The 57,671-nt window shown below is 72.5% G+C and carries 39 protein-coding genes and 1 pseudogene (2 of these 40 only partly in view); 22 read left to right on the top strand and 18 right to left on the bottom strand.

Annotated features, from left to right (window positions below; genetic code table 11):
• Positions 1-697: the 5' portion of an isocitrate lyase gene (gene aceA / locus EDD26_RS13950; RefSeq protein WP_123698253.1), read on the bottom strand. It extends 632 nt beyond the left edge of the window; only the first 697 of its 1,329 coding nucleotides appear in the window; its start codon is at positions 695-697; the stop codon falls past the left edge of the window.
• Between the two features lie 128 nt (positions 698-825).
• Here aceA and EDD26_RS13945 point away from each other — a divergent pair, with 128 nt between their 5' ends.
• Positions 826-2,331 carry a helix-turn-helix transcriptional regulator gene (locus tag EDD26_RS13945; protein ID WP_425453454.1) on the top strand — a complete coding sequence of 502 codons (1,506 nt, stop codon included), beginning with the start codon at positions 826-828 and terminating at the stop codon, positions 2,329-2,331.
• A gap of 15 nt (positions 2,332-2,346) precedes the next feature.
• Here EDD26_RS13945 and EDD26_RS13940 read toward each other — a convergent pair whose 3' ends face one another.
• From EDD26_RS13940 to EDD26_RS13930, 3 genes are all read right to left on the bottom strand, one after another.
• A complete protein-coding gene (locus EDD26_RS13940) occupies positions 2,347-2,811 on the bottom strand; it encodes an FAD synthase family protein (RefSeq protein ID WP_123698252.1) in 465 nt (154 codons plus the stop codon).
• Between the two features lie 106 nt (positions 2,812-2,917).
• Positions 2,918-3,874 (bottom strand): glycosyltransferase family 2 protein, encoded by a 957-nt coding sequence (locus tag EDD26_RS13935; RefSeq protein ID WP_123698251.1) that lies wholly within the window; start codon positions 3,872-3,874, stop codon positions 2,918-2,920.
• A complete protein-coding gene (locus tag EDD26_RS13930; protein ID WP_211333869.1) occupies positions 3,871-4,917 on the bottom strand; it encodes a glycosyltransferase in 1,047 nt (348 codons plus the stop codon). The genes EDD26_RS13935 and EDD26_RS13930 overlap by 4 nt, the downstream gene beginning before the upstream one ends.
• A gap of 96 nt (positions 4,918-5,013) precedes the next feature.
• On the opposite strand from EDD26_RS13930, the gene EDD26_RS13925 reads away from it, so the two are divergent.
• The 3 genes and pseudogenes from EDD26_RS13925 to EDD26_RS15015 all read left to right on the top strand — a co-directional run.
• Positions 5,014-5,775 carry a CDP-alcohol phosphatidyltransferase family protein gene (locus EDD26_RS13925; protein ID WP_245989943.1) on the top strand — a complete coding sequence of 254 codons (762 nt, stop codon included), beginning with the start codon at positions 5,014-5,016 and terminating at the stop codon, positions 5,773-5,775.
• On the top strand, positions 5,772-6,713 hold the full coding sequence (locus tag EDD26_RS13920; RefSeq protein ID WP_123698250.1) for a glycosyltransferase family 2 protein: 942 nt from the start codon (positions 5,772-5,774) through the stop codon (positions 6,711-6,713). Before EDD26_RS13925 ends, EDD26_RS13920 begins: the two co-directional genes overlap by 4 nt.
• A gap of 1 nt (position 6,714) precedes the next feature.
• Positions 6,715-7,116, top strand: a pseudogene (locus EDD26_RS15015) (arsenate reductase/protein-tyrosine-phosphatase family protein); the annotation flags it as partial.
• Positions 7,117-7,203: 87 nt separating this feature from the next.
• Here EDD26_RS15015 and EDD26_RS15010 read toward each other — a convergent pair.
• Positions 7,204-8,400 (bottom strand): glycosyltransferase family 4 protein, encoded by a 1,197-nt coding sequence (locus tag EDD26_RS15010; protein ID WP_123698248.1) that lies wholly within the window; start codon positions 8,398-8,400, stop codon positions 7,204-7,206.
• 285 nt (positions 8,401-8,685) lie between these two features.
• Between EDD26_RS15010 and EDD26_RS13905 the strand changes: the two genes are divergently transcribed.
• From EDD26_RS13905 to EDD26_RS13880, 6 genes are all read left to right on the top strand, one after another.
• Positions 8,686-9,336 carry a hypothetical protein gene (locus tag EDD26_RS13905; protein ID WP_123698247.1) on the top strand — a complete coding sequence of 217 codons (651 nt, stop codon included), beginning with the start codon at positions 8,686-8,688 and terminating at the stop codon, positions 9,334-9,336.
• A 1-nt stretch (position 9,337) separates the two neighbouring features.
• Positions 9,338-12,868, top strand: coding sequence for a PKD domain-containing protein (locus EDD26_RS13900; protein WP_123698246.1), 3,531 nt, complete (start codon positions 9,338-9,340; stop codon positions 12,866-12,868).
• Positions 12,869-13,231: 363 nt separating this feature from the next.
• Complete coding sequence (locus tag EDD26_RS13895) at positions 13,232-16,750, top strand: PKD domain-containing protein (RefSeq protein ID WP_123698245.1); 3,519 nt, start codon at positions 13,232-13,234, stop codon at positions 16,748-16,750.
• A gap of 229 nt (positions 16,751-16,979) precedes the next feature.
• Positions 16,980-20,507 carry a PKD domain-containing protein gene (locus EDD26_RS13890; protein WP_123698244.1) on the top strand — a complete coding sequence of 1,176 codons (3,528 nt, stop codon included), beginning with the start codon at positions 16,980-16,982 and terminating at the stop codon, positions 20,505-20,507.
• Positions 20,508-20,951: 444 nt separating this feature from the next.
• Complete coding sequence (locus tag EDD26_RS13885; RefSeq protein ID WP_245989941.1) at positions 20,952-24,464, top strand: PKD domain-containing protein; 3,513 nt, start codon at positions 20,952-20,954, stop codon at positions 24,462-24,464.
• A gap of 34 nt (positions 24,465-24,498) precedes the next feature.
• Positions 24,499-25,791 (top strand): hypothetical protein, encoded by a 1,293-nt coding sequence (locus EDD26_RS13880; RefSeq protein ID WP_123698242.1) that lies wholly within the window; start codon positions 24,499-24,501, stop codon positions 25,789-25,791.
• 26 nt (positions 25,792-25,817) lie between these two features.
• Here EDD26_RS13880 and EDD26_RS13875 read toward each other — a convergent pair whose 3' ends face one another.
• Positions 25,818-27,293: a lipopolysaccharide biosynthesis protein gene (locus EDD26_RS13875; RefSeq protein WP_123698241.1), complete on the bottom strand. Its 1,476-nt coding sequence runs from the start codon at positions 27,291-27,293 to the stop codon at positions 25,818-25,820.
• A gap of 242 nt (positions 27,294-27,535) precedes the next feature.
• On the opposite strand from EDD26_RS13875, the gene EDD26_RS13870 reads away from it, so the two are divergent.
• On the top strand, positions 27,536-28,963 hold the full coding sequence (locus EDD26_RS13870; RefSeq protein WP_123698240.1) for a tyrosine-protein kinase domain-containing protein: 1,428 nt from the start codon (positions 27,536-27,538) through the stop codon (positions 28,961-28,963).
• Here the strand turns inward: EDD26_RS13870 and EDD26_RS13865 are convergent.
• The 5 genes from EDD26_RS13865 to EDD26_RS13845 form a co-directional block, all read right to left on the bottom strand.
• On the bottom strand, positions 28,943-29,908 hold the full coding sequence (locus EDD26_RS13865) for a DUF6492 family protein (RefSeq protein ID WP_123698239.1): 966 nt from the start codon (positions 29,906-29,908) through the stop codon (positions 28,943-28,945). The genes EDD26_RS13870 and EDD26_RS13865 overlap by 21 nt on opposite strands.
• Positions 29,905-31,077 (bottom strand): glycosyltransferase, encoded by a 1,173-nt coding sequence (locus EDD26_RS13860; RefSeq protein ID WP_245989939.1) that lies wholly within the window; start codon positions 31,075-31,077, stop codon positions 29,905-29,907. Before EDD26_RS13860 ends, EDD26_RS13865 begins: the two co-directional genes overlap by 4 nt.
• 30 nt (positions 31,078-31,107) lie before the next feature.
• Positions 31,108-32,649, bottom strand: coding sequence for a sugar transferase (locus EDD26_RS13855; protein ID WP_245989936.1), 1,542 nt, complete (start codon positions 32,647-32,649; stop codon positions 31,108-31,110).
• Between the two features lie 185 nt (positions 32,650-32,834).
• A complete protein-coding gene (locus tag EDD26_RS13850; RefSeq protein WP_123698238.1) occupies positions 32,835-36,731 on the bottom strand; it encodes a multifunctional oxoglutarate decarboxylase/oxoglutarate dehydrogenase thiamine pyrophosphate-binding subunit/dihydrolipoyllysine-residue succinyltransferase subunit in 3,897 nt (1,298 codons plus the stop codon).
• Positions 36,732-36,786: 55 nt separating this feature from the next.
• Entirely contained in the window at positions 36,787-37,293 is a 507-nt protein-coding gene (locus tag EDD26_RS13845; protein WP_123698237.1) for an HNH endonuclease, read from the bottom strand.
• Between the two features lie 61 nt (positions 37,294-37,354).
• Here EDD26_RS13845 and EDD26_RS13840 point away from each other — a divergent pair, with 61 nt between their 5' ends.
• The 4 genes from EDD26_RS13840 (at position 37,355) to EDD26_RS13825 (ending at position 42,842) form a co-directional block, all read left to right on the top strand.
• Positions 37,355-38,953 (top strand): bifunctional 3'-5' exonuclease/DNA polymerase, encoded by a 1,599-nt coding sequence (locus EDD26_RS13840; protein WP_245989932.1) that lies wholly within the window; start codon positions 37,355-37,357, stop codon positions 38,951-38,953.
• Between the two features lie 10 nt (positions 38,954-38,963).
• Complete coding sequence (guaB1, locus tag EDD26_RS13835) at positions 38,964-40,406, top strand: GMP reductase (RefSeq protein WP_123698235.1); 1,443 nt, start codon at positions 38,964-38,966, stop codon at positions 40,404-40,406.
• Positions 40,407-40,494: 88 nt separating this feature from the next.
• Positions 40,495-41,805 carry a hemolysin family protein gene (locus EDD26_RS13830; protein WP_123698234.1) on the top strand — a complete coding sequence of 437 codons (1,311 nt, stop codon included), beginning with the start codon at positions 40,495-40,497 and terminating at the stop codon, positions 41,803-41,805.
• Positions 41,802-42,842, top strand: a complete 1,041-nt coding sequence (locus EDD26_RS13825; protein WP_123698233.1) for a hemolysin family protein — start codon at positions 41,802-41,804, stop codon at positions 42,840-42,842. The genes EDD26_RS13830 and EDD26_RS13825 overlap by 4 nt, the downstream gene beginning before the upstream one ends.
• Before the next feature lie 1,172 nt (positions 42,843-44,014).
• On the opposite strand, the gene metX is transcribed toward EDD26_RS13825, so the two are convergent.
• Entirely contained in the window at positions 44,015-45,247 is a 1,233-nt protein-coding gene (gene metX / locus EDD26_RS13815) for a homoserine O-acetyltransferase MetX (RefSeq protein WP_123698232.1), read from the bottom strand.
• 19 nt (positions 45,248-45,266) lie between these two features.
• Positions 45,267-46,586, bottom strand: a complete 1,320-nt coding sequence (locus EDD26_RS13810) for a bifunctional o-acetylhomoserine/o-acetylserine sulfhydrylase (RefSeq protein WP_123698231.1) — start codon at positions 46,584-46,586, stop codon at positions 45,267-45,269.
• 140 nt (positions 46,587-46,726) lie between these two features.
• Here EDD26_RS13810 and EDD26_RS13805 point away from each other — a divergent pair, with 140 nt between their 5' ends.
• Entirely contained in the window at positions 46,727-47,515 is a 789-nt protein-coding gene (locus EDD26_RS13805) for an SDR family NAD(P)-dependent oxidoreductase (protein WP_211333868.1), read from the top strand.
• Between the two features lie 7 nt (positions 47,516-47,522).
• On the opposite strand, the gene EDD26_RS13800 is transcribed toward EDD26_RS13805, so the two are convergent.
• The gene (locus tag EDD26_RS13800) at positions 47,523-49,085 is read right to left on the bottom strand and encodes an MFS transporter (protein ID WP_425453453.1); all 1,563 of its coding nucleotides are present in this window, start codon (positions 49,083-49,085) and stop codon (positions 47,523-47,525) included.
• On the opposite strand from EDD26_RS13800, the gene EDD26_RS13795 reads away from it, so the two are divergent.
• On the top strand, positions 49,069-49,857 hold the full coding sequence (locus EDD26_RS13795) for a ZIP family metal transporter (protein WP_123698229.1): 789 nt from the start codon (positions 49,069-49,071) through the stop codon (positions 49,855-49,857). The genes EDD26_RS13800 and EDD26_RS13795 overlap by 17 nt on opposite strands.
• 29 nt (positions 49,858-49,886) lie before the next feature.
• Here the strand turns inward: EDD26_RS13795 and EDD26_RS13790 are convergent, their stop codons facing one another.
• The gene (locus EDD26_RS13790) at positions 49,887-51,392 is read right to left on the bottom strand and encodes an HNH endonuclease signature motif containing protein (RefSeq protein ID WP_123698228.1); all 1,506 of its coding nucleotides are present in this window, start codon (positions 51,390-51,392) and stop codon (positions 49,887-49,889) included.
• 248 nt (positions 51,393-51,640) lie between these two features.
• Between EDD26_RS13790 and EDD26_RS13785 the strand changes: the two genes are divergently transcribed.
• Genes EDD26_RS13785 through EDD26_RS13765 form a run of 5 tightly spaced genes read left to right on the top strand, consistent with a single transcriptional unit; the run spans position 51,641 to position 54,689 of the window.
• Entirely contained in the window at positions 51,641-52,201 is a 561-nt protein-coding gene (locus EDD26_RS13785; protein WP_123698227.1) for a YceD family protein, read from the top strand.
• Between the two features lie 3 nt (positions 52,202-52,204).
• Positions 52,205-52,408, top strand: coding sequence for a 50S ribosomal protein L32 (rpmF, locus tag EDD26_RS13780; protein WP_123698226.1), 204 nt, complete (start codon positions 52,205-52,207; stop codon positions 52,406-52,408).
• A 10-nt stretch (positions 52,409-52,418) separates the two neighbouring features.
• Positions 52,419-53,111, top strand: a complete 693-nt coding sequence (gene rnc, locus EDD26_RS13775; RefSeq protein WP_123698225.1) for a ribonuclease III — start codon at positions 52,419-52,421, stop codon at positions 53,109-53,111.
• 1 nt (position 53,112) lies between these two features.
• On the top strand, positions 53,113-54,024 hold the full coding sequence (gene mutM / locus EDD26_RS13770; protein ID WP_123698224.1) for a bifunctional DNA-formamidopyrimidine glycosylase/DNA-(apurinic or apyrimidinic site) lyase: 912 nt from the start codon (positions 53,113-53,115) through the stop codon (positions 54,022-54,024).
• A 35-nt stretch (positions 54,025-54,059) separates the two neighbouring features.
• A complete protein-coding gene (locus EDD26_RS13765; protein WP_123698223.1) occupies positions 54,060-54,689 on the top strand; it encodes a DUF2461 domain-containing protein in 630 nt (209 codons plus the stop codon).
• A gap of 128 nt (positions 54,690-54,817) precedes the next feature.
• Here the strand turns inward: EDD26_RS13765 and EDD26_RS13760 are convergent, their stop codons facing one another.
• The 3 genes in view from EDD26_RS13760 to EDD26_RS13750 are tightly spaced (at most 28 nt apart) and all read right to left on the bottom strand, a layout consistent with a single transcriptional unit that may run on beyond the window.
• Positions 54,818-56,221 carry an aldehyde dehydrogenase family protein gene (locus EDD26_RS13760; RefSeq protein ID WP_123698222.1) on the bottom strand — a complete coding sequence of 468 codons (1,404 nt, stop codon included), beginning with the start codon at positions 56,219-56,221 and terminating at the stop codon, positions 54,818-54,820.
• Between the two features lie 28 nt (positions 56,222-56,249).
• Positions 56,250-57,341 carry a GNAT family N-acetyltransferase gene (locus EDD26_RS13755; protein WP_123698221.1) on the bottom strand — a complete coding sequence of 364 codons (1,092 nt, stop codon included), beginning with the start codon at positions 57,339-57,341 and terminating at the stop codon, positions 56,250-56,252.
• Positions 57,338-57,671, bottom strand: the 3' portion of a protein-coding gene (locus EDD26_RS13750; protein ID WP_123698220.1) for a GNAT family N-acetyltransferase. The gene runs 752 nt beyond the window's last position; 334 of the gene's 1,086 nt are visible here — the last part of the coding sequence; its start codon lies beyond the right edge, outside the window; its stop codon occupies positions 57,338-57,340. The genes EDD26_RS13755 and EDD26_RS13750 overlap by 4 nt, the downstream gene beginning before the upstream one ends.

The following is a 57,671-nucleotide window of genomic DNA, read 5'->3' as shown; positions in this document are numbered from 1 at the left end:
CGACGTCGGCGGCGAGCCGCGCGGCGTTGAGCGTGCGCACGTGCTGCTGCGTGGGGATGAGCACCTTGCCGCCCAGGTGGCCGCACTTCTTCTCGCTCGCGAGCTGGTCCTCCCAGTGCACGCCTGCCGCGCCGGCCGAGATCATGCTGCGCATGAGCTCGAACGCGTTGAGCGGGCCGCCGAAGCCGGCCTCCGCGTCGGCGACGATCGGCGCGAGCCAGTCGGCGACGGTCCGGCCGCCCTCGCTGCGCTCGATCTGGTCGGCGCGCTGCAGGGCGTTGTTGATCCGCCGCACGACCGCGGGCACCGAGTTCGAGGGGTACAGCGACTGGTCGGGATAGGTCTGGCCCGACAGGTTGGCGTCGGCCGCGACCTGCCAGCCCGAGAGGTAGATCGCCTCGAGGCCGGCGCGCACCTGCTGCACCGCCTGGTTGCCCGTCAGCGCGCCGAGCGCGCGCACCGGCGCCTCGTCGGCATGCAGTCGCTCGAACAGCCGCTCGGCGCCTCGGCGCGCGAGCGTGTGCTCCTCGACGACCGAGCCGCGCAGCCGCACGACATCCGCCGCGCTGTAGTCGCGCCGGATGCCGCGCCAGCGGGCGTCGGCCGCCCACTCGAGCTCGAGCTCCGCGGCCTCCGTCGCCAGCGCTGCGTCCTGCGGGGCGGTGTCGTGCGGGGTCGTCCTGGGCTGCTCGGTCATGGTGTTCTCCTGGGTCACTGGGTGGGTCTGCACCCACTGTGCGGGCAGGACGACGGCACATGGCGGCGTTCGCGCAGTGAAGTTCTGCATTCCTGCCACATGCCGCAGGAATGGCGTAGGGTGCCCGCATGAGCAGCGAGACCGCAATGACCAGCGACCACAGCGCCACCGCGTCGTGGGATCGCCCCCCGCGACCCGCGTCACCTTCCCCGCACGTGGATGCGCTGCAGCTCGGGCGATCGCTCCGGCACGCGCGGAAGGCCGCCGGGCTGACGCTCGACGCGGTGCACGACGCGATCGGCCTCGCGCCGTCGCAGCTCTCCGGCTTCGAGACGGGCAAGCGCGAGGCGCGGTTCACGCAGCTGCAGCAGCTCGCGGCGCTCTACGGCGTCACGCTCGAGCGGCTGACGGGCACCGAGCCGCCCTCGCGCCGCGCCGAGCTCGAGCTGCGCCTCGAGCGCGCCATGCGGTCGTCGACGTGGCAGCAGAAGCGGCTCCCGACCATGCGGATCGGGCCACGCACGCCCGACGACGTGCTCGAGACGATGCTCGCGCTCGTCGACGAGCTCGACCGGGCGGCCGAGGAGCGGGTCGCGACGCCCGAGGAGGCGCGGCGCGCCAACACGCAGCTGCGCGCCGAGATGCGCGCGCGCGACAACCACTTCCCCGAGATCGAGGCGGAGGCGGCGGCGATGCTCGCCCGCGTCGGCTACCAGTCCGGTCCGCTGTCGCAGCACCTCATCGCGGCGATCACCGAGCGGCTGGGCTTCAGCGTGCACCACGTCGGCGACCTGCCGCACTCGACCAGGTCGGTCACCGACCTGAAGCGCAAGCGCATCTACCTCTCGCGCTCGAGCCGCATCGACCACGACCCGCGCTCGGTGCTGCTGCAGGCGCTCGGCCACCACGTGCTCGGCCATTCGGTGCCGGCGGACTACGGCGGCTTCCTGCGGCAGCGCATCGAGACGAACTACTTCGCGGCGGCGCTGCTCATGCCCGAGCGCGCCGCCGTCGACTTCCTCGGCGCGGCGAAGGCCGATCGGCAGCTCGCGATCGAGGACCTCCGCGATGCCTTCGCGGTGTCGTACGAGACCGCGGCGCACCGGCTCACCAACCTCGCGACCGTGCACCTCGGCATCCCGCTCCACTTCCAGAAGGTGCACGAGTCGGGGATCATCTACAAGGCGTACGAGAACGACGGCGTCACGTTCCCCGCCGATCACACCGGCGCGATCGAGGGCCAGCCGGTGTGCAAGCGGTGGACGAGCCGCGAGGTCTTCGACGTCGCCGACAAGGTGAACGCCTTCGAGCAGTACACCGAGACGCCCGCCGGCACGTTCTGGTGCACGGCGATGACGGAGCGCAGCGCGGCGGGGGAGTTCTCGCTCTCGATCGGCGTGCCGTTCTCGCAGGCGAAGTGGTTCCGCGGCCGCGCGACCAAGGAGCGCTCGGTGTCGCGCTGCCCGGATCCGTCGTGCTGCCGCACGCCGCCCGCCGAGCTGGCCGAGGCGTGGTCCGGACAGGCCTGGCCGAGCGCCAGGGCGCACTCGCACCTGCTGGCGGCGCTGCCGCCCGGCGCGTTCCCGGGCGTCGACGAGACCGAGGTCTACAGGTTCCTGGCGTCGCGCCCCTAGCCGCGCGTCGCGTCGCTAGGAGAGGGCGATCTGCGCCTGGAGCGCCGCGGCGTCCGCGTTCGCGGTCAGCTGCGCGAGCGCCCGCCGCAGCACGGTGCTCGAGGTGTGCGCGGTGTAGGGGAAGTAGACGACCTCGACCCCGACCTCGGCGAACTCGCGCTCGAGCCGCAGCCCCTTCTCGGTGCCGCGCCAGTCGTCGCCCTTGAAGAAGTGGGTGAAGCCCACCTCGCGCCAGGTGTCGAGCTTGTCGGGCACCGTCTCGACGTGCACCTCGTCGACCCAGCGGACCGCTCGCACGATCTCGACGCGCTCGAGCGTCGGCACGATCGGCTCGATGCGCTTGACCTGCCGCAGCATCTCGTCGCTCACGACGCCGGCGATGAGCACATCGCACCGCTCGCGCGCGTGCTTGAGGATGTTGAGGTGCCCGATGTGGAACAGGTCGAAAGCCCCTGCGGCGTAGCCGATCCGTTGCGCCATCGCGCCACCCTCCTCCGACCGACGCACGCGGCGCCGGTTTGCGAACACTGTTACGAGCGTAGCGTCCAGTGCCGCAGGCGGACCCCAGGGTCAGCCCAAGAAGGCGTCAAGCGGAGGCGGCCGCAGCGGGCCGGGCGTACTCGAACTCGTCGAGGCCGAGCGCACCCTGGATGCGTCCCTGCGCGAACCACCGGCGACGGCGGAACGTCGCGCTCGCGGCGACGTCGCCGCGCACGCGCGCGAGCGTCTCGCCGGCGGCGAACGCCGGCACGCGCACGAGTCCGCCGACCAGGAACCCGGCGCGCTTGGCGATGCGCGCACCGGTCGAGTCGGCTCGCGTGTAGAGCCGGGCGCGGACCTGGCCCTGACAGATCGCGCGCCGCCGGACGAAGGCACGCGTCGTCCGAGCTGCTGCGATGTCGTCGCGCGCGACGGACTCGGCGGAGGCGACGATCACCCCGCCGTGGTCGATGAGGTCGCGCCCGAACTGCACGTCGGAGCCTCCGGAGAGCCCGAGCGAGACGTCGAAGCGCACGTCGAGCGCACGCACCTGCGCGACGTCGACGAGCACGTTGCCCGTCTTGAGGTCGGCGAGGCGCGTGCCGGTCGGGATCAGGCTGCGGCGCAGGAAGCCGCCGCCGGCGACCCAGGGATCGGTGCCCTCCGGCCAGACGTAGCGCACGTAGCCCATCACGACCGCGGGACGGTGCTGCGTCCAGGCGTCGACGAGCCCGCCGAGCCAGCCCGGCTCGGGCACGAGGTCGTCGTCGATCATCACCACGAGCTCGTGGTCGGCCGCGGCGTCGAGCGCCGCCTGCCGCGTCGCTGCGATGCCGGGCACGGGCTCGTGCAGGTGTCCGACGCCGAGCACCGCCGCAGGCTCCTCCGCGGAGCGGTCGGGGTCGTTGTCGACGAGCAGGATGCGGCTCGGCAGCGCGATCGCGGCCATCTCGAGCCGGATGGCCTCGATGAGGTCGGGGAGCAGCTCGGCCCGTCGGAAGGTCGGCACGGCGACCAGCACCGCGGGTCCGGCGCCCGCGCCGGCGGGGTCGGCGGCGCTCACGAGCGGGCCCCGCCGCGGCGGCGCGCGACGGCCGCGACGTACGCCGATCGGTGCGCGTCACCCGCGCTCGCCCACTCGCGGGCGCTGAGGTCGGGTGCTGCGGTGGGGAGCGGGTGGATGCCCTCGGCGAAGCGCTCGAGGTCTGCTCCGGTGAGCGCGCCGTCGAACATCGTGACCCATCCGGGCCCGACCTCCCGGGCGAGTGCCTCGTTGACGTCGGTGCGCGGCACCAGCACGGGGCGCCGCAGCGAGAGGGCCGCGAGCGCGCTGCCGGAGTTGTGCATGAATCGGTACGGTAGCACCACGCCCGCGGATTCCATAACCACGTTCGCGAACTCCGGCTCGGTGAGGTAGCGGAAGTCCAGCTCGACCCGTGCGTCGCCCCCCGCGCGCTCGCGCACATCCCGCTCGAGCTGCGCGCTCGAGGGGCTGCCCGCGATCCTGAGCCGCAGCGCGGGCGCCGTGGCGGCGGTGCTCGCGAACGCGTCGAGCAGCTCCTCGACGCCCTTGTACGGGCGCACGAGGCCGACGAACGACAGCAGCCCGGGGGTGGGAGGCACGGACGGCACGGAGGCGAACCAGTCGCGGTAGTGGCCGTGCGGGATGAGGGTCGAGGCCGCGCCAGGGGCGAGCTCGGTCTGCTCGTTGAGCACGATGCGATGATCCACCCTGCGATCCAGCCACGCGAGGTATCGGCGCTCCCACCGCGTCGAGTCCGAGTGCGGCCGCACGTTGTGCACGGTGTGGATCAGGGCGACCTCGGTGACCGAGAGCCGCAGGCGCAGCGCCATCGCGAAGGCGCGGCGAGCGAGCGTGCGCGACGGGCTCGAGCCGCGCAGGAGCAGCTCCGGCCAGTGCAGGTGCAGCGCGTCGTAGCGGCCGAGCAGTGCCCGGCGGCGGTCGAAGCGCAGGTGGTCGACCCCCGCCGTCTCGGCGAGCGCCGCGTCGAGCATGTGGATGTACGGGTTGGTGGTGGGGCGCGGCGGCCCGAACGACTGCATGACGCGGACGGCGGGCGTCGAGGGGCGCGAGGCGTTCCGCATGCGGCACAGTCTGGCGCATGTTGCGCCGCATGGCGCGCAAGCACCTACACTCATCCCAATCGCGCCGGGCCGCCCGCGCGGCAGAGCGAGGTGCGGATGACCGAGGTGCCCGAGATGGTCGATTCCTTCGCCGATGTCCATCGGCGGCTCGCCGCTGCGCAGAAGGGCCATGCCCGCGGTGCACCGGCGTACTCCGTGTACGTCAACCGACGGATCGGGCGGGTGCTCGCGGTGGCGGCGTATCGATGGGGGTGGTCGCCCAACACGGTGACCGGGGTCAGTGCCCTGCACTCCCTGGCCGCGATCGTGCTGCTGCTCGCGCTCCCCGCGCAGTGGTGGACGGGCGTCGTGGTGGCGCTGCTGCTGGTGCTGGGCTACGCGTGGGATTCGGCCGACGGGCAGGTCGCCCGCCTCGGCGGCGGCGGCAGCCTCTCGGGGGAGTGGCTCGACCACTTCGTCGACGCGATCAAGATCGCCTCGCTGCACCTCGCGGTGCTCGTCGCGCTCTGGCTGCACACGCCCTACCGAGACACACCCTGGCTGCTGGTCCCGCTGCTGTTCTCCATCGTGGGCGTGGTGACGTTCTTCGCGATGCTGCTCAACGACCTGCTCAAGGGCAAGGTCGGCGTGCCGTCCACGCATCAACGGGGGAGCGGCACGCTCGGGCGATCGCTGATCCTCGTCCCCACCGACTTCGGGCTCCTGTGCCTCGTCTTCGTGCTGTGGGGCTGGTCGACCGGCTTCCTCTGGGCCTACGGGGCGCTCGCGCTCGCGAACCTCGCGTTCCTCGTGCTCGCGTCGGTCAAGTGGTTCCGCGAGATCCGCGCGATCGACCGCGAGCGGACCGCCGCGCCATGACCGACCTCCCGCCCTTCGCGGTCATCGTCGTCAACTTCGCGTCGAGCGCGCTGCTGCGCGACCACGCGGCGTCGCTCGACGCTGTGCCACCCGGGCGGGTGATCGTCGTCGACTGCTTCAGCGGCGCGGCCGAGCGCGAGCGCGTGCGGCAGCTGGCGAGCGAGCACGGTTGGGACACCGTGCTGCTCGACACGAACGACGGCTTCGGGGGAGGCACGAACGCGGGCGCCGCCCGGGCGATCGAGCAGGGCGCCGGCGTGCTCGTCGCGCTCAACCCGGACGCGACGATCGAGCGGGACAGCCTCGCGCGCCTGGTCTCGGCGGTCGCCGAGGATCCGATGCTGCTCGCGTCGCCGCGGATCGTGCAGAGCAGCGGTGAGCCGTGGTTCGTCGGCGCCGACCTGTACCTCGACGAGGGCATCCCGCGCGGTGCACGCGCTCGCGCGCGGTTCGCGGGCGCGGAGCGGCTGGAGTGGGCGACGGGCGCGTGCTTCGCGATCTCCGCCGAGCTGTGGACGCTGCTGGGTGGCTTCGACGAGGAGTACTTCCTGTACTGGGAGGACATCGACCTCTCGCATCGTGCGATCGCTGCGGGGGCGCGGCTGGAGCTCGTCGACGCCGAGGTCGTCCACGACCAGGGCGGCACGCACGCCGAGCGTCGCAGCGCCCGTGCGAAGTCCGAGCTCTACTACTACTTCAACATCCGCAATCGGATGCTGTACGCCGTGAAGCACCTCCCCGACGTCGACGTGCGCCGCTGGGCGCGCTCGTCGGCCCGCATCGGCTACGGGGTGCTGCTGCGTGGCGGCCGGCAGCAGCTCGTCGCCTCGTGGCGGCCGTGGCGCGGCTACCTGCGAGGACTGCGCGACGGCCGCCGCATCGTGCGGGCGCACCGGCGCTCGACGGCACGGCTGCACGAGCACGCCGGGAGGCGCTGACATGGACGGCAACCGCGACGGCGGCATCCTGATCGTGTGCGCGGCGAACGTCTGCCGCTCACCGATGGCGGGGCTCACCCTCCGACGCGCCTTCGCGCGCCTGCCCGACTACGACGCCGTCCCGGTCGCGACCGCGGGCGTGAGCGTCGACGGCGCCCGCACCGTCTGCCCGGAGGTCGCGGCGTTCCACACCGGCGAGCGCTGGCGCGAGCTCGCCGACCTGCACCGGTCGCGACCGCTCTACCCGGAGGAGACCCTCCAGGCGACGCTCGTGCTGACCGCCTCGCGCGGGATCCGGTCGTCGGTCGTCGCCGCGGCGCCCGAGCGGCGACGCCGGGTCTTCACCCTGCAGGAGGCGGTGTGGCTCGGCAGCGGGTTCGTCGTGGAGCCCGGCACGCCCGGCATGGACGCGCTCGCCGCGTTCCAGCGCTACATCGACGACCATCGGGGCCTGCGGCAGCTGCCGAAGCGGCCGCGCGGGCTGCTGCCGTCACGGCAGTCTCGGGACCCGCTCGACATCAGCGACGGGCACGTCCTCGGTGCGGGCGCGCACCGACGCACGGTGCGCGCGGTGGATGAGGCCGCCCGCGAGCTGGCGTCGCTCCTGACGGGTGCTCGACCGCTCGAGTGAGTGCACGTCGGCGGCCGCGCGGAGCGAGCGCGCCGCGGCGTCCCAGCTGAAGCGGCTGACGGTGCGCTCGCGCGCCGCCACGTCGGGGCGGTTGCCCCAGGCCGCGTCGAGCGTGCTCGCCGTCGCCATGGCGTCGAGGGGCGGGGCGAAGACCGCGTAGCCCTCGACCGTCTCGCGGAACACCGGGATGTCGCTCGCGACGAGCGGCGAGCCGAAGCGGGCGGCCTCGACGGCGGGCATGCCGAACCCCTCGTCGAGGCTCAGCGCGATCGTGAGCGACGCATTGGCGTAGAGCCAGGCGAGCTCGTCGTCGGGCACCTGCCCGAGCAGCACGATGCTGCCGTCGTCGAGCAGCGCGCGGGCGGCATCCGGGACGGCCACGCCGACGCCCGAGTGCGCGGTGCTGCCGACGACGTACAGCGGGCGCTCGGGGGAGATGCGTGCGGAGTGCACGGCGGCGAGCATCGCCGTCTCGAGGTTCTTGCGCACGTTGAGCCGCCCGACGGTGACCGCGAACTCGCTGCCGGCGGGCACGCGCGAGGGGCGCCGCGGCTCCCCGTCGAGCGACGGCGGCACACCCAGGCCGGTCACGATCGACTGCGGCAGCGACGGCGCATGCCGCGCGATGCGGTCGGCCTCCGTGCGCGTCGAGGTCGCCACGAGTGCCGCGCGCCGCGCCCACGGGAGCATCGCGCTGAAGTAGAGCCGCTCGGCCAGCGAGAACCACTCCGGGTGCTCCTCGAACATGACGTCGTGGAGGAACAGGAGCGAGGGGCCGACCGCTGGCGTGTAGTTGTGGCAGACGGTCAGCTCTGTGCCCGCGCCGGCGGCGAGGAGGGGCAGCTCCCAGCGGTTGGAGGCGGCGTGGGGCCACAGGTGCGTGCGCACCGCCTCGGCGTCGGCCGGGAGGTCGTCAGCCTCGGCGTCACGACGCAGCGCGACGACCACCTCGTCCTCGGGGAACGCCCGAGCCCAGGCGAGCACGAGCTCGCGCTGCACCGTCCTGGCCGCCTGCGGGCCGTCCTGCCACCAGTAGCCGTCCATGAGGATCCGCATGGATCTCCCTCGTGTCGCGTGAAGCGCGGCGCCTGCGCCGCCCCGTCAGGCTATTGCGAACACTGTTCGCGAACGCTGTCGTCATACTCAAGCCAGGCGCGGCTTCCGCTGATGATTGCCGCCGTCGGTCGCTTTTCGAACGGTGTTGTCCATACGCTCACCTCAGGCGGCGTCGACGCCGCTCCTGGCTCGCCGGCGAGCACCGTCGTGGACCGTGAGCAACCGATGTCTTGGAGAGCTGTGATCGCACCACGCCGGACCCGTCGAGCACGAGGCGCGACGGCGGTGGCCGTCGCCATGGGGGCCGCAGCGCTCGTCGTGCTGGGAGTGACGGGGTGCGGACCGACCTCCGCTGACCCGGCCGCGACCGCGGTCGCCAGTGAGACGCCGGACGCGAGCCAGACGGCTGCTCCGAGCACTGCGCCGGACGCGAGCGATCCGCCCGCCACCGGGCCCACCATCCCGCCCGGCGCCACCGCCGTGCCCGCGCCGGGAGCTGGCGCGACGCCCGGCCCTGACGGCCCCACTGAGGCAGCGGCGCTGCCCACGACGACGGCGGCGCTCGACGAGGCCATCACGTTCGACACGGGCGTCGTGGTCGAGATCGTCGCCGTCGACGCGATCACCGTCACCGCCGAGACGCCCGGAGAGATGGACGGTCCCGCGCTGCGCGTCAGCGTCGCCGCCCGCAACCAGTCGGGTGAGCCGCAGGAGGTCGACTCCGCCGTCGTCACCCTCATCACGGATGACGGAGAGGTCGGCGTCGGCACGACGGCGGGTTCGCCGTCACCGCTCTCCGGGATGATCGAGCCTGGCGCCACCGTCTCCGGCACCTACGTCTTCATGCTCGACCCGGCCTCGGGCCGGAACGTCACAGTCACGGTCAACTACGCCGCAGGCGAACCGCTCGCGGTCTTCACCGGAAGAGCCCCCTGAGATGGACATCACCACGCGCCCCCGCCAACCGCTGCGCTCCGTGCTGCTCGCAGCGCTCGCCACCGTCGCGACCGGCGCGCTGCTGACCTCCGGCCTGACCGTCGCCAACGCCGCGGGGACCGGCCCGGTCACGCTGCAGCAGCGCACCAGCTCGGTCGTGACCGCGGACCCGCTGCCCACGGTGCAGATCGACAACGGCTACGTGTGGGCGCAGACGATGATCGGCACCACCGTCTATGCGGGCGGCGGCTTCGCGAACGCGCGCGCGCCGCTGGCGGCACCGGGCACGAGCCTGACGCCGCGGAGCAACATCCTCTCCTACGACATCCGGACCGGGAACCTGCTGTCGTTCGCCCCGCAGGTCAACGGCCCCATCCGCGCCGTCGCCGCCTCGCCCGACGGCACGCGCCTCTACATCGGCGGATCGTTCACCTCGGTGAACGGCCAGACCCGCTTCAACATCGCGGCCCTCAACCCGACCACCGGAGCGCTGCTGCCCGACTTCAACGCCTCGATCGGCGGCAGCGGCGTCTACGGCATCGCGACCACGAGCGACACCGTCTACGTCACCGGCCTCTTCACGCAGGCGAACGGCGTCGCGCGGCAGAACCTCGCCGCCTTCGCGATGGCCGACGGCGCGCTCCGGTCGTGGGCGCCCACGGTCGACCTGCAGGGCGACGCCCTGGTGATCGATCCAGGCGGGTCGCACGTCATCGTGGGCGGCCGCTTCTACCTCACCAACGGGGTGGTCCAGCGCGGCCTCGCCCCGCTCGACCCCGTGAGCGGCGCCCTCGACACCGCCTGGGCCGCGTCGAAGACCGTCATCAACGGCTGGTCGGAGGGCACCTACGCCGGCAAGGCGGGCATCTTCGCGCTCGCGGTCGACGACTCCGGCGTCTACGGCACCGGCTGGGTCTATGCGAACACCTCGATCGGCAACCTCGAGGGCGTCTTCGCCGCCGACGCCGGCACCGGCGCCATCCGCTGGGTCGCCGACTGCCACGGCGACCACTACGGCGTCTTCTCCACCGGGGAGACCGTCTACGCGACGAGCCACACGCACGAGTGCGACACCGCAGGCCTCGCCCCGGAGCTCAACCCCCGCAGCTACCGGTACGTGGAGGCGTTCAGCGCGACCGCAGAGGGCACGCTCACGCGCAGCCCCTCGGTGAGCAGCATCTACAAGGACTGGAGCGGCACGCCCGCCCCTGCCCCCTATGCGTGGTACCCGGACTTCACGGTCGGCCGCACGTCCGGGCTGAACCAGGCAGGCCTGTCGATGACGGGCAACGATCAGTACGTCTCGGTCGGCGGCGAGTTCGGGAGCGTCAACAACCAGCGCTACGAGGGCCTCGTCCGCTTCGGAGTCGCGCCACCGAACGGCCCGAAGCAGGGCCCCCGCGTCGCGAGCGCGACCTGGGGCGCGCCCACCGTCACGTCGGTCGTCGCCGGGCGAGCACGGATCTCCATCCGCGGCAACTGGGACCGCGACGACCGCGACCTCACGTACGAGCTGCGACGGGCGGGAACGGCCAGCGTCATCCAGTCGCGCGTCGTCCCGTCGAGCTGGTGGGCGCAGCCGCAGGTCGCCTTCACCGACACCGGGCTGACCCCGGGAGCGAGCCACACGTACACGGTGCGGGTCGTCGACGGCAACGGCAACGCCGTGACGAGCCAGGCTGCGACCGTGACGGTCGCGAGCGGGAAGACGTCCGAGTACGTGAACGCGGTGCTCGATGACGGTGCGACGCTCTACTACCCGCTCGGGACGAACCGCTCCGACTGGGGCGGATCGAGCACGCCGCTGTTCGGCAACCGCGTGACCGACGTGTCGCCCGGAGCGGTGGCGGGCGTGACGGGCGAGTCAGCGTCGAGCTTCAACGGCACGACGAACGCGCGCGTGTCCTCGGGCTCCAGCTCGACGGCGCCCGGCACCTTCTCGACCGAGCTGTGGTTCAACACCACGACCACGCAGGGCGGCAAGCTCATGGGCTTCGGCAGCGCGCAGACCGGCTCGTCGGGCAGCTACGACCGCCACGTCTACATGCAGAACAGCGGGCGGCTGACGTTCGGCGTCTACCCGGGGCAGGTGCGGACGATCTCGTCGACCGCGTCGTACAACGACGGGCGCTGGCACCACGTGGTGGCGACGCAGGGGGCGGACGGCATCGCGCTCTTCGTCGACGGGAACCGCGTGGCGCAGGACACGACGGTCACGACTGCCCAGGCGTACAACGGCTTCTGGAGGATCGGCGGCGACGCCCTGGGCTCGTGGCCGGGCGCCCCGTCGTCGAGCTACTTCCGCGGCACGATCGACGAGGTCGCCGTCTACGGCTCGGCGCTCACGAGCGCCCAGGTCTCGACGCACTACGCCGTCGGCTCGGGATTCCAGGCGCCGACCGCGACCTTCCAGGCCACGGCGGACCTGCTGGCCGCGAGCTTCGACGCTGCGGGCTCCTCGGCTGCGGGCGGGTCGACGATCACCTCGTACGACTGGCAGTTCGGTGATGGTGCGAGCGGCACCGGAGTCGCCCCGACGCACACCTACGGCGAGGCCGGCACCTACGCGGTCACGCTGACGGTGACCGACGGCCGCGGGCTCAGCGATGCCATCACGCAGGAGATCACCGTCGAGGCCCCGAACGTCGGACCGAACGCCTCGTTCACCAGCACGGTCGACGACCTCGACGCCGCTGTGGACGGCGCAGCCTCGACGGATCCCGACGGCAGCGTCGTCGCCTGGAGCTGGAGCTGGGGCGACGGCTCGGCGACCACCTCCGGCGCGACGTCGACGCACCGGTACGGGTCGGCGGGCAGCTACACCGTGACGCTCACCGTGACCGATGATGACGGCGCCACGAGCTCGGCGACGGGTGTCATCGAAGCAACCGAGCCGGACCTGCCGCCCCCCGCGACCTTCGCGGCGTCGGACGACTTCTCGCGCACGGTCTCGCCGGGCTGGGGGAGCGCTGACGTCGGCGGGCCGTGGACGATCACCGGCACGGCGGCGCCGGCTGCGGTCGCCGACGGCGTCGGCACCCTGAGCCTGGGCGCCGGGTCGACGCGCGACCTCCGGCTCAGCGGCCTCTCGCTCAGCGACGTGCGGGTGTCGATGGACCTGCGGCTGGACCAGGCGCCGGCTACGGGCTCCGCGTACCTGGGCGTCATCACCCGGTCGACGTCGGCGGGCGACTACCGCGTGCGGGTCTGGCTGCGCGACAACGGGACGGTATCGCTCGTCGTGCAGCACGGGTCGACGGTGCTGCGCACCTATCAGGTGCCGGGCATCACCCGAGCGGCCGGTGACTGGTTCACGCTCGAGGTGCAGGTGACGGGCACGACCAGCACCACCGTCGACGCGAGCATCTGGCGCGCCGGCACGCAGCAGCCCGCGGCGTGGCAGGTCAGCGTGACGGATGCGACCGGATCGAACCTGAGCGGCTCGGTCGGCGTGCACGCCAACCGCAGCAGCGCGGCGACCGCCGCCGGGCTCTTCTCGATCGATGCGTTCCGGGTGACGAACCTCGGGTGACGGAGGGCGCTGGCCCCGCGCGGGCGGTGCGTGCGCGGGGCAGCCCTCTCGGTCCTCAGCGGGAGGCGGGCTCCGCCGCCACGAGCACAGGGTCAGGAGACTCAAGCCCGGCGCGGATTTCCCTGTTGATTGCCGCCATCGGGCGTTTCCGAACGGTGTTATGCCTACGCTCGCTGCAAGGCGGCATCGTCGCCGCTCCCGGTCCGCCGGCGAGCAGCGTCATCGGCCGCTACCGACCCATCTGGAGAGCCGTGATCGCACCACGCCGAAGCCGTCCAGCGCGACGCTCGACGGCAGCGGCTCTCGCCGCGGGCGAGCCGCTCGCGGCCTTCAACGGAACAACCGCCTGAGAGGGACTCTGCCATGCGCTCTCGCCAACCGCTGCGCGCCGTGCTGCTCGCCGCGCTCGCCACCGTCGCGACCGGTGCGATGCTCGCCTCCGGACTGACGGTCGCGAACGCCGCGGGCACCGGCCCGGTGACGCTGCAGCAGCGCACCAGCTCGGTCGTCACCGCTGATCCGCTCGCCACCGTCCAGATCGACAACGGCTACGTGTGGGCACAGGCCATGATCGGCAACACGGTCTACGCCGGCGGCGGCTTCGCCAACGCGCGCGCGCCGCTCGCCTCGCCAGGCACGAGCCTGACACCGCGCAGCAACATCCTCGCCTACGACATCCGCACTGGGAACCTGCTGTCGTTCGCACCGCAGGTGAACGGCCCCATCCGCGCGGTGGCGGCCTCTCCTGACGGCACCCGCCTGTACATCGGCGGGTCCTTCACCTCCGTCAACGGCCAGACGCGCTTCAACTTCGCCGCGCTCAACCCGACCACCGGAGCGCTGCTGCCCGGGTTCAACGCCTCGATCGGTGGCGCGGGGGTCTTCGGCATCGCGACCATGAACGACACCGTGTACGTGACCGGACGGTTCACGCAGGCCAACGGGGTGGCACGGCAGAACCTCGCCGCCTTCGCGACGGCCAACGGCGCCCTTCGTTCGTGGGCTCCCACGATCGACCTCCAGGGCGACGCGCTCGTGATCGACCCGGGTGGCTCGCACGTGATCGCAGGCGGCCGCTTCTATCGCACGAACGGCGTGGTGCAGCGCGGTCTCGCCCCGCTCGACCCGGTCACCGGCGCCCTCGACACGGCCTGGGCTGCGTCCAAGACCGTCATCAACGGCTGGTCCGAGGGCGACTTCGCCGGCAAGGCCGGCATCTTCTCGCTCAACGTCGACGATTCGGGCGTGTACGGCACCGGTTGGGTGTACGCGAACACGTCGATCGGCAACCTCGAGGGCACGTTCGCCGCAGAAGCGGGGACCGGTGCGATCCGATGGGTCGCCGACTGCCACGGCGACCACTACGGCGTCTACTCCACCGGCGACGTCGTCTACACGACGAGCCACACGCACGCCTGCGACACCGCGGGCCTCGCGCCGGAGCTGAACCCTCGCACCTACCGCTACGTCGAGGCGTTCACCGCCACCGCGGAGGGCACGCTGACCCGCAGCCCGACGACCGGCAGCATCTACAAGGACTGGAGCGGCACGCCCGCCCCCGCGCCGTATGCGTGGTACCCCGACTTCACCATCGGTCGCACGTCGGGTCTCAACCAGGCCGGGCTGTCGATGACGGGCAACGGCCAGTACCTCTCCATCGGCGGCGAGTTCACCAGCGTGAACAACCTCCGCTACGAGGGGCTCGTGCGCTTCTCGACCACCCCGCCGAACGGGCCGAAGCAGGGCCCGCGCATCGCCAGCGCGACCTGGGGCGCGCCGACCGTGACGTCGGTCGTCGCCGGCCGCGCCCGCATCTCGATCCGCGGCAACTGGGACCGCGACGACCGCGACCTCACCTACGAGCTGCGCCGCGCGGGCACCGCCGGCGTGATCCGGTCGCAGGTCGTGCCCTCGGGCTGGTGGTCGCAGCCGCAGGTCACGTTCAACGACACAGGGCTGACACCGGGGACGACGCAGAGCTACACGGTGCGCGTGGTCGACGGGAACGGCAACGCCGTGACGAGCCAGGCCGCGACGGTGACCGTCGCGAGCGGGCAGACGTCGGCCTACGCCAACGCTGTGCTCGACGACGGGGCCACGCTCTACTACCCGCTGGGCTCGAACCGCTCCGACTGGGGTGGCACGAGCACGCCGCTGTTCGGCTCGGGCGCGACGGATGTGTCACCCGGCGCGGTGGCAGGCGTGACCGGCGAGTCCGCGTCGAGCTTCAACGGCACGACGAGCGGCCGCGTGTCGTCGGGCTCCAGCTCGACCGTGCCTGGCGCGTTCTCGACCGAGCTGTGGTTCAACACCACGACCACGCAGGGCGGCAAGCTCATGGGCTTCGGCAGCGCGCAGACCGGCTCGTCGAGCAGCTACGACCGCCACGTCTACATGCAGAACAGCGGTCGGCTGACCTTCGGTGTCTACCCGGGGCAGGTGCGCACCATCTCGTCCACCGCGTCGTACAACGACGGCCGCTGGCACCACGTGGTGGCGACGCAGGGGGCGGGCGGCATCGCGCTCTACGTCGACGGCACGCGCGTGGCGCAGGACACGACCGTGACCACGGCGCAGGGCTACACCGGCTTCTGGCGGATCGGCGGCGACAACCTCGGCTCGTGGCCCAGCGCACCGTCGTCGAGCTACTTCCGCGGCGCGATCGACGAGGTCGCCGTCTACAGCGCGGCGCTCTCGAGCAGCCAGGTCTCGACGCACTACGCGGTCGGATCCGGGCAGCAGGCGCCGACGGCCGCGTTCCAGTCCACGACCAGCGCGCTCACCGCGAGCTTCGATGCCTCCGGCTCGACCGCCGCGTCCGGCTCGACCATCGCCTCGTACGCGTGGCAGTTCGGTGACGGCGCGACCGGCACCGGCGTCTCCCCGAGCCACGCCTACAGCCAGTCCGGCACCTACGGCGTCACGCTCACGGTCACCGACAGCCGCGGGCTGAGCGATGCCATCACGCAGAACGTCACGGTCCAGGCCGCGAACGTCGGTCCCACGGCATCCTTCACCAGCACGGTCAGCGATCTCGACGCCGCGGTGAACGGCTCGGGCTCGTCGGATCCGGACGGCAGCGTCGTCGCCTGGAGCTGGAACTGGGGCGACGGGACGGCGAGCACCTCGGGTGCGACGTCGACGCACCGCTACGGCGCGGCGGGCAGCTACACCGTGACGCTCACCGTGACCGACGACGACGGCGCGACTGCCACGACGACACGGGTCGTCCAGGCGACGGAGCCGGACGTCCCGCCGCCGGCGACGTTCGCCGCCCGCGACGACTTCTCGCGCACGGTCGCTTCTGGCTGGGGCACATCGGATGTCGGCGGTCCCTGGACGATCACCGGGACTGCGACGCCCGCGTCCGTCGGCAGCGGACTGGGCACGCTCTCCCTCGGAGCGGGCTCGACCCGAGATCTGCGGCTGAGCTCGCTCGCGCTGAGCGACGTGCGGGTCTCGATGGACCTGCGGCTCGACCAGGCGCCGGCGACCGGTTCCGCGTACGTCGGCGTGATCACGCGGTCGACGTCGGCGGGCGACTACCGGGTGCGGGTGTGGCTGCGCGACAACGGGACCGTCTGGTTGGTGGTGCAGCACGGCTCGACGGTGCTGCGCAGCTACCAGGTGCCTGGCATCGCTCGCGCGGCAGGGGACTGGTTCACGCTCGAGGTGGAGGTGACCGGGTCGACGAGCACGACGGTCGACGCGAGCATCTGGCGCGCCGGCACGCCGCGGCCTGCCGCCTGGCAGGTGAGCGTGACGGACGCGACCGGATCGAACCCGCAGGGCTCGGTCGGCGTGCACGCCAACCGGAGCAGCACGGCGACCTCGACCGGCCTGTTCTCGATCGACGCATTCCGGGTGACGAACCTCGGGTGACGGAGACCCTCGGCCGATGACGACCCCGCCCGCGCGCTGCGCGGGCGGGGTCGTCCTGTTCGTGCCGATCGCGATCCTCAGGCCCGACGCGGGTTCCGCTGATGATTGCGGCGCGCCGGTCGTTTCGGAACGACGTTATCCATACGCTCGCTCTCAGGCGGCGATGACGCCGCTTCCGGTTCGCCGGTGAGCAGCGTCCTCGCGGCCTCACGTGCACAACCTCTGACAGATGGACATCACCATGCGCCTTCGCCGCCCTCTGCGCGCCGTCCTGCTCACCGCCCTCGCTGCCGTCGCCACCGGCGCCTTGGTGACCTCGGGCCTGACCGTCGCGACCGCTGCCGGGACCGGTCCGGTCACCCTGCAGCAGCGCACCGGCTCGATGGTCACCGCGGACCCGCTGCCCACGGTGCAGATCGACAACGGCTACGTCTGGGCGCAGACCATGATCGGCAGCACCGTGTTCGCCGGCGGCGGCTTCGCCAACGCGCGCGCGCCGCTCGCGGCACCCGGGACGAGCCTGACGCCGCGGAGCAACATCCTGTCCTACGACATCCGGACCGGAAACCTGCTGTCGTTCGCGCCGCAGGTGAACGGCCCGATCCGCGCGGTCGCGGCATCCGCGGACGGCACGCGCCTCTACATCGGCGGCTCCTTCAGCTCGGTCAACGGCCAGACCCGCTACAACTTCGCGGCGCTCAACCCGACCACCGGCGCGCTGCTGCCGGGGTTCAACGCGTCGATCGGCGGCACCGGCGTCTACGGCATCGCGACGACCGGCGACACCGTGTACGCGACGGGCCTCTTCACGCAGGCCAACGGCGTCGCCCGGCAGAACCTCGCCGCCTTCGCGACTGCCAACGGCGCGCTCCGGTCGTGGGCACCGACGCTCGACCGCCAGGGCGACGCGATGGTCATCGACCCCGACGGATCGCACGTGATCGTGGGTGGCCGCTTCTACCTCACGAACGGCGTGGTCCAGCGGGGTCTGGCCCCGCTCGACCCGGTGACCGGCGCCATCGACACCGCGTGGGCCGCGTCGAAGACCGTCGTCAACGGATGGTCCTCTGGCGCGACCGCCGGCAAGGCGGGCATCTTCGCGCTCTCCACCGACGACTCGGGCGTGTACGGCACGGGCTGGGTGTACGCCGACGTGAACGCGGGCAACCTCGAGGGAGTGTTCGCGGCTGAGGCGGGCACGGGTGCGATCCGCTGGGTGGCAGACTGCCACGGCGACCACTACGGCGTCTTCTCGACCGGCGAGACGGTCTACGCCACGAGCCACACGCACGAGTGCGACAGCGCGGGCCTCGCGCCCGAGCTCAACCCGCGCACGTACCGCTACGTCGGGGCCTTCAGCGCCACCGCCGAGGGCACGCTGACCCGCAGCCCCTCGGTGAGCAGCATCTACAAGGACTGGAGCGGCACGCCGGCGCCCGCGCCGTACGCGTGGTACCCCGACTTCACCGTGGGACGCACCTCCGGCCTCAACCAGGCAGGGCTCTCGATGACCGGCAACGACCAGTTCCTGTCGGTCGCGGGCGAGTTCGGGAGCGTCAACAACCTGCGCTACGAGGGCCTCGTGCGCTTCGCGGTGGCGCCGCCGAATGGGCCGAAGCAGGGCCCGCGCATCGCGAGCGCGACCTGGGGCGCGCCCTCCGCGACCTCCGTGGTCGCCGGCCGGGCGCGGATCACGATCCGCGGCAACTGGGACCGCGACGACCGCGACCTCACGTACGAGCTGCGACGGGCCGGCACAGCAGGCGTCGTCCAGTCGCAGGTCGTCCCGTCGAGCTGGTGGTCGCAGCCGCAGATCACCTTCAACGACACGGGTCTGACGCCGGGGGCGAGCCACACCTACACGGTGCGGGTGGTCGACGGCAACGGCAACGCCGTGACGAGCCAGGCCTCGACCGTGACGATCGCGGACGGGGACTCGTCCGCCTACGCCAACGCCGTGCTCGATGACGCAGCCACGCTCTACTACCCGCTCGGCACGAACCGATCCGACTGGGGCGGTTCCAGCACCCCGCTGTTCGGCCCCGGCGCGACGGATGTGTCGCCGGGCGCGGTCGCGGGTGTGACGGGCGAGTCGGCGTCGGGCTTCGATGGCACGGCGAACGGCCGTGTGTCGTCCGCCTCGAGCGCCACCGTGCCCAGCACGTTCTCGACCGAGCTGTGGTTCAACACCACGACCACGCAGGGCGGCAAGCTGATGGGCTTCGGCAGCTCGCAGACCGACTGGTCGGGCAGCTACGACCGCCACATCTACATGCACAACGACGGACGACTGACCTTCGGCGTCTACCCGGGGCAGGTGCGGACGGTCTCGTCGACCGCCTCGTACAACGACGGCCGCTGGCACCACGTCGTGGCGACGCAAGGAGCTGAGGGCATCGCGCTCTACGTCGACGGAGCACGAGTCGCGCAGGACGCGACCGTCACCACGGCGCAGAACTACGCCGGCTACTGGAGGATCGGCGGCGACAACCTGAACGGGTGGCCGGCGCAGCCGTCGTCGGCCTCGTTCCGGGGCGCGATCGACGAGGTCGCCGTCTACAGCACGGCGCTCTCGAGCAGCCAGGTCTCGACGCACTACGCGGTCGGATCCGGTCTCCAGGCGCCGACGGCCGCCTTCGCGGCCACGACGAGTGCGCTCACCGCGAGCTTCGACGCGTCCGACTCGGCAGCTGCGAGCGGCTCGACGATCACCTCCTACGGGTGGCAGTTCGGTGACGGCGCGACCGGGACCGGCATCACGCCGACACACCTCTACGGCCAGCCCGGCACCTACGCGGTCACCCTGACCGTCACCGACGATCGCGGCCTGAGCGAAGCGATCACGCAGGACGTCACGGTCGAGGCCGCCAACGTCGGTCCGACGGCGTCGTTCACCAGCACGATCGACGACCTCGATGCGGCGGTGAACGGCTCGGGCTCCTCGGACCCGGATGGCGGCGTCGTGTCGTGGAGCTGGAACTGGGGCGATGGCACCGCGAGCACCTCGGGTGCGACCTCGACGCACCGCTACGGGGCGGCCGGGAGCTACACGGTGACGCTCACGGTGACCGATGACGACGGTGCGACGGCGACGACGACCGGTGTCGTCGAAGCGACCGAGCCGGTCGTGCCGCCGGCCACCTTCGCGGCCTCGGATGACTTCTCTCGCACGGTGGCCCCGGGCTGGGGCACGTCGGAGGTCGGCGGTCCGTGGACCGTCACGGGCACCGCGACGCCCGCGTCGGTGGGCAACGGCGTCGGCACGCTCGCGCTGGGGGCCGGGTCGACGCGGGACCTGCGGCTGAACGGCGTATCCCTGAGCGATGTGCGGGTCTCGATGGACCTGAGGCTCGACCAGGCGCCCGCGACCGGTTCTGCCTACCTCGGCGTGATCACGCGGTCGACGTCGGCCGGCGACTACCGGGTGCGGGTCTGGCTGCGCGACAACGGGACCGTCTGGCTCGTGGTGCAGCACGGCTCGACGGTGCTGCGCAGCTACCAGGTGCCGGGTCTGACACGTGCGGCCGGGGACTGGTTCACGCTCGAGGTGGAGGTGACCGGCTCGACGAGCACGACCGTCGCGGCCAGCATCTGGCGCACCGGCACGCCGCGGCCCGCGGCCTGGCAGGTGAGCGTCACCGACGCGACCGGATCGAACCCGCAGGGGTCGGTCGGCGTGCACGCGAACCGCAGCAGCACGTCGACCTCGACCGGCGTGTTCTCGATCGACGCATTCCGGGTGACGAACCTCGGATGACGGAGGCGAGCGCCGGGCGGCTCGAGGGAGCCTGACCGGCGAGTCCTTCGTGACGGCCCCGCTCGCGCGATGCGAGGGCGGGGCCGTCGCGGTGCTCCGCCCGGCGGGCGCGGTGTCGACGCCGCCTCGCGAACGGCTCAGGAAGATCAAGCCCGGCGCGGGTTCCGCTGATGATTGGCGCGAGCGGTCGTTTCTCGAACACTGTTATCCATACGCTCGATGCAAGGCGGCATCCATGCCGCGCCGGGTCGCCGGCGAGCGTCATCGTCGGCCGCCGGCAACGGACGTCTGGAGAGAGCTGTGAACGCACGACCCCGGATCCGTCGAGCAGGACGCTCGACGGCAGTGGCTCTCGTCTTCGCGGATCGGATCGCCGCCAACGACGCCGCGGGGGAGCCGTTCGCGGTCCTCGCGGGAAGCACCCGCTGACAGATGGACACCGCCATGCGCTCTCGCCGCCCCCTGCGCGCCGTGCTGCTCGCAGCGCTCGCCACCGTCGCGACCGGCGCGATGCTGACCTCCGGCCTGACCGTCGCCAACGCCGCGGGGACAGGTCCGGTCACGCTGCAGCAGCGCACCAGCTCGGTCGTCACCGCGGACCCGCTGCCCACGGTGCAGATCGACAACGGCTACGTCTGGGCGCAGACGGTGATCGGCACCACCGTCTATGCGGGCGGCGGCTTCGCGAACGCGCGCGCGCCGCTGGCGGCACCGGGCACGAGCCTGACGCCGCGCAGCAACATCCTCGCCTACGACATCCGCACCGGGAACCTGCTGTCGTTCGCCCCGCAGGTCAACGGTCCCATCCGCGCCGTGGCAGCCTCTCCTGACGGCACGCGCCTCTACATCGGCGGGTCGTTCACGTCGGTCAACGGCGAGACGCGACGCAACTTCGCCGTGCTCAACCCGACGACCGGTGCGCTGCTGCCCGGCTTCAACGCCTCGATCGGCGGCGCCGGTGTGTTCGGCATCGCGGCGACGGGCGAGACGGTCTACGTCACAGGACGCTTCACGCAGGCGAACGGGGTCGCGCGGCAGAACCTCGCTGCGTTCGCCACTGCGAACGCTGCCCTGCGCTCGTGGGCGCCGACGATCGACCTGCAGGGGGACGCACTCGTCATCGACCCGGGTGGCTCCCACGTGATCGTCGGGGGCCGCTTCTACCGCACGAACGGCGTCGTCCAGCGCGGCCTCGCCCCCCTCGACCCGGTGACCGGCGCCCTGGACGCAGCGTGGGCGGCGTCGAAGACCGTCATCAACGGCTGGTCCGAGGGCGACTACGCCGGCAAGGCCGGGATCTTCGCGCTCTCCACCGATGGTTCGGGCGTGTACGGCACCGGCTGGGTGACGTCGAACTCCACCGTGGGCAACCTCGAGGGCGTGTTCGCGGCAGAGGCGGGCACCGGCGCCATCCGCTGGGTGGCCGACTGCCACGGCGATCACTACGGCGTCTTCTCGACGGGTGAGACGGTCTACGCGACGAGCCACACCCACGCGTGTGACACCGCCGGCCTCGCCCCCGAGCTGAACCCGCGCACCTACCGGTACGTCGAGGCCTTCACCGCGTCCGCGCAGGGCACGCTCACCCGCACGCCGTCCGGCGGATACAAGAACTGGAGCGGCACCCCCGCCCCTGCGCCCTTCGCCTGGTACCCGGACTTCACCATCGGCCGGACCTCCGGCCTCAACCAGGCCGGGCTGTCGATGACGGGCAACGGCCAGTACCTCTCCGTCGGCGGCGAGTTCACCAGCGTGAACAACCTCCGCTACGAGGGGCTCGTGCGCTTCTCGACCACACCGCCGAACGGGCCGAAGCAGGGCCCGCGCATCGCCAGCGCGACCTGGGGAGCCCCCACGGCCACGTCCGTCGTCGCGGGGCGCGCCCGCATCTCGATCCGCGGCAACTGGGACCGCGACGACCGCGACCTCACCTACGAGCTCAGACGGGCCGGCGCCGCCGGCGTGCTGCAGTCGCGCGTCGTGCCGTCGAGCTGGTGGTCGCAGCCGCAGGTGACCTTCACCGACACCGGCCTCACGCCGGGCACCAGCCATACCTATACGGTGCGAGCGGTCGACCGGAACGGCAACGCCGTGACGAGCCCGGCGGTCACGGTGACCGTCGCGAGCGGTCAGACGTCGGCCTACGCCAACGCCGTGCTCGATGACGGTGCCTTCCTCTACTACCCGCTGGGCTCCTCCCGGACGGACTGGGGCGAATCCACGACACCGCTGTTCGGCAGCGGCGCGACCACCATCTCGCCGGGCGCGGTCGCGGGCGTCACCGGTGAGTCGGCGTCGAGCTTCGACGGCACGACGAACGGCCGCGTGTCGTCCAACGTGATCGGCAGGGCACCGAGCGCGTTCTCGACCGAGCTGTGGTTCAACACCACGACCACCCAGGGCGGCAAGCTCATCGGCCTCGGCAGCTGGCAGACCGGCTCGTCGACCAGCTACGACCGTCACATCTACATGCGGAACGACGGCAGGCTCACCTTCGGCGTGCGCCCGGGCGGTGTGATCCGCACGATCTCGTCCCCGGCCGCGTACAACGACGGTCGCTGGCACCACGTGGTGGCGACGCAGGGCGCCGACGGCATGACGCTCTACGTCGACGGCGTGCAAGTCGCCCAGCTCATGGTCACGACCGCGCAGACGTACAGCGGCTACTGGAGGATCGGCGGCGACAACCTGAGCTCGTGGCCCAGTGCGCCGTCGTCCATGTACTTGCGCGGCGCGATCGACGAGGTCGCGGTCTACGGATCGGCGCTCTCGAGCGGCCAGGTCTCGACGCACTACGCGGTCGGCTCCGGGCAGCAGGCGCCGACGGCCGCGTTCGAGTCCACGACGAGCGCGCTCACCGCGAGCTTCGACGCGTCGGGATCGACCGCCGCGTCCGGCTCGACGATCGCCTCCTACGCGTGGCAGTTCGGTGACGGCACGACGGGCACCGGCGTCTCGCCGACCCATGTCTACGGGCGGGCAGGTACCTACCCGGTCGTCCTGACCGTCACGGACGGCCGCGGGCTGAGCAGCACCGCCACGCGGAACGCGACCGTCGAGGCTCCGAACGTCGCCCCGACGGCATCGTTCACCGCCACGATCGACGATCTGGATGCGGCGGTGAACGGGTCGGGCTCGTCGGATCCGGACGGCAGCATCGTGTCGTGGAGCTGGAACTGGGGCGACGGGACGGCGAGCACCTCGGGTGCGACGTCGACGCACCGCTACGGAGCGGCGGGCAGCTACACCGTGACGCTCACCGTGACCGATGACGACGGCGCGACCGCCACGACCACCCGCGTCATCCAGGTGACGCAGCCGGACGCGCCGGCAGCGGCGACCTTCGCCGCGTCGGACGACTTCTCGCGCACCGTCGCTTCGGGTTGGGGCACGTCAGACGTGGGCGGCCCGTGGACGATCACGGGCACCGCGACGCCCGCGTCCGTCGCCGGCGGCGTCGGCAGGCTGAACCTCGGTGCCGGGTCGACGCGCGACCTGCGGCTGAGCTCGCTCGCGCTGAGCGATGTGCGGGTCTCGATGGACCTGCGGCTCGACCAGGCGCCGGCGACCGGTTCCGCGTACGTCGGCGTGATCACGCGGTCGACGTCGGCGGGCGACTACCGGGTGCGGGTGTGGCTGCGCGACAACGGGACCGTCTGGTTGGTGGTGCAGCACGGCTCGACGGTGCTGCGCAGCTACCAGGTGCCCGGCATCACTCGGGCGGCAGGGGACTGGTTCACGCTCGAGGTGGAGGTGACCGGGTCGACGAGCACGACGGTCGACGCGAGCATCTGGCGCGCCGGCACGCCGCGGCCTGCCGCCTGGCAGGTGAGCGTGACGGACGCGACCGGAGCGAACACACAGGGGTCGGTGGGCGTGCACGCCAACCGCGCCAGCTCGTCGACCTCGACCGGCGTGTTCTCGATCGACGCGTTCCGCGTGACCGACCTCCAGTGACGGCGGTGGGCGCCCGACGGCTACATTGAGCCCGATGAGCAACTCCATCCTGGTGCTGGCGCCGCTCGCGCTCTGCGCGGGCATGGTCGCCCTGTTCGTCTTCCGCGCGAGCCCGCGGACGACGTTCGTGATGTGGGCGTTCGTGCTGTTCCTGGTGCCCATCTGGGTCGGGGTCACGGTCAGCTTCTTCTGGGCCGCGATCACGCTCGTCACGCTGGCAGCGATCGCCTCGAACTTCGCCGACGTGCGCCTCGCGATCTCGGATGCGTTCGTCGCGGTGTTCGCACTGCTCGTGCTGATCCTGTTCGCGCTGCAGCTCGCGACGCTCTCGCACTCGGTGATCGCGATCCTGCAGTGGGTCGTCCCGTACGCCTGGGGCCGGATGGTGCTGGCGCGCGTGCCGGCGCTGTTCGTCACCCGTACGATCGCAGCGTTCGCGACGGTCGCCGGGATCCTCGCGCTGGTCGAGTTCGCGACGGGGTCGAACTTCTTCGTCCTCATCCCCGGGCCGGGACCGTTCGCCGAGTGGGGGAACCTGCAGCCGCGGTCGGACTTCCTGCGGGCCGAAGGCGCGTTCGGTCACGCGATCGCGCTCGGCGCCTCGCTCGCGATGGCATCGGCGTTCGTGCTCGGGACGCGGTGGTCGGCGCCCGCCATCGTGCTCTCGCTCGCGGTGCTCGTCGGCGCGGTCGTCGTGTCGTTCAGCCGCATCGGCATCATCACCGTCGCGCTCACGATCGCGGTCAGCATCGTCGTGATGCCGGGCATCCGCCGCGCCGCGCGCTGGTGGGTCGTCGTCGGCGGCGTGACCGCGATCGCGATCCTGGTGCCGTTCCTCGGCGATGTCTTCTCCGACGCCGGCGACGAGGCGTCCGGCAGCGCCGACTACCGCACCGGGCTGCTCTCGCTGGTCTCCGAGGTGCGGCTGTTCGGCAGTGCCGGCGACTGGCAGGGGCGCATCGAGGGCGGCGTGTACTTCGGCACCTTCGCCGGCTCGGTGGACAACGCGCTGCTGCTGATCGCGCTGCGCTTCGGCTGGGTGCCGGTGCTGCTCGTGGCGGCACTGCTCGTCGCGCTCATCCTCAACGTCCTGCGGGGGCGCGCGAATCCCGCGTCGATCGCGGTGGTGTGCCAGGTGCCGGCGCTGTTCGCGGTCGCGCTCATCACGCAGTTCGGGTCGTTCCTGTGGTTCCTGACCGGCCTCGCGGTCGCGTGGACCGCGATGCAGGACGATGCGGATGCGCTCCGCGACCGGTCGAGCCAGCCGCTGCCCGTGGGCCTGGAGCCGGCGGGCGGCACGTGGTCATCCGCGAGGCGAATCCCATGAGCGGCGACGCAGGCGCAGTCAGGCAGCTATGACGCGTCCGCGGTCCGCTGCCGGGTCACCATCAGGCGCATGAAGCCGAGCAGCGAGCCCGCATCACGGCGGTAGGCGGGCACCACGAGCGCCGCGGCGGCGAGGAGCAGGCCGGCGGCCGAACCCACACCCACCTGCGCCCATGGCCCGAGTGCCGCGACCGCGGCGCCGGCCGCCCAGGCAGCCGTGCCGGCGAAGGTCGCGACGCCCACGATGCGCAGTGCACCGGCGTAGAGCCGACGCGTCGGCATCGGCGTGATGCGGGACAGCCAGGCGAGCGAGATCGGCCACTCGATCGCGTGGTACACCGCGATCGCCACCACGACCCCGACCACCCCGAAGAACGAGCCGACGGCGATGCACGCGATCTTGATGACCGCGGTGCACAGCGTGAACCGCAGCAGCTGCCCGCCCAGGCCGCGCGCCAGGTAGACCCAGTAGCCGACGTACGACAGCGTCGTCAGCAGCCCCGCGATGGCGAACATCCGCAGCAGGGGCGACGCATCCGCCCACGCGTCGCCGAGCATGATGACGACCACGGGATCGGCGAGGCCTGCGACGAGCGCGAGCGGGATGCCGATGAGGTATCCGAGCGCCAGCTGCGCCGCGGTGACGTAGGTGTCGAACCTCGGCAGGTCCTGCTGGAGGCGGGCGAGCACCGGCAGCGCGACCGACTGCAGGGGCGATCGCACCTGGCCGAGCGGGGTCATGATGAGGTGGAAGGACCGGTTGTACAGGCCGAGGCTCGACGTGCCGAAGCGGACGCCGACGACGATCGTGTCGACCTGGCGTGCGCCGTACTGGACGAGGTTCGCGGCGACTAGGTTCCAGCCCAGCGAGACCATCGACCGCACGCTCTCGTGCCGGGCGTACCGCCCCGGGAGCCAGCCGCCCCCGATCACCACGCCGACGAGCGCGACGGTGCCAGCCGTGAGCTGCTGCGCGACGAGCGCCCAGAAGCCGCCGCCCGCGAGCGCCACCACGATCGCCACGGCGAGGCCGATCGCGGCGGACGCCACGTCGGCGATCGCGAGCGGACGCAGGCGCAGCGCGCGCATGAGGCTCGCCCGGTGCTGCGTCGCGAGGCCGTTCAGCACGAACGTCAGCGAGAGCCACTGCGCCATCCCGACGATCTCGGGCTCGCCGGTGACCGCGCCGAGCGGCCACGAGCCGAGCAGCATCAGCACCGCGAGCCCCATGCCGATCAACGCGTTGATCCAGAACAGGTTGTCGCGCTGGCCCGAGGAGAGGGTGGGGGCCTGGATGGAGGCCGAGGTGAGCCCGAAGTCGCGGAAGATCTCGCCGAGGCCGACGAGGACGAGCACGATCGCGAGCAGGCCGTAGTCGTGCGGCGTGAGCAGCCGCGCCAGCACGACCACCGAGACGAGCTGCAGCACGATCCGTGCGGCCTGCGCGCCGAGCGTGAAGAGCGAGCCGCGTGCGGCGGCGTGCGCGAGCGAGGACGAGGCCATCAGCCCGTACCGCGGGCAGGGCGAGCGAGCACGCGCACCGGGCCCCCCTTCGTCTCGCACAGACCTCGGTCCGCGCCCGGCGACGGCTGCCTGACTGTGCGTCCCCCGAGCATCGCCTCATGAAGGATGCGCGCTCGGCAGGTTTCCGCGGCTGGGAGAAGTAGTGTAACCCCCATGAGGACCCGCAGCTCCGGCGAGCACATCGCGTCGAACCGCTCTCCGGCGCCGCGCGGGGGGAAGCGATGAATCCCGCTCCGGCGACGTGGACGCTGACGCACGCCTGGGAAGCGGTGCGGAAGTACTGGATCCTCATCGTGGGCTTCGCGGTGCTCGGCGGCGGCATCGGCTACGCGGTGTCCGCGAGCACCCCGCCGCGGTACCAGTCCGCAGCGTCCCTCTACTTCGCGCTCAACCAGGGCACGAGCGGCGCAGACCTGAACCAGGGATCCACCTACACGCAGAACCAGATGCTGTCGTTCGGCCGGCTCGCCACGTCGTCCAGGGTGCTGGAGCGCGTGATCGACGAGCTGGACCTGCAGAGCACGCCGCGGGAGCTGGCGCGGTCGGTCTCGATCACCGTCCCGCAGGACACGGTCATCCTCGAGGTGGCCGCCACGTCGTCCGAACCCGAGCGCGCGGCCGCCATCGCCAACAGCGTCGCCGAGCAGCTGGCCGTCGTGGTGCTGGATGTCGGCGCCGAGAGCGTCGAGGGCGCCGCGTCGATCAGTGCCTCGGTCATCGACGACGCGGTCGCGCCGACGGTGCAGACCACCCCGAACAAGACGCGTGACGCACTGCTCGCGGCGGCGATCGGCTTCCTGCTCGGCGTGCTCACGGCGTTCGTCGCGACCCTCGCCGACACGCGGGTGCGCAACGAGGCGGCCGTCGCCAGGGTCACCGACCTGCCGGTGCTGGGTGTCGTGACGCGCGCCACGCGCGGCGTGGGCGCTGGGCTCATCTCGGCGCGCGAGCCGCACGACCCGGTGTCGGAGGACATGCGGCGGATCCAGTCGGCGCTCGCCTTCACCACGCTCGACGGCACGTCGCGCCGCCTCCTCGTCACCTCGTCGTCGCCCGGCGAGGGCAAGTCGACCTTCTCGACCAACCTCGCGGTGACGCTCGCCGACTCGGGCGATCGGACGCTCGTGATCGACGCGGACCTGCGCCGCCCGCGGGTCGACGAGCTGTTCGGGCTGGACGGCTCGGTGGGCCTCACGACGGCGCTCATGGGCGGCATCGACCTGTCGCGGGCCATCGTGGGATGGCGTGAGCACGGCCCCGACGTGCTGACCTCTGGCGCGCTGCCCCCGAACCCCGCGACCGTGGTGACCTCGGAGGCGTTCCGGTCGGTGCTCGACGACGCGTCGGAGCGCTACGACGTCGTCATCATCGACTCGCCGCCCGTGCTGACCGTGGCCGACTCGAACCTGATCGCCCCGCTCGCCGACGGCGTCGTGATCGTCGTGGACGCGTCGAAGACCCGCCGGCCCCAGCTCGCGAACACGATCCGCTCGATCGAGTCGGCGGGTGGGCGGATCCTGGGCATCGTGCTCAATCGGGCTCGCCCGTCGAAGCACCGCAACACCTACTACGCCGACGATCCCAGCGCTGAGCGTCGGCAGAAGCGGCCGGTCGCGCGAGTGCGGCATTCAGCGGTGCCCAAGGCGTGACAACCGCCTGCCGACCCGCGCGCGGGCGGTCGCGGGCGCGTAGGCCAGCCGGAACCGCCGCACGAAGCGGGCGGCCTCCGCGGGCGACATGAGGCCGCGGTCGGACCACAGCCGCGCGATGCGGCGGCGGGTCGGCGCATCCGCTCGGGCGAGGGCACGACGGTGCACGGCGAACCACGCGGCCCCGGACTCGGTCGCCTCGCGGATCGCGTCCGCCGCGCCGTCCTCGGTGGCGCGCGCCGGCCACAGGATCGGCGCGGGGATCGTGTCGCCGTTGACCGGCGAGCCCGGGCCCCGCAGCAGCGACCAACCGGAGTAGAGGAAGAACTCCAGCAGTCCCGCGCGCTCGAAGGCGTCGCCGAACGACTCACGGGCCTCTGCCTCGATGTCGTCCATCATGCGGCGCGCGAGCTCGGTGTCGGCCACGAAGGGTGTCACCGTGCGCGGGAAGTCGGCGATCATCCGCTCGACCGTGTCGTCGTCGGCGCCGAGGTAGCGCAGCGTGCGCTCGAGGCCCTCGCGGAGCGGATGCGCGGCGTAGGAGTGCGTGCCGCCGCGGGCGGTGCCCGCGGCATCGACGAAGTCGTCGGCGCCGGCAGGCCCGATCAGGTGGTTCTTGGCGTCGAGGATCACGTAGTGCGGTGTGGTGATGCGCCGGGCCACGAGCAGCTTCGCCGCCTGCTGGCTGCGCCATCCATCCGTGCTGCCGACCATGCCGAGCTGCGCCGTGCGCACGAACGACACGCGCGGCGCGAGCACGGGCCCGAATCGCGCGAGCACCGCACGCCGTGCGTGGCGGCCCATGCCGCCCGCGCAGTTGTCGAGCACGATGATCGCTGCGACGCAGTCCGGATCGAGGTAGCGGGCGAGCGAGCGAGCCTGCAGTCGCAGCAGTGGCAGCTCGGGCTCGAAGACGACGGTGACGAAGGTGAGCGGGGCGGTCACGACAGGACGAGTCCGGCACTGGCCTGTGCCGGCACGGCCCGTCGGGCGTGGCGCGCGAGCTGATGCACCGAGCTGCCCTCTCGCAGTCGCATCGCGAGCTGCTCGTAGTCGTCGGCGACGTCGTCCCAGCGGAACACGCGAGCGGCTCGCTCGCGGGAGCGCAGCCCGCGCGCCAGCACGGTGGCGTCGTCGGCCTCGACGGCGTCGAACACGCGCGCCAGCTGACGCGGGTCGCCGAAGAACCAGCCGTCGTCGGCGAGCACCTCGCGGTTGAACCCGACGTCGAAGGCGATGGTGGCGGCACCGGCGCCCATCGCGCGCAGCAACGAGGGGTTCGTGCCGCCGACCGAGTGGCCGTGCACGTACGTGCGCGCGTGCGCGTAGAGCGCGTCGAGCAGATCGCTGTCGTAGACGGTCCCGATCAGGCGGATGCGCGGGTCGCCCGCCGCTGCCTCGTGGATCGCCTGCGTGTAGGCGGCGCTGTAGGGTGCGGCGCCGACGACGACGAGCGGCCGCGTCGCGCTGCTCTCCCGGTAGCCCTGCACGATCTCGAGGATGTGGTTCTCCGGCTCGAAGCGGGCGACCGCGACGTGGTAGCCCCCGTCGACGAGGTCGAGCGGCTCCAGCAGCGAGGCGTCTGTGCCGCTCAGGATCGGCGCGCCGTACCGGATGAGCTCTGTCGGCACATCGAACTCCTCCCGGTAGTAGTCGGCGATCCCCGGCGCGTCGGCGATGAGCGCATCCGCCGTCTGGACTGCGAACGACTCGGCCCAGCGATAGTAGGCGCGGCCGGCGCCGCCCCACTTGGAGCGCCGCCACTCGAGCCCGTCCATGTGGACGGCGACGGGGATGCCGCGCGCCCGCAGCAGGGGGACGTACGGGGCGTTCGCCGCATTGAAGACGAACGCGGCGTCGGGCCGCCGACCGGCCATCGCGCGCAGCGTCGCGATCCCCGTGCGGGTCAGCGTCTCCGCCTGCTTCAGGCGGAGGGCCGGCACGTGGACGACGTGCATGCCCCGGTAGGACGTGATCTCCGGCTGGGTGTCGTCGCCGTAGACGGTGACGTCGTGCCCGCGCTCGACGAGGCGAGCGCCGACCTCCTCAGCCGCAGTCTCGAATCCGCCGTAGCTGGCGGGAACGCCGCGGGTGCCGAGCATCGCGATGCGCATGGTGTCTCCTCAGGTGGTGGTGTCGGCGGCTCAGTACGCGCCGGACGGGTGGATGACGACGCGGGCGGTGCGGACCATGATCATGAGGTCCTGCATCACCGACCAGTTCTCGACGTAGCGGAGGTCGAGGCGCACGCTCTCGTCCCACGAGAGGTCGCTGCGCCCGCTGATCTGCCAGAGGCCCGTGATGCCGGGCTTGAGGTACAGCCGCCGCATCGCGACGCCGTCGTAGCTGGTCGCCTCGCTGGGCAGCGGCGGGCGCGGACCGACGACGCTCATGTCGCCCTTGAGCGCGTTCCAGAACTGCGGCAGCTCGTCGAGCGAGTGCCTGCGCAGGAAGGCGCCGACGCGGGTGATGCGCGGGTCGTCATGCAGCTTGAAGAGCGGTCCCGCGCCCTCGTTGCGCTCCAGCAGCGCTGCGAGCGCCTGCTCGGCGTCGACGTGCATGGTGCGGAACTTCAGCATCGCGAAGGTGCGCCCGTCGCGGCCGACGCGCTGCTGGCGGAAGAGGATCGGCCCGGGGGAGTCGAGCCGGATCGCGATCGCGATCGGCACGGCCAGCACCCCGACCGCCAGCAGCGCGCAGGAGGAGACGACGACGTCGAGCGCGCGCTTCAGCACGTGCTCGCCGCCGTCGAAGGTGGGGATCCGGACCTGGATGAGCGGGAGGCCATCGACGGGTCGGAAGGAGATGCGGGGGCCGGCGACGTCCGTCAGCCGGGAGAAGAGCACGAGCTCGGCGCAGGTGCCCTCGAGCTGCCGGCTGAGCCGCGTGAGGTAGGCGGGGTCGGCGTCGGGCTTCGCCGCGAGGATCACGGTGTCGGCGCCCATGCGCTCGGCCATCTCGGCGATCCCTGCGTGGGCGCTCAGCACGGGCACGCTCCGGCCGCGCAGCTCGAGCGGGTCGCCCTGGTGGCCGGCGACCGCGGCGGCGATCACGTGGTAGCCCAGGTCGGGCGCGCGGCCGAGCCGCTCGAGCACGTAGGCGACCTCGTCGTGGTCGCCGACGAGGATGGTGCGCGATGCCCATTCGCCGTCGCGGCGCCGGGCCAGCAGCCACCGGCGCCACTGCCAGCGGCCGATGAGCAGGGCGACCATGCCGGCCGGCAGCGCGATGAGCAGCTGCAGCCGGAGCGCGGGCCAGTCGACGGCGAGCGCGAGGGCGGCGAGCGCGGCGAAGGCGAGGCCCGTCGCGTGCACGACGCGGCGGTACTCCGTCGCGCCGGCGCCGAGCACCGCGGAGTCGCGGGAGCTGATGGCGGTGAGCGCGATGAGCCACGCGAGCACGACGAGCGCGGGCGCTGCGAGCACCTGCTCGAGCGGGACCGGCTCGAGCGCGGTCGCGCCGGCCGGCGCTGTGACGGTGGCGACGAGGAGCGTCGCCGCGGCGACGATCGCGAGGTCCGTCAGCGTCAGGCGCAGGCGGGTGCGGCGCTCCTGCAGCAGGCGTCGGGCGAGCGAGGGTGTGGCGCGCGGCGACTGCGCGCCGGGGAGCGCGACCGGTGCCGCGACCGGGAGTGCGGCTGGGATCGCACCGAGCTTGCGCGATGTGCCTTGCCAAGCACGCTGCACCTGCACCACCCTCTTCCGAGCAGGGCGGCGACTCGTCGCGACCCCTCACATAACGTTGTTTCCAAACAGTATGTGGAAATGAGGGATGCGCGACAAGCGAAGATCCCCGCACGAGGAGACTCGTGCGGGGATCGTCGGGCGGTGCTGAGGCGTTGCTCAGCGGAGGCCGGGATCAGTACCCCGGGTCAGCCCAGAGCGGACTCCAGGATCGCCGACAGCTCCTGCGCGGAGCGCTTCGCAGAACCGGTCGCCGGGCTCGCAGCGGGAGCCCGGCTGACGACCTTGAGCGTGCGGCCGTGCAGGTGCCGGGGGAGCGCCAGGTGCATGAAGGGCCATGCGCCCTGGTTGAGCGGCTCCTCCTGCACCCAGACGAGCGAGGCGTTGGGGTAGCGGTCGACGGTCGCGTTGATCTCGTCGATCGGCAGCGGGTACAGCTGCTCGACGCGCACGAGCGCGATGTCGGTGCGGCCGCGCTTGGCGAGCTCGGCCTTGAGGTCGTAGTGCACCTTGCCGGAGTGCAGGAGCACGCGCGTGACCGCTCCGGGATCCTGCACCTGCCGGTCGTCGATCACCGGCTGGAAGCGGCCGCTCGTGAAGTCCTCGACCGGGCTCGTCGCGTCGCGCAGGCGCAGCATGGCCTTGGGCGTGAAGACGACGAGCGGCCGGCGCGGCCGCGCGTACGCCTGCCGGCGCAGCAGGTGGAAGTGGTTCGCCGGGGTCGACGGTCGCGCGATCGTCATGTTGCGCTCGGCCGACAGCTGCAGGAAGCGCTCGATGCGGGCCGACGAGTGGTCCGGACCGGCGCCCTCGTAGCCGTGCGGCAGCAGCAGCACGAGCGACGACTGCTGGTTCCACTTCTGCTCGGCGGAGGCGATGAACTCGTCGATGACGATCTGCGCGCCGTTGGCGAAGTCGCCGAACTGCGCCTCCCACAGCACGAGCGCGTCGGGGCGCTCGACGGAGTAGCCGTACTCGAACGCCATCGACGCGTACTCGCTCAGCAGCGAGTCGTACATCGAGAGGCGGCCCTGGTCCTCGCCCAGGTTGGCGAGCGGGAGCCACTCCTGGCCGTTCGTGCGGTCGTGCATGACCGCGTGGCGCTGCACGAACGTGCCGCGACGCGTGTCCTGCCCGGACATGCGCACGGGCGTGCCCTCGATCAGCAGCGAGCCGAGCGCCAGCAGCTCGCCGAACGCCCAGTCGATGCCGCCCTCGCGGGTCGCCTTGACGCGCTTGTCGAGCACCTGCTGCACCTTCGGGTGCACCTCGAAGCCCTCGGGCGGGTTGCCGTGCGCGTCGCCGATCGCCTCGATGACCGACGGTTCGACGCCGGTCGTCTCGGGCTCGCCCACGAGCTGCTCGGGAGCGGGCGTCGGCGTCACGGCGGGCATCGAGCCGGTCGCGGCCGCGTGCGTCTCCATGAACGCCTGCTCGAGCTTGCCCTGGAAGTCCGCCTGCGCCGCCTGGTACTCCTCCTCGGTGATGTCACCGCGGCCGACGAGGTTCTCGGCGTAGAGGGTGCGGACGGAGCGCTTCGCCTCGATGAGCGAGTACATGAGCGGCTGCGTCATGGTCGGGTCGTCGCCCTCGTTGTGCCCGCGGCGGCGGTAGCAGATGAGGTCGATGACGATGTCGCGCTTGAACTCCTGGCGGTACTGGAACGCGAGCTCCGCAACGCGCACGACCGCCTCGGGATCGTCGCCGTTCACGTGCAGCACGGGCGCGTGGATCGCCTTCGCGACGTCGGTCGCGTAGGTGGACGAGCGCGACTCCGAGGGCGGCGTGGTGAAGCCGACCTGGTTGTTCACGACCAGGTGGATCGTGCCGCCGGTCTTGTACGCGCGCAGCTGCGAGAGCTGGTGCGTCTCGAAGACCACGCCCTGGCCGGCCATCGCGGCGTCGCCGTGCACGAGCACGGGGAGCACCGATGCCTCGCCGTCGCCGATGCGGTCCTGCTTGGCGCGCACGATGCCCTCGAGCACGCCGTTGACGGCCTCGAGGTGCGACGGGTTGGCCGCGAGGTAGACCGGCACGGTCGAGCCATCGGCGGCCGTGAACTCACCCGAGTTGCCGAGGTGGTACTTCACGTCGCCAGAGCCCTGGAAGACGGCTGCGCCCTCGAACTCCTGGAACACCTGGCCGTAGGTCTTGCCCGCGATCGAGGTGAGCACGTTGAGGCGGCCGCGGTGCGGCATGCCGATCGCGACCTCGTCGAGGCCGGCCTCAGCGCTGCCCGCGAGGAGCGCGTCGAGGAAGGCGATCATCGACTCGGCACCCTCGAGCGAGAAGCGCTTCTGGCCGACGTACTTGGTCTGCAGGAACGTCTCGAACGCCTCGGCCTCGTTGAGCTTGCGCAGGATGCGCATCTGCTCGTCGTGCGTCGGCTTGACGTAGGGCACCTCGAGGTGGCTCTGGAACCACTGGCGCTGCGCCGGGTCGGCGATGTGCATGTACTCGATGCCGATCGTGCGGCAGTACGAGTCGCGGAGCACGCCGAGGATGTCGCGCAGCAGCGCCGAGCGCTTGCCGCCGAACCCGCCGGTGACGAACTCGCGGTCGAGGTCCCAGAACGACAGCCCGTGCTGCTCGATCTCGAGGTCGGGGTGCGTGCGCTGCACGTACTCGAGCGGGTCGATGTCGGCCATCAGGTGGCCGCGCACGCGGAACGAGTTGATGAGCTGCGCGACGCGCGTCTGCTTCGAGAGCTCGTCGGCGGCGCGGACCGAGACGTCGGTCGACCACTTGATGGGCTCGTAGGGGATGCGCAGGTCGGCGAAGATGCCGCGGTAGAAGTCCTGGTCGCCGACGAGCAGGTTGTTCACGATGCGGAGGAACTCGCCGGAGCCCGCGCCCTGGATGACGCGGTGGTCGTAGGTCGAGGTCATCGTGACGGTCTTGCCGACGCCCGCGTCGGCCAGCCGCTCGGGGCTCGAGCCCATGAACTCGGCGGGGTAGTCGAGCGCGCCGACGCCGATGATGCAGCCCTGGCCCTGCATGAGGCGCGGCACGGAGTGCACGGTGCCGATGCCGCCGGGGTTCGTGAGCGAGATCGTCGTGCCCGCGAAGTCGCCGGCCTCGAGCTTGTTGGCGCGCGCCTTCTTGACGATCGCCTCGTAGGCCGCGACGAACTCCGAGAAGTCCATCGTCTCGCACGCCTTGATGCTCGGCACGAGCAGCGCGCGGCTGCCGTCGGGCTTCGGCATGTCGATCGCGATGCCGAGGTTGATGTGCGGCGGGGCGACGAGCGAGGGCTTGCCGTCGACCTCGTCGTAGTAGACGTTCTGGCTCGGGAACGCCTTGAGCGCCTGGACGATCGCGTACCCGATGATGTGCGTGAACGAGACCTTGCCGCCGCGCGTGCGGCGCAGGTGGTTGTTGATGACGATGCGCTGGTCGATCATCAGCTTGGCCGGCACGGTGCGGACGCTCGTCGCGGTCGGGACCGCGAGCGACTTGTCCATGTTGGCGGCGAGCGACTTCGGCATGCCGCGGAGCGTCGTGACGACGGGCTGCTCGGAGGGAGCCTGCTCGGCCTTCGCCGCCTGCTTCGCACCGGCGCTCGGCGCGTCGGCCGGGACGGGCGTGGGGCGGGCGGCCTGGCGCGTGGTGCGGGCGACGATGGCGCCGTCGGCGCGGGCGGGCGCGGGCGTCTCGGCCTGGCCCTCCTTCTGCTCCTGGGGCGCATCCTGGGCGCGCTGGCCCTTGCCGGAGTCGACGGGGCCGTCCGGGCGCGACTCGGCGCGCACCGGCTTCCGGGGCGGCGCGGGCCGCGACGGCGCGGCGCTCGCTGCGGGGGCGGCCGCGGGGGCGGGCGGTGCCGCCGCGGGCGCAGCCGCCTCCGCCGCCGCCGCCTCAGGCGCAGCGGGCGGCGTCGTCGCCCCGCTCATGCTCGTGGTCGCATCTCGGGAGGCGCGCTGTGCCGCGTACCGCTCGAGGATGGGCCACCATGACTGGGCGACGGCGCTCTTGTCCTTGGCGAAGAGCTGGTACTGCTCCTCGACGAGCCACTCGTTCGCTCCGAAGTCGCTGTCGTCCGCAGGGCTGGACACGGTATCGATCGCCTCTTCCGAAATCTCGGGCATGCCGCAGGCAGTCCGCGGCCACGTGTCCTTCCAGCATAGTGGCGCGCGCTGGGGCTCAGTGCGTGAGGCCGAGCTCGGCGAGGTCGACGCCTGCCGCCTCGACCGCGAGCAGCATGACCTCGCGCCGCCACACCACGCGCGGCTCGAAGCGCAGCGGCATCCCCGCCTCCGAGGGCGTGCGATCACCCTTCGCCCCGTTGCACGCGACGCACGCGGTGATGGTGTTGAGCCATGTCGACTCGCCGCCGCGCGAGGCGGGGTGGATGTGGTCGATCGTCGCGCCCGGGCCCTCGCAGTAGGCGCACCGCCGCCGGTCGCGGTCGAGCACGCCGCGGCGGCTCCACGGCATCCGGTCGTAGAGGCGCGTGTGGGGGATCTGCACGTAGTCGTTGAAGACCACGACGCGGGGCACCGGCAGCTCGAGCGAGTTCGAGCGGATGGTGCCGTCGGCGGCCAGCACGATCTGCGCGCGCTCCTTGACGATGAACGCGACCGCGCGCTGCAGCGATGCGACGCCGATCGGCTCGAGCGTCGCGTTGAGCACCACCACTTGCGCTGTCATCGCGTCTCCAGGTCCATCGTGCCGCATCCGACTGTGGGTTGCGCAGAATAGTGTCGACGACGTGGATGCCGGACCTGGCGACGTCGGCGTCGTGCCCCTCGAGCGCGGCGCGCGCATCGCGGTCGCGACGCTCGTCGATGGCAGGGCGACGGACGTGCGCATCCACCCGGCGGCCGACGTCGGGCGCGACGACCGCCTGGGCGGCCGCTCGCCGGCGCGCATCGTCTGGCAGGACGCGAAGGCGGTCGCGCCGGTGCTGCTCGACGCCGCGGTGCCGATCGACCGCGTGCGCGACGTGCGGCTCGTGCACCGCATCCTCGCCGAGGCGCGCGGGCTGCCCGCCGAGGAGCGCTGGGCGCGCTCGCTGCGCTCCGACGCCGAGGGGCTCTTCTCGCTCGCGCCGGAGGCGGAGCCGCTCGACGCGCTCGCCGAGCAGCTGCGGCTGCAGGACGCGGTGATCGGCGACGACCCCGGGCTCGCGATGCTCGCGGCCGCCGAGTCGATGGGCGCGGTCGTCGCGGTCGAGCTGAGCCGCGAGGGGCTGCCGTTCGACCGCGCGCGGCACGACGCGCTGCTCGTCGAGGCGCTCGGCGAGCGCGCCGCGCCGATCGGCGCGGCGGGCAGGCCGCGGCGGATGGAGGCGCTCGCGACCGAGATCCGCGAAGCCCTCGGCGACCCGGCGCTCAACCCCGACTCGCCGCAGGAGGTGCTGCGGGCGCTGCGGCGCGCGGGCGTCGACGTCGCCTCCACCTCGCGCTGGGAGCTGCGCGAGCACGACCACCCGGTGATCGAGCCGCTCGTGGCCTACAAGCGGATGTCGCGGCTGCACACCGCGAACGGCTGGTCGTGGGCGCAGCGCTGGGCGCGCGTCGACGAGCGCGGCCGCTGCCGGCTCGCGATCGAGTACGTGCCCGGCGGCGTCGTCACCGGGCGCTGGGCGACGGAGGGCTCGGGTGCGATGCAGATCGCGCGGCAGATCCGCGGCGCGGTCGCGGCCGAGCCGGGCATGCGGCTCGTGGTGGCCGACGCGGCGCAGCTCGAGCCGCGCGCGCTCGCGGCGCTCGCCCGCGACGAGGCGCTCGCCGACGCGGGCAGGGGCGCCGACCTCTACCAGGCGCTCGTCGACCGCGGCGTCGTCGACACCCGCGAGCACGCGAAGCTCGGCATGCTCGGCGCGCTCTACGGCGGCACGACCGGTGAGGCGGCGGCCGTGCTGCCGAGGCTCGGGCGCGCCTACCCGCGCGCGATGGCGGCGGTCGAGGCCGCCGCGAGGGCGGGGGAGCGGCGCGAGCGCGTGCGCACGTGGCTCGGCCGCGCGTCGCCGCTGCCGCCCCGTTGGCGCGACGACGAGCGCGGCGGTCGGCAGGCGCGCGCGTGGGGCAGGTTCACGCGCAACTTCGTCGTCCAGGGCACGGCGGCCGAGTGGGCGCTCGCGTGGATGGCCGGGGTGCGGCGGGCGATCCGCGACGTCGAGGGCGCGGCGCTCGTGTGCTTCCTGCACGACGAGGTGATCGTGCAGGCGCCCGCGGAGCGCGCCGAGGAGGTCGCGGAGGCCGTGCGCGAGGCGGCGGCGCTCGCCGGCCGCACGCTCTTCGGCGGCTTCCCGATCGAGTTCCCGGTGCAGGCGGCGGTCGTCGGCGACTGGAGCCAGGCGAAGTAGCGTTGGGGCCATGCGATTCATCGGCGACGTGCCGGAGCACGACCTGACCTACTCCGACGTCTTCCTGGTCCCCAGCCGCAGCGGCGTCGGCTCCCGCATGGACGTCGACCTCTCGCCGGACGACGGCACGCGCGCGACGCTGCCGATCGTCGCGGCGAACATGAGCTCGGTCACGGGCCCGCGCATGGCCGCGGCGCTCGCACGACGCGGCGCGCTCGCCGTGCTCACGCAGGACCCGCCGCTCGACGAGACGTGCCGAGCGATCGCCTGGGTGAAGGCGCAGTCCGTGACGCTCGAGTCGCCGCACCGCGCGGCCCCCGACGACGTCGTGCAGGACGCGCTCGAGCGCGTGCCCGCGATCCCGGGCCACTGCGTCGTGGTCGAGGCGCCCGACGGCTCGATGCTCGGCGCGATCCCGGCCGAGCGGCTCGCGTCGGCGCTCCCGGATGCGCGGCTCGGCGACCTGCTGCACTCGCACCTGCCCGTGCTCGGCTCGGACGACGTCCGCGACGGCCGCGCGATGTTCGCGGCGCTCGAGCGCGAGGGCGTCGACGTCGCCCCGGTCGTCGAGGACGGCCGCTGCGTCGGCATCGCCTCGCGGCTCGGCGCGCTGCGCGCCGACCTCTACCTGCCCGCGCTCGACGCATCCGGCCGCCTGAGCGTGGCCGCGGCCGTCGGCATCAACGGCGACCCCGGCGCGAAGGCGAAGGCGCTCGCCGAGGCTGGCGCCGACGTGATCGTCGTCGACACCGCTCACGGCCACCAGGAGGGGATGCTGCGCGCGCTCGAGGCGGTGCGCCGCGCGATCGGCGACGACCTGCCCGTGGCCGCGGGCAACGTGGTCTCGGCCGACGGCGTGCGCGACCTCGTCGCCGCCGGCGCATCGATCCTCAAGGTCGGCGTCGGGCCCGGCGCCATGTGCACGACCCGCATGATGACCGCGGTCGGCCGGCCGCAGTTCTCGGCAGTGCTCGACACCGCCGCGACCGCGCACGAGCTGGGCGCGCGCGTGTGGGCGGACGGCGGGGTGCGCTATCCGCGCGACGTCGCGCTCGCCCTCGCCGCGGGCGCCTCGAGCGTCATGATCGGCTCGTGGTTCGCAGGCACGATCGAGGCGCCCGGCCGGCTGCAGCGCGACCCGCAGGGCCGGCTCTACAAGGAGTCGTGGGGCATGGCCTCGACGAAGGCCGTCGAGGGCAGGTTCGGCGGGCTCGACCCGTACGAGCTCGCGCGCAAGCGCCTCTTCGCCGAGGGCATCTCGTCCTCGACGATCCTGCTCGACCCGCAGCGCCCGAGCGTCGAGGACCTCGTCGACATGATCACCGCGGGCGTGCGCTCGTCGTTCACGTACGCGGGCGCCGACAGCGTGCCGGCGTTCCGCGAGCGGGCACGCGTCGGCGTGCAGTCTGCGGCGGGCTACGAGGAGGGCAAGGCGCTGCCGGTCTCGTGGTGACCGAGTGGGCTCCGCACGGCGAGCGCCGGTAGGATGCCCGGGTGAACGACGACCCCAGTCATAGTCCCGAGCCGGGACCGATCCGCTGATGGACGTGCTGCTGATCTGCATCGGCGTCGTGCTGACGATCGGAACCGGCCTCTTCGTCGCGAGCGAGTTCGCGCTGGTGAACCTGAACCGCGCGGAGCTCGAGGCGCGGCGCGAGCGCGGGGAATCCCGGCTCGAGGGCACCATCAAGGCGCTCCGCCAGACCTCGACGCACCTCTCGAGCGCGCAGCTCGGCATCACGCTCACCACGCTCCTCACGGGCTACACGATGGAGCCCGCGATCTCGCGGCTGCTCACCCCCGTGCTGGTCTCGTGGGGGATGCCGGAGGACTTCGCCGATCCGATCTCGAGCGTGATCGCGATCACCGGCGCGACCGTGCTGTCGATGATCATCGGCGAGCTCGTGCCCAAGAACTTCGCGCTCGCGAAGCCGCTCGGCACCGCCATCGCAGTCACCCCCTTCCAGCGCGCCTTCACCGCGGTGTTCAAGCCCGCCGTGCTCGCGCTCAACGGCTCGGCCAACGGCATCCTCCGCTCGATCGGCCTCGAGCCGAAGGAGGAGCTCTCGGGCGCGCGCACCGCCGAGGAGCTGTCGACCCTTGTGCGCCGCAGCGCGATGGAGGGCGCGCTCGACGCGGGCGCGGCGACGCTGCTCTCGCGCACGCTGCGCTTCTCGGAGCTGAGCGCCGGCGACGTCATGACCCCGCGGCCGCGCGTGCAGGCCGTCGACCGCTCCGCATCCGTCGCCGACCTCATCGCGCTGTCGCACGCGACCGGCCTCAGCCGCTTCCCCGTCTACGACGACGACCTCGACGACGTGCTCGGCATCGCGCACATCAAGCAGGCGATCTCGGTGCCGCGCGACCGCCGCGCCGACGTGCCGGTCGGGGCGATCGCCGAGGAGCCGCACCGCGTGCCCGAGTCGGTCAAGCTCGACGCGCTGCTCGCCGACCTCAAGGAGCGCGGCTACCAGATGGCGATCGTCATCGACGAGTACGGCGGCACCGCCGGCATCACGACGCTTGAGGACCTCGTGGAGGAGGTCGTCGGCGAGGTCTCCGACGAGCACGACCGGATGCACGTCGAGGTCGTGCGCGGCCCCGGCTGGGTGACGTTCCCCGGCTCCTTCCGCCCGGACGAGCTGCGCGAGCGCGCCCGCGTCGAGGTGCCGGAGGACGGCCCCTACGAGACGATCGGCGGCTACATCATGGCCGCGCTCGGCACCGTGCCGGTCGTCGGCGACACCGTCCCGGTCGAGGGCGGCTCGCTCCGCGTCGAGCGCATCGACGGCCGCCGGGTCGACCGGGTGCGGTTCGTCGAGCACCAGCAGCAGCAGGAGGGCGCACGATGAGCGACTGGCTCGGCATCATGTGGCTCGTCATCCTGCTGGTGGCGAACGCCTTCTTCGTCGGCGCGGAGTTCGCCGTCATCTCGGCGCGACGCAGCCAGATCGAGCCGCTCGCCGACCGCGGCAACCGCGCGGCGAAGCTCGCGCTGTGGGCGATGGAGCACGTCTCGCTCATGCTCGCGATGTGTCAGCTCGGCATCACGATCTGCTCGCTGCTGATCCTGAACGTGTCGGAGCCGGCGATCCACCACCTGCTCGAGGGGCCGCTGTCGTGGACGGGCCTCGCGCCGGAGGTGGTCTCGGTCGTCGCGTTCATCATCGCGCTGCTGCTCGTCACCTACCTGCACGTCGTGCTCGGCGAGATGGTGCCGAAGAACGCCGCGTTCTCGGTCCCCGACCGGGCCGTGCTGCTGCTCGCGCCCCCGCTCGTGCTCATCTCCCGCGTGTTCAAGCCCGTCATCTGGCTCATGAACGCGGTGGCGAACGGCATCCTGCGGCTCGTGCGCGTCGAGCCGGTCGACGAGGCCGCGAGCGCCTTCACGATCGACGAGGTCGAGACGATCGTCGAGACGTCGAAGCGCGAGGGGCTGCTCTTCGACCCCACCGGCGCGATCTCGCGCACGTTCGAGTTCACGGAGCGGCGCGTGCGCGAGGTGGCCCTGCCGCTGTCGGAGATCGTGGCGATGCCGGTCGGTGCGACGCCCGCCGACATCGAGCAGGCCGTGCGCGAGCGCGGCTTCTCGCGCTACGTGATCACCGACGCCGACGGCCAGCCGAGCGGCTACGTGCACATCAAGGACGTGCTGGGCGCCGACGACGACGAGGCCGAGCAGCCCGTGCCGGCCAAGCGCATCCGACAGCTCGCCTCGATCTACCAGGAGGCGGAGGTCGAGGACGCGCTGGCGCTCATGCGCTCGACCGGTGCGCACATCGCGCGCTCGTTCGACGCGAACGGCGACACGACCGGGCTGCTGTTCCTCGAGGACATCATCGAGGAGCTCGTCGGCGAGGTGCGCGACGCGACCAGGAGGCTCTTCTGACGCGCGAGCGGGGCTGGCTGTGGCTCGGCTTCGGCGGCGTCCACGCGCTCCTCGCGATCCTCAACGTGCCGAGCGTCTCCGACGCGTTCGGCGACGTGCTCTACGTCTACCCGTCGTGGGTGCAGCAGGGCGAGGCGGGGGAGTGGCTCGGCATCGACGTGGAGTGGGTGTACCCGCTGCTCGCGTGGGCTCCCATCCTGGTCTCGAACGTGCTCGGCACCGACGCGCTGCCGCTCGTCTGGGTGCTGCTCGTGACGGCGCTCGACGCCGTGGCGTTCCACATGCTGCTGCGCGTGCCGCGCGGGCCGGTGCTCGCGTGCACGTGGCTGGCGCTGCAGCTCGCGCTCGGGCCGGTTGCGATCGCGCGCATCGACACCGTCGCGGTCGCGATCGCGATCATCGGCGTCGCGGTGCTGCGCGGCGTGCGGCCGGGGCTCGCGGCGGCCGCCTTCACGGTCGCGGCGTGGATGAAGGTCTGGCCCGGCGTGCTGTACCTCGCGCTGCTCATCGCGCGGCGCGAGCGCCTGCGGGTGCTCGCCGCGGGCGCGATCGTCTCTGCCGCCGTGCTCGGCGTCGCCGCGCTGCTCGGCTCCGGCCACGCGCTGTCGTTCCTCACGCAGCAGGAGGACCGGGGGCTGCAGATCGAGGCGGTCGCCGCGACGCCCTACATGTGGCTCACGACCGGCGACGACGCCTACGTCTACTTCGACCGCGACATCTGGACGTACCAGGTCGACAGCGACGGCGTCGGGATGGTCGCGGCGCTCGCGACGCCGCTGCTCGTCGGCGCCGTCGTGGTGCTGTGCGCGCTCGGCGCGCTCGCGGTGCGGCGCTCGCACGGCCGTGAGGCGATCGTCTGGCTCGCAGTGGCGCTCGTGGCGGCGATGATCGTCACGAACAAGGTGGGATCGCCGCAGTTCGTGCTGTGGCTGACGGTGCCCGCGCTGCTGCTCGCGGAGCTCGGCGCGCGCCGCCACTGGATCGGCGTCGGCGCGATCCTCGCGGTGTCGGTCGCCACGCAGGTGCAGTTCCCGTGGAGCTACGACTGGCTCGTCGTCGGCGACCCCGGGGCGGTGCTGCTGCTGACGGTGCGGAACCTGCTGCACGTCGCGATCCTGGTGGGATCGGTGGTGATGCTGCTGCGCGCCGGTCGGCGCGGACCGTTCGCGGTGTCAGGCGAGGAGCGGCGCGAGCAGGTCGCCAACGCGGCCGGTCTCGATGAGGAACCCGTCATGGCCGAAGCCGCTCTCGAGCACGACGGGCTCGGCGCCCGACACGCTGGTCGGCAGCCCGGCGGCGAGCCGCTGCTGGTCGGCGACGGGGAAGAGCCGGTCGCTCGAGATGCCGACGACGAGCGTCGGTGAGCTGACGCGCTCGAGCGCCGCCTCCACGCCGCCGCGGCCGCGGCCGACGTCGTGGGTCGACATGGCGTCGACGAGCCGCACGTAGGAGCCCGCGTCGAACCGGCGGGTGAAGCGGTTCCCGTGCACGTCGAGGTACGACTCGACCTGGAACCGGCCGCCCGCGAGCGGGTCGACGCTCGACTGCCACTCGCGCCGGAACCGCTCGTTGAGCTCGTGCGGGGAGCGGTAGCCGAGCATGGCCATCCGTCGGGCGAGCGCGAGCCCGCGAGCCGGGCCGGCGTGCCCGGGGAGGTCGTAGAAGTCGCCGCCGAGCCAGCCGGGGTCGGTCGTGACCGCCTCGATCTGCAGCGAGTTCGCGGCGATCTGGTCGGCGCTCGTCGCGGCGTTCGAGGCGAGCAGGGCGGCGGCGCCGACCCGCTCGGGATGCGTGATGGCCCACTCGAGCGCGTGCATGCCGCCCATCGAACCGCCGACGACGGCGTGCCAGCGGCCGATGCCGAGCCGGTCGGCGAGCCGGCGCTGCGCCTCGACCTGGTCGCGCACGGTGACGCGCGGGAAGCGGGAGCCCCACTCGACGCCGTCGGCGGCGAGCGACGCTGGACCGGTCGAGCCCTGGCAGCCGCCGAGCATGTTGGGCGCGACGACGAAGAACCGTTCGGTGTCGATCGGCAGTCCCGGCCCGACGACGTCAGCCCACCAGCCGGCGGTCGGATGCCCGGGACCCGCGTCGCCGCGCACGTGGCTGTCGCCGGTGAGCGCGTGGGCGACGAGCACGGCGTTGTCGCGCGCGTCGTTCAGGCGACCCCACGTCTCGTACGCGAGCACCGCATCCGAGATCGTGCCGCCCGCCTCGACGTCGATGTCACCGATGCGCGCGAAGCGGCGATCGCCCGGGTCGTCACCGGGGCGCCAGGCGCCGGTGACCGGGACGGGTCGGGAGTGGCCGGTCGTCGACGGGTCGCCGAACGGCAGCGCGTCGACGAGCCGCGCGGCGGGCACCCTGGAGGCAGGCTGGACGTCGTCGCTCAGCTGCCAGTCCACGGGTGCCCGCCGTCTCGGCTCAGACCGCGGCGGCCTCGAGCGCGGCCGCCTTCGCGGCCGCCGCCTCGAGCCCGGTGCCGAGGTCGGCGATGAGGTCGTCGACGTGCTCGATGCCGACCGAGAGCCGCACGAGCCCGGGCGTGACGCCCGCGGTGAGCTGCTGCTCGGGGGTGAGCTGCGCGTGCGTCGTCGACGCCGGGTGGATGACGAGCGAGCGCACGTCGCCGATGTTGGCGAGGTGGCTGAAGAGCGACAGCGACTCGACGAGCGCCTTGCCCGCCTCGACGCCGCCGACGAGCTCGAACGAGAGCACCGCGCCGGTGCCGCGCGGGGCGATCTGCTTGCCGCGCTCGTGCCAGGGGCTCGAGGGCAGGCCGGCGTAGTGCACGCCCGCGACCTGCGGGTGTGACTCGAGGAACTGCGCGACCGCGGTCGCGTTCTCGACGTGGCGGTCGAGGCGCAGCGAGAGCGTCTCGATGCCCTGCAGCAGCTGCCAGGCGGAGTCGGGGGAGGACGATGCGCCGACGTCGCGGAGCAGCGTGACGCGCGCCTTGATGATGTAGGCGATCTGGTCGCCGAGCGCCTCGGCGAAGGTGACGCCGTGATACGACTCGTCGGGCTCGGTGAGGCCGGGGAACTTGTCGGACTGCGACCACGCGAAGCGGCCGCCGTCGACGATCGCGCCGGCGACGACCGAGCCGTGGCCGCCGAGGAACTTCGTCGCCGAGTGCACGACGATGTCGGCGCCGTGCTCGAGCGGGCGGATCAGGTACGGCGTCGCGATCGTGTTGTCGACGACGAGCGGGACGCCCGCGTCGTGCGCGACGCCGGAGACGCCGGCGATGTCGAGCAGGTTGATGCGCGGGTTGCCGATCGTCTCGGCGAACAGCAGCTTCGTGTTCGGGCGGATCGCGCGGCGCCACTCGTCGAGGTCGTCCTGGTCCTCGACGAAGGTGACGTCGACGCCGAGGCGCTTCAGCGTGAAGTTGAAGAGGTTGTACGTGCCGCCGTAGATCGACGACGACGAGACGATGTGGTCGCCGGCGCTCGCGATGTTGAGGATCGCGTAGGTGGTCGCCGCCTGGCCGGACGACAGGAGGAGCGCCGCTGCGCCTCCCTCGAGGGCCGCGAGCCGCTGCTCGACGACGTCGTTCGTGGGGTTCATGATGCGCGAGTAGATGTTGCCGAACTCCGCGAGCCCGAACAGCCGGGCGGCGTGGTCGGCGTTGTCGAACACGTACGAGGTCGTGCGGTAGACGGGCGTGATGCGCGCCTTCGTCGTGGGGTCGGGCTGCGCCCCCGCGTGGACCTGCAGGGTCTCGAACTTCCAGTCGCTCATGGTGCGCCTCCTCGGCTGTCGGCTGATCGACGTGCTCGCCCCAGGGTGGAGCGGATGCGCGGCGGTGGCCAGCCCGGCCCGACGCACGGCGTAACAGACGCGATTGGCGCTCGCGGCGCATCCGGTGCTTGCATTGCGGCATGAGCGAGAAGCGGATCATCGTCACGGGTGCGTCGAGCGGCATCGGGGAGGCGGTCGCGAGGCAGGCCGTCGAGCGCGGTTGGCAGGTGCTGGCGGTCGCCCGCCGCGCGGAGCGGCTCGAGGCGCTCGCCGCGGACATCGGCTGCGAGGTGCTCGCGGCCGACCTCACCGACGAGGGCGACATCGCCCGGCTCGCCGAGGCCGCGGCGGCGTTCCGGCCGACGAGCCTCGTGCAGGTCGCGGGCGGCGCCAAGGGCGCGGCACCCCTCGCCGAGACGACGATCGAGGACTGGCGCTGGATGTTCGAGTCGAACGTCATCGCCGCGAAGCGCGTCATCGACGCGGTGCTGCCGCTGCTGCGGGCGTCGACCCGAGCGACGGACGATGCGCCGGGCGGCTACGCCGAGATCATGGTCGTCACCTCGATCGCCGCGACCGTCGCCTACTCGGGCGGCTCGGGCTACAACGCGGCGAAGTCGGCCGAGAAGCAGCTCGTCGACGTGCTGCGGCTCGAGCTGCACGGCGAGCCGATCCGCGTCATGGAGGTCGCGCCCGGCATGGTGTGGACCGAGGAGTTCTCGCTCGTGCGCTTCGAGGGCGACCAGGAGAAGGCGGATGCCGTCTACAAGGACGTGCAGGACCCGCTGTCGGCCGACGACGTCGCGCAGGTGATGACCGACATCCTCGCGCTGCCGGGCCACGTCTCGATCGACGAGACGATCATCAAGCCCGTCGCGCAGACGCACCCGTGGATGGTGCACCGCGGGCCGCTCGTCGCCAAGCAGTAGCCGGGCCTCAGCGCGTCGGCGTCGTGGCTTCCCGTGCCGGCTCGGGGTCGGCGAACGCGAGCCGCGGCACCGCCACGAGCCCGACGGCCGCGACGAGCGCGGTGACGCCGCAGACGATCCAGACGACGAGGTAGCCGCCGATGCTCGCCGCGGTGCCGATCGCGCCGACCGCGAGCACGATCGCGAAGATCGACGACGCGAAGGAGCCGCCGATGGTCTTCGTCGTGTTCGTCATGGCGGTGGCGACGCCGGTCTGCCCGCGCGGTGCCGCGGCAGCGGCTGCCGCGGGGAGCGCGCCGACGAGGGCGCCCGAGCCGACGCCTGCGATCGCCATGCATGCGAAGACCTGCCAGATCTCGAGGTGGAACGGCACGAGCAGCAGGTAGCCGATGCCCACCAGGGTCGCCGCGACGATGAGCAGCAGTCGGGGGCGGATGCGCGTCGACAGCACGGCGAGGGTGGCGGCGCCGACGATGAGCGACAGCAGGTAGACGCCGATGAGGATCGAGCGCCCCGACGCATCGAGGCCGAGGCCGTAGCCGAGCGACGGGTCGGTGCCGGCGTAGGTGGCGAGCGGCGTCTGCGCGCCGAGCAGGCTGACCCCGACGAGGCCGGCCGTGAGCTGCACGGGCCACATCTCGGGGCGGCGCATGACGCGCAGGTCGATCGCGGGGTCGTCCTTGCCGAGCACCCAGCGGCCGAAGGGGAGCAGGAGCGTGACGCCGATGAGCATCACCGCCCAGCCCCACCACGCATCCGCTCCGCCGATCTTGAGGAAGGTGAGTCCCGAGGTGATCGTGAGCAGCGAGAGCGCGAGCAGCACGAAGCCGCCGGCGTCGAGGCTGCGGCCGGGGAGCGGCTCCGACTCGGGCACGCCCCACAGGATCGCGAAGAAGGTGAGCGTCACCATCGCGGCCGGCACCATGAGCGTCGGCGCCATCGCCTCGCCGAAGGCGCCGAGAGCGATCGCAGAGCCGAGCGCCCCCAGGATCGCGCCCGCCTCGAGCGCGATGACGAGCAGTCCCGCCGCGCGCCTCGTCGTTGAAGGTGCGGCACCCGTGCGACGTCCGCGGTCGAAGATGAGCGCGACCTCGAGCGGCAGCCAGACGGCGTAGGCGCCCTGCAGCGAGAAGGCGATGAGGTAGCTCCAGAAGTCACCTGCGAAGGCCATCCACCAGCTCGCGCCGGCGGTGAGCGCGGTCGCGACGAGCAGCATCCGCTTGTGGCCGTGCATGTCGCCGAGCTTCGCGAGCACCGGCACCATGAGCGCCGACAGCAGCAGCTGCCCGGCCTCGAACCAGTTGACGTCGGCGTCGGTGACCGAGAGGTGCCGCGCGATGTCGGGCGTGAGGGTCACGTACCAGCCCTGCAGCACGCCGCTCGTGAGCTCGACGCACACGAGCCAGCCGATGAGGGCGAGGGGGACGGCGCGCGTCGTTGGCACGAGTGCATCATGGCATCGCGCTCGCGGCCCGGCGCGCAGCCGGCGCGCTCGCGAAGGCGCGGCGGAGATCTGTCCCCCACGACGCGGCTCCCGGACGTACGCTTCCCGCATGGGGGAGTCGCTCATCTTTGGCATCGTCGCCTCGAGCGCGCTCATCATCGGCGCGCTCGTCGGGGTCCGCTTCGACCTGCCCAAGCGGCTGCTCGCGATCCTGCTCTCGTTCGCCGCCGGCGCGCTCATCACCGCGCTCGCCTTCGAGCTCTTCGAGGACGCCTACGAGATGGGCGGCATCTGGCGTGCCGCGGTGGGACTGTTCCTGGGCGCGGCCGTCTTCACCGGGTTGAGCGCGCTGCTCGATCGGGCCGCGCAGCCCGGGAAGGGCAAGCCCGCGGACGAGGTGCAGGGCAGCGCGAAGCTCGACACCGATGCGGCGGCCTCCGATCGCAGCGCGACGAAGGCGACGACCAGGGGTGCGGCAGGGCTCGCGCTGCTGGCTGCCGTGACGCTCGACGGCGTGCCCGAGAACGTGGCCCTCGGCGTCTCGCTGGGGGAGGGCTCCGGCGGCCTCGCGCTGCTCGCGGCGATCTTCGTCTCGAACCTGCCGGAGGCGCTCGTCGGGGCATCGTCGATGCGGACGCAGGGGATGGCGCGAGCCAAGATCCTCGGGCTCTGGACGGCGTGCGCGGTGCTGCTCGTCGGCGCGGTGGTCCTGGGTGCCGGGCCGCTCGCGTCGGTCGACCCCGAGTCGATATCGCTGCCGCTCGCGTTCGCGGCCGGCGCCGTGATCGCCTCGCTCGCCGACACGCTCATGCCCGAGGCGTACGAGCACGGTGGCCCCGCCGTCGCGATGAGCACGGCAGCGGGCTTCGTGCTGTCGTTCGTGCTGTCGCTCGCCTGACCGCGGCGGCGTGCCTGACGCGAGTCGGCTCAGAAGGGTGGCGGGTCGCCGGGCGGTCCGGTGGCGGCGGTGACGGGGAGTCCCCAGATCGGGTCGCGCTCGACGAAGACCGGTCCTTGGGGTTCTGGCTCGTCGCGGATGATGCGGCCGAGGGGTGAGGTCCACTCGAGCACGCCGCCGGGCAGCTGCCTCACGGTCCACCTGGTCGAGTGCTTCATGACGTGGTGGCGGCGGCACAGGTGGGCGAGGTTGCCGATCGTCGTCTTCCCGCCCTTGGCCCAGTCCTGGGTGTGGTCGAGGTCGGCGCGGTGGACGGGGTTCGAGCAGCCGGGCCAGCGGCAGTGCCCGTCCCGGGCGCGAAGCGCGCGCCGCTGCGCGCGGTTCGGCGTGTACGTGTCGACGGTGACCGGCAGCCCGGTCACCGGGTGCAGGAAGAGCCGCTCCCACGTGATCGTCTCTGCCGCCAGCGACCGGATGGTGGCCGAGTCGACGAGGATCTTCCCGTCGAGGAGCGCGGGGAACCGCAGCTCCGGCACGTCGGTCGCGCCCGGGTCGCCGAGGAGCTCAGTCGCAGGGATGGTGATCGTAACCGTCGCCGTGATCGGGCTGATGCCGTGGAGGTCGTCGGGGCAGACCCCGGCGAGCAGCAGCTCGGCGAACGCGTCGGCGCGGAACTGGTCGAACGTGCGCCCGTCGTCCTTGGCCTTGCCCTTCGCGGCCTGCGTGAGCCGGTCGAAGATCGCCGTCCCCACCAGCGCCGGCAGCCGGGCGCCGAGGTCGACCATCCCGTCGCCCGCGTCGACCAGGTACACGTCGCGGCGCTCGCGGGCGATGTCGTGCCGTTGCTGCAGCGGCGCGGTCAGCACCCGGTCGATGACGAGCTTCGCCCGCGACCGCAGCCGCGACGGCGTCGTGTCCTCGGCGATCGCGACGAGCTCCGCCTCGACCCGTGCCCTGTGCGTCGCGTCGACCGCGTCGTCAGCCCGCACGGGCCGGGTCTCCTGCTCGATCACTCGCAGGTGGCTGCCGGAGATCCGGCCCGACTTGTGGGCGGCGTGCGCGAGCGGCAGCTCGTGCACGATCGTCCAGGCGGCCGACATGCGCTGCTCGATGCCGCGATCCGACTGGCGCAGCTCGACCGCGAGGATCGACGCCGCCTCCCGCAGCCCGGTCACGACCTCCCCGCCATCGGCCCGCACCCGGTCGAGGCGGGCGGCGAGCATCTCGCGCTCCTCGGCTTCCAGCCTCGCCCGCTGCGCCTCGAGCGCCTTCACCCGGCCCGCGAACTGCTCCTCGAGCCGCAGCAGCCGCATCGGCTCGGACTCCGCCGGCCGCGGCAGCTGCGGGACCTCCATGCGGCCCTCGACGACCGCGTCGAGCTCCGCAGGCGTCATCGCGATCAGCCGCTCCGCCCACTCCTCGTCGTGCGCGTCGAGCTCCGCCTGCAGCTCGTCGGCGGTGCGGCCGAACGGGTCGATCGCACCCGCGCGGATCGCGGCGATGTAGCCCTCGCCGTCGATCCCCCAGTCGTCCATGAGCGCAGTACACCACGGGCCACTGACATCGGATGGGGGCTGTGGAGAACCCGGGATGGGGTGGCCTCGACTCGGTCGGGGCGCTGCGCGCCCGGACCGGCTCGACCGGCGGCAGGGGTGGTCTCGACTCGGTCGGGGCGCTGCGCGCCCGGACCGGCTCGACCGGCAGGGGGGTGGTCTCGACTCGGTCAGGGCGCTGCGCGCGCGGACCGGCTCGACCGGCGGGAGCGGTCGCCTAGACTGGAGGCATGCCCACCCCCCACCCCTTCACGCTGTCTGTGCGCGACATCGTGCAGAAGCCGGGTCGGATGCGCGAGGTCGAGGAGACCGCCCCCTTCGGCGAGAAGGTCGGCGAGGGTCTCGCGACCGTGCTGCCCGACCAGCCCGTCGAGCTCGACGCCCGGCTCGAGAGCGTCCACGAGGGCATCCTCGTCACCGGCGAGGCCTTCGTCACCGCGCTCGCCACGTGCTCGCGGTGCCTCGTGGAGTTCGACCTGGATGTCGAAGTCGACTTCCTCGAGCTGTTCGCGTATGCTGGTGCGTCGGAAACCGACTACCTCGTGGTCGACGAAACTGTCGACCTGCTTCCGGTGGTCCGGGACGCGGTCGTGCTGGCGCTGCCGTTCCAACCGGTCGATCGACCGGACTGCTCTGGGCTCGACCCGGAGACAGGGGAACGGCTCGAGCCTGGCACGGAATACGTGCCGAAGGAGACCATCGATCCCCGATGGGCAGCGCTCCAGGGTTTCACCGAAGACGTGACCGACGACAAGTCGGAAGATGGCGCCCAGGCGCCGAAGAAGGAGTGAGCAATGGCTGTTCCCAAGAGGAAGATGTCGCGGTCCAACACGCGTGCGCGCCGTTCGCAGTGGAAGGCCGTCGTGCCCAAGCTCGTGAAGACGATCGAGGGCGGCAAGACCGTCTACAGCCTCCCGCACCGCGCGAAGGTCGTCGAGGACTCCGCCGGCACCCCGCTGTACATGGAGTACAAGGGCCGCAAGGTCGCTGACGTCTGATCTCCGTCCTGTGACGGAGCACCGACTGCTCGAGCAGCTCGGGGTCGACATCGACCCCGGGCTGCTGTCGTTGGCGCTCACGCATCGGTCGTGGGCGTACGAGCACGGCGGGACGCCACACAACGAGCGCCTCGAGTTCCTCGGCGACTCGATCCTCGGCCAGGCGATCACGATCGAGCTCTACCGCCGCTTTCCCGACGCCACCGAGGGTGAGCTGGCGAAGCGCCGTGCCGGCGTCGTCTCGTCGGTCGCGCTCGCGGAGGTCGCGCGCAGCATCGGGCTCGGCGAGCACATCCGGCTCGGCAAGGGCGAGGCGGCATCCGGCGGTGCCGACAAGCCGTCGATCCTCGCCGACACCGTCGAGGCGATCTTCGGTGCCGCGTTCCTCAGCGCCGGTCACGCCGCATCCGCCGCGCTCGTGCTGCGGCTCGTCGGTCCACTGCTCGACGACCCGGGCCGCACCGGCGCCGCGCTCGACCCGAAGACCGCGCTGCAGGAGGTCGCTGCCGCCCAGGGCGTCGGCGCCCCCGTCTACGAGGTGGATGCCACCGGCCCCGACCACGCGCGCACCTTCACCGCGACCGTGCGGATCGACGGCGAGGCTGTGGCGACCGGCTCGGGGACGAGCAAGAAGGTCGCCGAGATGGCCGCCGCGCTGGCCGCGCACGGCCGGCTCACCGCCGCGGACCCCGCGCGGTCCTGACGTGCCGGAGCTGCCGGAGGTCGAGGTGGTCCGCGCCGGCCTCGCGCCCGCTGTCACCGGCGCTCGCATCGAGGGCGTCGAGGTGCTCGACGTGCGCTCGCTCTCGCGACACACCGGGGGACCCGAGGACTTCGAGGCGACCCTCGTCGGACGCACGCTCGGCGTGCCCGCCCGCCGGGGCAAGTTCCTGTGGGTGCCGCTCGAGGGCGAGATCGGTGCTCACGGTGCGGACATGCATCGGCCGGAGGCGCTGCTGGCCCACCTCGGTATGTCGGGCCAGATGCTCGTGCGCGAGCCAGGCGCTGCCGCGGACCGGCACACGCGCATCCGGCTGCTGCTCGACCAGCCGGCGTTGCATCCTTCTGGGCACGGCCCCGTCGAGGTGCGGTTCGCCGACCAGCGCCTGTTCGGTGGCCTCGCCGTGCGGCCCACCGTCGACGGCGTGCCCGATCAGGCTGCGCACATCGCGCTCGATCCGATCGATCCGGCGTTCGACGCATCCGCTGTCGCCCGACGCCTGCGGATGCGCCGCCAGGGCGTGAAGGCGGCACTGCTCGACCAGACGCTCGTCTCGGGCATCGGCAACATCTACGCCGACGAGGCGCTGTGGCGCAGTCGGCTGCACTACGCGACGCCGGGGGAGCGCCTCACCCAGGCGCGGGCGCTCGCGCTGCTCGCCGACGTGCGAGACGTGCTCGACCTCGCGCTCGCCGAGGGCGGCACCTCCTTCGACGCGCAGTACGTGAACGTCAACGGCCAGGCCGGGTACTTCGCGCACAGCCTCAACGCCTACGGGCGCGGAGGCCTGCCGTGCCCCCGCTGCGGCTCGACGATGGTGCGAGAGCCGTGGGCGAACCGCTCGTCGACGCGGTGCCCGCGGTGCCAGCGGCGGCCGCGCGGCATCGCCGTCTGACGCGACCAGGAGGCGCCGCGTCGTAGGCTCGAGGGATGGCATTCGACGGATTCGGTGACGATGCGTTCGCGTTCTACCGCGAGCTGGAGGCGAACAACGAGAAGCCCTGGTGGCTCGCCAACAAGCACCGCTACGACGAGGCCGTGCGCGCGCCGTTCGAGGCGCTCGCCGAGGAGCTCGAGCCGGTCGCGAGCACCGTGAAGATCTACCGTCCCTACCGGGATGTGCGCTTCGCGAACGACAAGACGCCGTACAAGACGCGGCAGGGGCTCTTCGCGCAGCGCGCGTCCGGCATCGGCTGGTTCCTCAACCTCGACGCGACCGGTGTCTCGCTCGGCGGCGGCTTCTTCGGCGACGCGACGCTCACGAAGGCCTACCGCGCCGCCGTGGAGGCGGTCGCGCCGGGCACCGAGCTCGAGGGCATCGTCGCCGAGCTCGAGCGCGCGGGCTACGAGCCGGGTGGGGAGGCGGTGAAGACGGCGCCTCGCGGTGTCGACCCGCAGCATCCGCGCATCGAGCTGCTGCGCTACAAGTGGCTCACCGCGCGCCGGCACGTCGAGCCGGCGGATGCCGGACCGGCGCTGCTCGACGCGCTCTTCGACACGGTGGAGGATCTGCAGCCGCTCGTCGCGTGGGCGGCGAAGCACGTGGCGCCGAAGCGGTGATCTCGATACGCGGCCTTCGGCAGCTACTCGATCAGCATGTGGCGCGGTGATCTCGATACGCGGCCTTCGGCTGCTACTCGATCAGCAGGTACGCGGTGCTTCGCACTGCTACTCGATCCGCGAGGGGGTCAGCCGAGGATGCGCTTCGCGATCCTGCCGCGCAGCTCGGTGAACGGCGGGTAGATCACCCGCAGCGTGTCGACCGCGGTCGGCTTCGAGAGCACGGCCTTCCGGTGGCTGAAGACCTCGAACGAGTGCCGCCCGTGGTACGCGCCCGAGCCGCTCTCGCCCACGCCGCCGAACGGCAGCCCCGCCGCGCCGACGTGCGCGACGGCGATGTTGATGCCGAGCCCGCCCGACGAGGTCTCGCGCTCGACGCGCCGCACGGCATCCCGGTCCCGTGCGAAGACGTAGAGCGCGAGCGGCTTGTCGCGCCCGCTCATCGTCTCGATGAAGCCGTCGACGCCGTCGACGGGCAGCACCGGCAGGATCGGGCCGAAGATCTCCTCCTGCATCACCGGCGCATCCTCCGCGACGTCGGTGAGGATCGTGGGCGCGATGTAGCGCGCATCGGCGTCCACCTCGCCGCCGGTGACCACGGAGCCGCTGCCGAGCAGGCCGCGCAGGCGCTCGAGGTGGCGCCCGTTGACGATGCGCGCGAAGTCGGGTGATGTGCGCGCGTCGCCGAGCTGCTCGGCGGTCGCGCGGCGCAGCTGCTCGACGAGCTCGTCGGCGACCTCCCGGTCGACGCGGATGTGGTCGGGGGCGACGCAGGTCTGCCCGGCGTTGATCCACTTGCCCCACGCGATGCGGCGCGCGGCAGCCGCGATGTCGGCCGAGCGGTGCACGTAGACGGGGCTCTTGCCGCCGAGCTCGAGCACGGTCGGCGTCAGGTGCTTGGCGGCGGCCGCGGCGACGACGCGCGCGACGGTGCCGTTGCCGGTGTAGAAGATGAGGTCCCAGCGCTGCTCGAGCAGCGCCGTCGTCTCGTCGACGGCGCCCTCGACCACCCGCACCGACCTCGGGTCGAGGTGCTCGGGCGCGAGGCGCGCGAGCAGCCGCGAGGTGGCGGGCGCGAGCTCGCTCGGCTTCACCACGGCGGCGTCGCCGGCGGCGATCGCCCCGATGAGCGGCGCGAGGGCGAGGTGCAGCGGGTAGTTCCACGGCGCGATGATGAGCGTCGCTCCGAGCGGCTCCGCGACGGTGCGCGCGGTCGCCGGCTGCAGGGCGAGCGGTGCCGCGACCCGCGTGGGTGCCATCCAGCGACGGAGGCTCCTGCGTGCCGCGCGCGCCTCCGCGACGACGTAGCCGATCTCGGTGAGGTGCGCCTCGATCTCGCTCTTGCCGAGGTCGGCCTTCAGCGCCGCCTCCCACTCCGACGCGTGCTGCAGCAGCATGCGCACGAGCCCCTCGAGCTGCTGCTCGCGATACGCCCTCGGCCGGGTGACGCCGCGATCGACCGCGGCCCGCAGCTCGGCGGCGATGCCGTCGACGGATGCGGCGGGCGGGGCTTCGGTGCGGATTTCGCTCATCCGGCCATGGTCGCAGGTCGCGCTGTGCTCAACCGGCGGGGGAGACGCGCTTCTGCCAGCCGCCCTCGGCACCGACCGGCGTGAAGCCGAGCGCCTCGTTCACGGCGAGCATCGGGCGGTTCTCCTCGGCGTTCCAGGTGACGACGCGCGAGCGGTCGGGGTGGAGGCGGCCGAGCTGCAGCAGGTTCTCCGCCTTCACGAGCATCCCGAGCCGGTGGCCGCGGTGGTCGGCGTGCACGAGCGTGTCCTCCTGCGTGGCCGGGCGACCCTCGGCGGGCACGAGCAGCACCGTGAAGGCGACCACGTCGCCGGTCGCGCGATGCACCGCAGCGGCCTGCAGGATCGACTGCCCCGCCTCCTCGAACTCGCGCTCCGTGCGCTCGAGTCGCGCGGCATCCCAGTGCTCCGCATCGGTGTCGAGCCCCGCGCTCGGGACATCCGTCGCCATCCGGGCGTGCAGGGCCGCCATGCCGTCGCGCACCTCCGGCGGAGTGCGACCCGACCACGAGCGCGCCTCGTAGGCGTCGCCCGCCGTCGCCGCCGCATCCGCGCGGTGCTGCTCGAGCGAACCCCTGGCCGCCTCGACGTCGAGCTCGGAGATGCGCTCGACCTGCTCGAGCGCGTAGCCCATCGCGACGGCGAGCCGCGCCGCGGCATCCGCGGCCACCGAGCCGTGGCCGCTCACGGGGGAGACCGCGGCGTCGCCCTCGACCGGCGGCCGGTGGTCGGCCCACGCCTGCAGCGTCGTCGCACCGAGCTCGATCGCGACCCGCTCGGTGTGCTCGGCGATCGCCCGACCCAGGCCGTGCCCGCGCGCGTCGGGCACGACCCAGGCGGAGACGTAGGCGACGGATGCGCCCTCCTCGGTGTTGAGCGCGGCGACCGACCGGCCGACGTCGCGGCCGTCCTCCACGACGAGGAAGCGGCGCACGACCTCGTCCTCCTGGTGGCGCATGCTCGCGAGGATCTCGCCGACCGTGGTGTCGCGCGAGTCGTCGCCCCAGAAGTCCTGGGTGACGCGGTTGGCCGTCGCGACGTAGCGCGCGATGCGCGAGAGCGCCGCCTCGTCGAAGTCGTCGGCCGGAGCCTCGAGCTCCAGGTACTCCACCGTGCCGGTCATGCTGCCGACTCCTTCCGCTGCCAGACCCCGCCCTGGCAGATCGTCTCGAACCCGAGCGCCTCGTTCACCGACAGCATCGGGCGGTTCTCCTCGGCGTTCCAGGTGCGGACGACGCCCCCAGGGTCGCGCTCCGCGAGCGCGAGCAGGTTGGCGACCTTCACGGCCATGCCGAGCCGGTGCCCGCGGTGCTCGCCGTGCACGAGGGTGTCGTGCTGGTACCAGGGCTCGGCGACGCCCTGCCCCGCCAGCGTCGTGAACGCGACGACCTCGCCCGTCGACGCCTCGACCGCGACCGCGCGCAGCAGCGTGCGCCCGCCGTCGAGCTGGCTC

Source organism: Agrococcus jenensis, from assembly GCF_003752465.1.
Taxonomy (GTDB): domain Bacteria; phylum Actinomycetota; class Actinomycetes; order Actinomycetales; family Microbacteriaceae; genus Agrococcus; species Agrococcus jenensis.
Note: the sequence above shows the minus strand (reverse complement) of the source record. Positions and strands in the feature narration are given on the sequence as shown.

What these genes read in the sequence shown, in the direction of transcription:
- EDD26_RS13945 (WP_425453454.1), top strand. Translation starts at nt 826, where the DNA reads ATGAGCAGCGAGACCGCAATGACCAGCGACCACAGCGCCACCGCGTCG.
- EDD26_RS13940 (WP_123698252.1), bottom strand. Translation starts at nt 2,811, where the DNA reads ATGGCGCAACGGATCGGCTACGCCGCAGGGGCTTTCGACCTGTTCCAC.
- EDD26_RS13930 (WP_211333869.1), bottom strand. Translation starts at nt 4,917, where the DNA reads ATGCGGAACGCCTCGCGCCCCTCGACGCCCGCCGTCCGCGTCATGCAG.
- EDD26_RS13925 (WP_245989943.1), top strand. Translation starts at nt 5,014, where the DNA reads ATGACCGAGGTGCCCGAGATGGTCGATTCCTTCGCCGATGTCCATCGG.
- EDD26_RS13920 (WP_123698250.1), top strand. Translation starts at nt 5,772, where the DNA reads ATGACCGACCTCCCGCCCTTCGCGGTCATCGTCGTCAACTTCGCGTCG.
- EDD26_RS15010 (WP_123698248.1), bottom strand. Translation starts at nt 8,400, where the DNA reads ATGCGGATCCTCATGGACGGCTACTGGTGGCAGGACGGCCCGCAGGCG.
- EDD26_RS13900 (WP_123698246.1), top strand. Translation starts at nt 9,338, where the DNA reads ATGGACATCACCACGCGCCCCCGCCAACCGCTGCGCTCCGTGCTGCTC.
- EDD26_RS13895 (WP_123698245.1), top strand. Translation starts at nt 13,232, where the DNA reads ATGCGCTCTCGCCAACCGCTGCGCGCCGTGCTGCTCGCCGCGCTCGCC.
- EDD26_RS13890 (WP_123698244.1), top strand. Translation starts at nt 16,980, where the DNA reads ATGGACATCACCATGCGCCTTCGCCGCCCTCTGCGCGCCGTCCTGCTC.
- EDD26_RS13885 (WP_245989941.1), top strand. Translation starts at nt 20,952, where the DNA reads ATGCGCTCTCGCCGCCCCCTGCGCGCCGTGCTGCTCGCAGCGCTCGCC.
- EDD26_RS13880 (WP_123698242.1), top strand. Translation starts at nt 24,499, where the DNA reads ATGAGCAACTCCATCCTGGTGCTGGCGCCGCTCGCGCTCTGCGCGGGC.
- EDD26_RS13875 (WP_123698241.1), bottom strand. Translation starts at nt 27,293, where the DNA reads ATGGCCTCGTCCTCGCTCGCGCACGCCGCCGCACGCGGCTCGCTCTTC.
- EDD26_RS13870 (WP_123698240.1), top strand. Translation starts at nt 27,536, where the DNA reads ATGAATCCCGCTCCGGCGACGTGGACGCTGACGCACGCCTGGGAAGCG.
- EDD26_RS13860 (WP_245989939.1), bottom strand. Translation starts at nt 31,077, where the DNA reads ATGCGCATCGCGATGCTCGGCACCCGCGGCGTTCCCGCCAGCTACGGC.
- EDD26_RS13850 (WP_123698238.1), bottom strand. Translation starts at nt 36,731, where the DNA reads ATGCCCGAGATTTCGGAAGAGGCGATCGATACCGTGTCCAGCCCTGCG.
- EDD26_RS13845 (WP_123698237.1), bottom strand. Translation starts at nt 37,293, where the DNA reads ATGACAGCGCAAGTGGTGGTGCTCAACGCGACGCTCGAGCCGATCGGC.
- guaB1 (WP_123698235.1), top strand. Translation starts at nt 38,964, where the DNA reads ATGCGATTCATCGGCGACGTGCCGGAGCACGACCTGACCTACTCCGAC.
- EDD26_RS13830 (WP_123698234.1), top strand. Translation starts at nt 40,495, where the DNA reads ATGGACGTGCTGCTGATCTGCATCGGCGTCGTGCTGACGATCGGAACC.
- EDD26_RS13825 (WP_123698233.1), top strand. Translation starts at nt 41,802, where the DNA reads ATGAGCGACTGGCTCGGCATCATGTGGCTCGTCATCCTGCTGGTGGCG.
- EDD26_RS13810 (WP_123698231.1), bottom strand. Translation starts at nt 46,586, where the DNA reads ATGAGCGACTGGAAGTTCGAGACCCTGCAGGTCCACGCGGGGGCGCAG.
- EDD26_RS13805 (WP_211333868.1), top strand. Translation starts at nt 46,727, where the DNA reads ATGAGCGAGAAGCGGATCATCGTCACGGGTGCGTCGAGCGGCATCGGG.
- EDD26_RS13795 (WP_123698229.1), top strand. Translation starts at nt 49,069, where the DNA reads ATGGGGGAGTCGCTCATCTTTGGCATCGTCGCCTCGAGCGCGCTCATC.
- EDD26_RS13800 (WP_425453453.1), bottom strand. Translation starts at nt 49,085, where the DNA reads ATGAGCGACTCCCCCATGCGGGAAGCGTACGTCCGGGAGCCGCGTCGT.
- EDD26_RS13790 (WP_123698228.1), bottom strand. Translation starts at nt 51,392, where the DNA reads ATGGACGACTGGGGGATCGACGGCGAGGGCTACATCGCCGCGATCCGC.
- EDD26_RS13785 (WP_123698227.1), top strand. Translation starts at nt 51,641, where the DNA reads ATGCCCACCCCCCACCCCTTCACGCTGTCTGTGCGCGACATCGTGCAG.
- rpmF (WP_123698226.1), top strand. Translation starts at nt 52,205, where the DNA reads ATGGCTGTTCCCAAGAGGAAGATGTCGCGGTCCAACACGCGTGCGCGC.
- EDD26_RS13765 (WP_123698223.1), top strand. Translation starts at nt 54,060, where the DNA reads ATGGCATTCGACGGATTCGGTGACGATGCGTTCGCGTTCTACCGCGAG.
- EDD26_RS13760 (WP_123698222.1), bottom strand. Translation starts at nt 56,221, where the DNA reads ATGAGCGAAATCCGCACCGAAGCCCCGCCCGCCGCATCCGTCGACGGC.
- EDD26_RS13755 (WP_123698221.1), bottom strand. Translation starts at nt 57,341, where the DNA reads ATGACCGGCACGGTGGAGTACCTGGAGCTCGAGGCTCCGGCCGACGAC.